Origin of the sequence: Streptomyces flaveus (assembly GCF_014647675.1) — a bacterium.
Lineage (GTDB): Bacteria > Actinomycetota > Actinomycetes > Streptomycetales > Streptomycetaceae > Streptomyces > Streptomyces flaveus.
This window is the reverse complement of record NZ_BMPQ01000004.1, coordinates 278,392-324,578: the sequence shown is the minus strand read 5'-3', so window position 1 is coordinate 324,578 and position 46,187 is coordinate 278,392. Positions and strand designations below refer to the sequence as shown.

The following is a 46,187-nucleotide window of genomic DNA, read 5'->3' as shown; positions in this document are numbered from 1 at the left end:
TGGCCGCCGACATCGGTGGCGATCACGGGCACTCCGCACGCCATCGCCTCCAGCGGCACGATGCCGAAGGGCTCGTAGGCCGGCGTGCACAGCACGAGGTCGGCGCTGCGTGTGAGGCCGGGCATGTCGGAGGGGGCCACGGCGCCGAGCAGCCACACCCGGTCGCCGACGCCGAGCCGGTCGGCGAGCCCGAGGAGCCGTTCGGCCTCCGGATCGGTCTCCAGCAGGGCCGGTACGGGGCCGCCCGCGACGAGGAGTTCGGCGTCGGGGATCCGGGTCAGCGCACGGATCGCCTGCTCGTACCCCTTGCGCGGGACGAGCCGGCCGCACGCCAGGAGCCGTCGGCGTTGCGTTCGCGTGGGAGCGTCGCCGGTGTCGGCGCCGGGATGGAAGTGATCCACGTCGACACCGCAGGGCACCACGGACACCTGGCGCGGCGGCACGCCCAGGTCGCGAGTTCGTACACCTCGTCGGTGCAGGTCGCCAGGACCCGGCCGCAGCTGCGGCCGATCCGCCGCTCGACGCCGACGCGTTCGTACGGGCTGGTGTCCCGCTTGCCCTGGTGGCGTCGCTTGACGGTGCCGAGCGCGTGGAAGGTCTGCACGACGGGGATGCCGTGGGCGTACGCGCCGAGTTGTGCGGCCATGCCGGACATCCAGAAGTGGGCGTGCGCGACGTCGGGCGGTTCCTCGTCCCAGGCGCGCGCCAGATACGTGCCGAAGGCGGGCATGGACGGGAAGAGCTCGTCCTTGGGCAGCGGCTCGGGCGGTCCCGCCGGTACGTGCTCCACCACGGCGCCGCCGGGCAGTTCGACGCGGTGGGGCGCTTCGGGCGAGTCGCGGCGGGTGTAGACGGTGACGTCGTGGCCGCGCCGCGTCAGTTCTTCGGTCAGGCGGGCCACGTACACGTTCTGGCCGCCGGCGTCGGGGCCCCCGGGTGTGGCGAGCGGGCTCGCGTGCTCGGACACCATGGCGATCCTCAACGAGTCACCTCCTTGATCGGCCGCTCCCGGTCGTCCGGGAAGCGGGACAGCTCGGTCCTCAAGACGGTGCGACCTCCTGGCCTGGGTTCACCAGAAATTGGGAGGTTCTTCGCCGTTCGTCGCCGGACAGCCGGGGAACTCGGGCGGCATGCAGCAACCCAGATCCCGATCCGCTGCGGACCCCCGGCCTGGAGCCCGGTGGCGGCGTTCCGCCCGGCGAGACGCCGCCTGCCGAGAGCAGTACGCCCGGCGCCGGCCCGCAGGAGACCCACAACCCGCCGCGCGGCTGGGCCAAGGGCCCGCTGACCCTCATCCTCCTTCTCGTGGTACTGGTCGCCGCGGGCTTCCTCGCGTTCGCGCTCGCTCTGTGAGTACGTACGTTCCGTCCATCGGGCCGTCGAACGGGCGGTCAGTCGGGCTGTTCCTGAGGGCCGGGCTCCTCCTCGACCGGCTCGGCCGGGGGAAGCCGGGAGTCGTCGTCGCCACGATGTCCTGAGCCCGCCTCGTCCGGGTCCGGATAGGCCTCCGAAGGCTCCTCCTCAGCGGCCGGAACGTCCACGATGGCCTCCTCCCGCTCGGCTTCCTCCGGCGACGCGGGCAGATCCCGCGGCACCTTGTTCTCCATGCCCGGCTCCTCGGACCGTTTCTCCTCCATGCCGACCGCTCCCTTCGTCGAGCTTCGTCGGAGTCCTCCGTCGAACGAGAGCGACAACCGCTAAGGCAGGGGTGTGCCGCCCGTGGCGTTGAGGATCTCCGCCGTGATGAAGCTCGCCTCCTGGGAGGCGAGATAGACGTACGCCGGGGCCAGCTCGGCGGGCTGGGCCGGGCGTCCCAAGGGTGCCTGTTTGCCGAACTTCACCGTGTCGGGCAGCGTCGAGGGGATCAGCGGCGTCCACACCGGGCCGGGCGCGACCGCGTTGACGCGGATGCCGCGGTCCACGAGCATCTGGGCCAGCCCTTGGGTGAAGGTCACGATCGCGCCCTTGGTGGTCGCGTAGTCCAGCAGATGGGGGCTGGGCTTGTAGGCCTGTACGGACGTGGAGTTGATGATGCTGCCGCCCTCCGGGATGTGCGGCAGGGCGAACTTCGTCAGCCAGAACATCCCGTAGATGTTGGTGCGCATGACCCGGTCGAACTGCTCGGTCGAGATCGCCTCGATGCCGTCCGGCTGCGACATCTGGTACGCCGCGTTGTTCACCAGGACGTCGATACGGCCGAACTCCCCGGCCGCCCGCTCGATCAACGCCCGGCAGTTCTCCTCCTCGCGGATGTCGCAGGAGACGGCGACCGCCTTGCGGCCTGCGCCCTCCACCAGCCGCGACGTCTCGCTCGCCTCGTCCGCCTCCTGTTCGAGGTGGGTGAACAGCACATCGGCGCCCTCCCGTGCGAAGGCCAGGGCCACCGCCCGCCCGATGCCGGAGTCCCCACCAGTGATGACGGTGTGGCGGCCTTCCAGCCGACCGCTGCCGCGGTAGGACTCCTCACCGTGGTCGGGCGGCGGGTCCATCGGCCCTGTCCAGCCCGGATGGGGCTGGTCCTGTGCCGGGAACTCGGGGCGAGGGTGCTGCGTCACTGGATTCTGCTGCGCGTGCTGCGGATCGGTCACGTCGGCCTCCTGACCGCTGGGGGCTCCGGTCAGGAGGCCGAGTTCCCGTCTCACTCCGGCCGAAAAGTCGCGCGGCGGGTCAGCGGCGCAGTTTCACCCGGTCCAGGGCGGTGACGCCGAGGGCGGCCAGAGCGATCTGGAAGAGCCACTCCACCCAGTCGACGCCCTCCGTGTCGCCCACGCCGAAGGCCGACGCGATCGCCGAGCCCACGAAGGCCGCCACGATGCCGACCACGATCGTCCACAGAATGCCGATGCGCTGCCGTCCCGGCACGACGAGCCGGCCCAGCACGCCGATGACGATGCCGATCACAATCGCGCTGAGGATGCCTGAGATCTCCATGATTCCTCGCTCTTCCGCACTGTTGTGCGGTGACGAGTCCCCCCTTCGCCCCGGCCCAGTCCTCCACACCTGTCTCCGCCCCGGACCAGTCCCCCACACCGGTTTCGGTCCCGTACGAGGATGAGCCCCGCGCTCACGGGTACCCGAGGTCGACGACCTCGCCCCGTCCGTCCGCGAGGGGCCGCACACCGACTCATGAGGTGAGGTGATCCTCCATGACTGACCTCTCCGACCACGAAGTCGACGTCCTGTGAGACGAGTTCCATCGCGTGGTCAACATGACCTCGCAGGAGCTGAGTACCTGGCTCAGGACCCGGGACGCGAGCCCCGTCACCGAGCCGCTGCCCGAGCAGGCCGGGAGCGAGGCGGGGCGGCACGTCCTGGCGATCCTGCAGAAACGCCGCCGGGACCTCACCGACGACGACATACGCCTGATGCGCAAGGTCGTGGACCGCATCCGTTCCCTGAGCGACGAGGAGGCGGAGCCCGAGCCCGCCGACCAGAGCAGGCGCCACCGGCTGATGACCCTGGGACACGATCCTCTCAAACCGTCCTGACCGGGCGGTACACCCAGCGGCCCGTTTTCGTCCACGGGCGCGGGGCACCCGGTGCGGGTGTTCACCAGGCGGAGAGCTCGCGCGGCGGCACGGCTGCGGCGGCGCGCGGAGCGGACCACCGACGCGCTGGACGCGCGGCTGCCGGTCTCCGAGGGCGGCCCGCTGCTGCGCAAGGCGTTCCCCGACCACTGGTCGTTCCTGCTGGGCGAGTTCGCGCTGTACAGCTTCGTCGTCCTCCTGCTGACCGGGGTCTGGCTGACGCTGTTCTTCCAGCCGTCGATGAACGAGGTCGTGTACGAGGGCTCGTACCGTCCGCTCGACGGCGTGCGCATGTCTCAGGCGTACGAGTCGACCCTGCGCATCAGCTTCGACGTACGTGGCGGACTCCTCATCCGGCAGCTGCACCACTGGGCGGCCCTGGTGTTCCTCGCGGCGATCGGCGTGCATCTGCTGCGGGTCTTCTTCACCGGCGCGTTCCGTAAGCCGCGCGAGGTGAACTGGATGATCGGCGTGACGCTGTTCCTGCTGGCGCTCGCCGAGGGTTTCGCGGGCTACTCGCTGCCGGACGATCTGCTGTCCGGCACGGGGCTGCGGATCGCGCAGGGCATCATGCTGTCGATCCCGGTCGTGGGGACGTATGTGAGCATGTTCGCGTTCGGGGCCGAGTTCCCGGGCGAGGACATGATTCCGCGGCTGTACTCGCTGCACATCCTGCTGCTGCCGGGCCTGTTGCTCGCGCTCGTCAGCCTCCATCTGATCCTGGTCTTCCACCTGAAGCACACGCACTGGGCGGGGCGCGGCCGGACCAACCGCAATGCCGTGGGCAAGCCCATGTTCCCGCAGTTCGTGGCGAGTTCGAGCGGACTGTTCTTCATCGTCTTCGGCGTGCTGACCCTGCTGGCGGGGGTGGCGCAGATCAATCCGGTCTGGGTGTACGGGCCGTACCGCACGGACCATGTGTCGACCGGCTCGCAGCCCGACTGGTACGTGGGCTTCCTCGAGGGCTCGCTGAGACTCGTACCGCCGTGGGAGACGGCGGTCGCCGGGCACACGGTGATGTGGAACGTGCTGCTGCCCGCGGTGATTCTCCCGCTGGCCCTCTTCGCGGTGCTGTACGCGTATCCGTTCTTCGAGAAGTGGGCCACCGGAGACGACGAGGAGCACCATCTGTGCGACCGGCCGCGGGACAAGCCCGTCCGTACGGGGCTCGGTGTCGCCGCGATCGTCTGCTACGGCGTACTGCTCGCGGCGGGCGGCAACGACGTCATCGCGCACACTTTCAAGATCTCGCTCAACACGCTGACGTGGGTGTTCCGGATCGCCCTCGTGGTGCTGCCGCCGCTCGCGTTCATGGTGACCAAGCGGGTCTGTCTGGCGCTGCGGGAGGCGGAGCTGAAGCGGCTCGCGGAGGGCGAGGAGACCGGCGAGGTGCGGCAGTCGGTCGAGGGCGGCTACGAGGAGAGCCACGCGCCACTGGACGCCGAGCGGCAGTACGTCCTGCGTACGCGCGAGCTGCCTCGGCCGTTGCCTGCGCCGGAGCACGACGGCGGCGTACCGCGGGTGCGCCGACTGCGGGCCTCGCTGAGCTCCTGGTACTACCGTGACCGGGTCGAGGACGAGCCGCCGGCCCGCAAGGGCGAGTTGGAGCCCTGACCGGCCCGGTCGGAGCGTGCGGCGTACTGGAAGACCATCCCGAACACGCCGTGCGCGAGCACCCCGAGGCCGAGCAGGAACAGCCACAGCCCGTAGACCACGCCGAGTGCGACGACGACCGATCCCATGGCTGTGGTGATGGGCCAGGGGCTGTGCGGCGGGAGGAACTCCAGGGGCCCGGCGGTATCCACCACCTCGGCGTCGCCCCGGTCCTGGGCCCGTCGGCCGCGCCTGCGGTACTGGACGTGCAGGAAGAACGCCACGAGCACCGCCATCAGGGAGGCGATGGCCAGAACGGCCGTACCGGCGGGCTCCTCCGAGAACCAGCCGTATCCGGCGGCGGTGACGGCGAAGAAGACCGCCACCCCGGTGAACAGACGTGCTTCGGTCCTCATCGAAAGGCGGTCCTCATCAGAAGGCGTGGCTCCAGCCCGACAGTACGGCCCGTACCCGGTCGACCAGTCCGGGACCGGGGAACAGCAGTTTGTTCGTCGGCGGAACGCCGGGGGCGGCAGGGTAGGGGCGCGTCGGCACGATGGACTTCACCCGGCGGATCCGGCTGCCGAGATCGGTCAGCGCAGGCGGCGGCAGGGCGTCCTTCAGGCGTGGGAAGAGCAGCTCCTGCTCTTCCCGGGTCTGGCGGCGGACCTCGCGCAGCAACTCGTCGACAAGCCGGGCGAAGGTGACGGTGCCCGCCTCGGCGTCCTCCAGATCTCTCATCAGCTGCTCAAGACGGCCGTGGTCCTCCATTCCCTTTTTGGCGAGACCGGCGCCGTCCTCGACACGATCGCTCAGGACCGGATAGACGAATTCCTCTTCGGAAACGAAATGCCGTACGAGCTCGATGGTGGCCCGGTCCGTATAGATCTTGCATATGTGGTCGGCCTCGGGAAGCGCCTCGATCTGCCGGAATATGTCTTCCACGTGGCGATGGTCATCGCTGAGTTCCCTGATGGCGTCCGTCTCACCTGCCATGGTCTCGTCACCCTTTGTTTGTGCCCCGCTCGCGGGGGTACTGCCCGGGCTCATGGGCATGTCCGCGAGGAAGACCGCTCCGCTCGTACCGTCGTCAGCGTCGTCTCAGTCACCGGGCCTGCGGCTGGGACGTGCCCTGTACCGCTGGGCGACCACGACCGATCACAAGGTGATCGGGAATCTCTATATGGTCACCGCGTTCGGGTTCTTTCTGCTGGCCGGCGTGCTGGCTCTGCTGATGCGAGCCGAACTCGCCCGGCCCGGGCTGCAGGTAGTGAACGAGCACACGTACAACCAGCTGTTCACCATTCACGGCACCATCATGATGCTGCTGTTCGCGACGCCGATGTTCGCGGGCTTCGCGAATGCCGTGATGCCGTTGCAGATCGGGGCACCGGACGTGGCCTTCCCTCGCCTCAACGCCCTGTCGTACTGGATGTATCTGTTCGGCGGGCTGATGGTGGTCTCCGGCTTTCTGGTGCCGGGTGGTGCGGCCGCGTTCGGCTGGTTCGCCTACGCACCGCTCAACAGCGCCGTGCGCTCGCCCGGATCCGGAGGCGATCTGTGGACCATGGGGCTGGTGGTCACAGGCGTGTCCACCACGCTCGGTGCAGTCAACTTCATCACCACCATACTGTGCCTGCGGGCGCCCGGCATGACGATGTTCCGAATGCCGATCTTCACCTGGAACATTCTGTTCACCTCTATTCTGGTACTGCCCGCCTTCCCGGTACTGACCGCGGCACTCCTCGCCCTTGAGGCGGACCGCAAATTCGGTTCGCACATTTTCGACGCGGCCAATGGCGGCGCCATTCTGTGGCAGCATCTTTTCTGGTTCTTCGGCCATCCCGAGGTCTATATCGTGGCCTTGCCGTTCTTCGGCATCATCAGCGAGATCATTCCGGTGTTCAGCCGTAAACCCATCTTCGGATACATGTCGCTCATCGGGGCGACCGTCGCCATCACCATGCTGTCGGCGGTGGTGTGGGCGCACCACATGTTCGCCACCGGCGCCGTACTGCTGCCTTTCTTCTCGCTGATGTCATTCCTCATCGCCGTACCGACCGGCATAAAATTCTTCGCCTGGACCGGCACCATGATCAAGGGATCACTGTCCTTCGAGACGCCCATGCTGTGGGCCACGGGCTTCCTGGTGTCGTTCCTGCTCGGCGGGTTGAGCGGGGTACTCATCGCCTCGCCACCGCTGGACTTCCATCTCACGGACTCTTACTTCATCGTGGCGCACCTGCATTACGTCCTGTTCGGCACCGTCGTGTTCGCGATGTTCGCGGGCTTCTATTTCTGGTGGCCGAAATTCACTGGGAAAATGCTCGACGAACGCCTCGGGAAGATCCATTTCTGGCTGCTGTTCATCGGCTTCCAGCTGACCTTCCTGGTGCAGCACTGGCTCGGCGAGAAGGGCATGCCCCGCCGGTACGCCGACTATCTGCCCGCGGACGGCTTCACCCTCCTCAACACGCTGTCCTCTGCCGGTGCGTTCCTGCTCGGCGTGTCCACGCTGCCGTTCCTCTACAACGTGTGGCGGACCGCGCGGTACGGGCGGCGCGTGACGGAGGACGATCCCTGGGGGTACGGCCGCTCACTGGAGTGGGCCACTTCGTGTCCGGCGCCGCGCCACAACTTCGTGGCGCTGCCCCGGATCCGTTCGCATTCCCCGGCCTTCGACCTGCAGCACCCCGAGTTCGCCCAGCAGGACAGCAAACGGGACGAGGCATAGAATTTCGCTTTGCCACCGGCAACACGGCTCCGCTCCATGGTCATCCGCGGTGCTCCGCACGTTTGAGGTGCGGCACCCGGGTACTTGAGAGGTTGAAGGAACAGAGTCGGCGCCTATGAGAGCCTTGGAAAAACAGGGTTACGGGCGCCGATGGTGTCGTCTCGGAGATGAGTACCACGAGCATTTCACTGAGGGGACCGCGCCTTCCCGTTCCATGGCTGGTGACCCTACGAGGAGTCACCCTGGAGACGGGGTGGATGACCGTGCGGCTGGCGGGACTGCCCCTGGATCTCGCTCTGTGGGGTGTGCGGCAGTTCGCCGGGATGTTCGGCACCGTCGATCGCCGGCTGCTGCCGGACGACATGGAGATCGAGCCCGCGGTGTCGGGCATGCCGGTGGTGTTCGTGCACGGGCTCGCCGACCGCCCGTCGATCTTCTCGAAGCTGCAGAACGGGCTGCGCGGCTGCGGAGCGGGCCCGTTCGTCACGGCGACGTACAACGTGCTCAATCCGGACATCCGGGTCGCCGCCCGCATGCTGGGCGAGCAGGTCGAACGGGTCCGGAAGCAGAACGGCGGCCGGCCCGTGTGCCTCATCGGACACAGCATGGGCGGGCTGATCGCGCGCTACTACGTGCAGCGGCTTGGCGGGGACGTGCATGTGCCGCTGGTGATCACGCTGGCCACCCCGCACAGCGGCACGGCGATGGCGCTGTGGGCTCCTCCGCACCCCGTGCTGCGCCAGCTGCGCCCCGGAAGTCCGCTGCTGGCCGAGCTGGCGGAGCCGTGCGCCGGCTGCCGCACCCAGTTCGTGGCGTTCTACAGCAACCTGGACGAAGCGGTCATCCCCAGTTCCAGGGCCCGTCTCGACCACCCGGACCTGCTGGTGCGCAACGTCCTCGTGGACGGCGTCGGGCATCTGATGCTGCCCGTGTACGGGACGGTCATCCACGAGGTCCGCGAGGTGCTCACCGAGGCCATGGAGCTCCCGTTGGCCGGCTGAGCCACCTGTTGAGCCGCCGCCCGTGACAGGGTGCGCAGCCTGCGAGAGGCTGGAGTACACCCAGCGGATGCCGGAAGAAGACGACACACCATGCGCAAGGACGGTGACATCACCGCGGCGCCTGGTCGGCGCGGATGGCGGGTGCGCCCGTACCAGGCCGGGGACGAGTCGGCCGTACGGGAGTTGATCGATGCCGACCGGCTGCCCGGGCAGCCGCGCTGCGTACCGGAGCTGCCGACCGCCGCGCTGCACGGCTGCCCGTGCACGGCGGGCTGGCAGGCACCGGCCCGGGCGCGGCTCAGTGTGCTGGCCGACGCGGGCGACCGGCCCCAGGGAGCCATCGCGTTTCTGTCCTGGCAGGACCTGCGCTCCGGGCTGATCCATCTCCTGCACGCCCGCGAGGACATCCCGGCCCTGCAGGACCTGGTCGCCCACGCCTTGACCGCGCTCGGCAGATGCCCGCGGATCGAGGCGTTCAGCGCCGCCTCGCCGGGCACCCAGGGCCCCGGCGGCTTGCCCCGCGCCCACCGCGCCGCGACTCATGACGTACTGGTCGGCCGAGGCTTCACCGGTCGGCTGAGGGGCCACTATCTGCTCCGGACGCTCCGACCCGGCCCATCGCCCACCAAGCTCGTGGCCGATGTGTACCCCTGCGAGTACCCGCCGGGGTATCGGCTGGTCTTCCACAAGGCGGCCGAGCCGATCGCCGAGATCGTGGTGAGCACGGCACGCGACCGCACCGCGGCCGTGTACTGGATCGAGACGGAGCCCGAGTACCGCCACCGTGGTCTGGCCGGCAAACTGCTCGACCAGGCGCTGGCCCTGCTCACCGAGGAGGGCGCCACGCATGTCGTCGCCGCCGTCGGCACGACGTGGCGAGCGACCGGTACTACCGGCACCGCCCCACGCCTCTTCCACGAGGCCGGCTTCGAACTGGTCGATCAGCTGTGGGAGTACGACCGGCAAGGCGATGCCGCGCCAGTGCCGCACGCGCAGGGGCGGTGACCGGGGCGCCCACCCCGTACCAGTCCGTTTCCGGGGTGTTTGTCGCGCCCGGGCCGGGCAACCCGAGCCCGTACCGGCCAGCCCCGACGCGACGGGAGCGTATGGATGACCCACGCTGCCCAGCGCCCGCCTGTGTCCTCCCGGACGTCGGCCCCACGGATCGGCGTCCTCGGTTCGTACGGCGGCTTCAACATCGGCGACGAGTCCATCCTGGCCTGCGTACTGGGCTGCCTCAGGGCCCATCGCCCGCACGCCCGGATCATCGTCTTCAGCCGGAACGCCGAGCACACCCGCAGCCATCACCGCGGCGCCGACGAGGTGGTGGACTGGGAGGGCGTGGCCCAGCGGCAGTTGCTGGACGCGCTGTCCGACCTGGACCTGCTGGTGCTGGGCGGCGGCGGGATCCTCTACGACGGAGAGGCCCGCCGGTACCTGCGGCTGGTCCGTGCGGCCCAGACCCACGGGGTGCGCACGTTCGCCTACGCCGTCGGCGCGGGCCCGCTGCGGGAGCCCGAGGACCGGGAGGCGGTGCGCTCCGTGCTGCCGGAGATGGACGACGTGGTCGTACGGGACGAGGAGTCCGGGCTCGTCCTCGACGAGGTCGGGGTCGAGCGCGAGCTCAAGGTCACCGCGGACCCGGCGCTGCTGCTGTCCGCGGAGCCGTTCACCGGCCGGATGATGACGCACGAGGGCATCCCGACCGGGAAACGCCTGGTGGGGATGTCGGTGCGGGAACCGGGCCGGGCGGCCGAGAAGCTGGACGAGGGCGGCTATCACGCGCTGCTCGCCGACGTGGCCGACTTCCTGGTCCGGCGCCTGGACGCCCATGTGGTGTTCATGCCGATGGAACGCCATGACGTGCGCCACGCCCATGCCGTGCTCTCGCACATGTCCGCGCCGGACCAGGGCCGGATCATGAACGGCACCTACAGCCCCGGGCAGGTCCTCGGCTTTATGCGCCACCTGGATCTGGCCGTCGGCATGCGCCTGCACTTCCTGATCTTCGCGGCGGTCTCCGGGCTGCCGGTGCTGCCGCTCCCCTACTCGGGCAAGGTCTTCGACTTCGCGCGCCGGGTGGGCGCTCCGGCGCTGGTGGGGGTGGCACGGGAGCAGGCCGGGCTGCTGCTGGCGGAGGTGGACCGGCTCTGGGACGAGTATCCGCAGCGGCGCGAGGAGATGGAGTCGCGGGTCCGGGAGCTGTGCGGGCTCGCCCAGGAGACCTGCGCGCGCTGCGGAACCCTCCTGGACGAGATCGGCGGCGGCCTGCGTACCGGCTCCGGTATGGAGGACCTGAGCGCGGGGGCCTGACGAGGACGTGCGGGGGCCCGACGAGGACCGACCGGAGGAAGCGATGCCGATCCTGGAACCGCCCGACGAGTTCCGTACCGTCACGCTGCCGCCGCGGGAGGCCGAGTACGCGGGCCGGACCGACGTCCTGGTGATCGGCGGCGGTCCCGCCGGCTGCGGCGCCGCGCTCGCCGCGGCCGACGCGGGAGCCGAGGTCGCGCTCGTCGAGCGGTACGGATTCCTCGGCGGCAATGCGACCGTGGCGCTCGTCATGCCCCTGATGTCGTTCCACAACGAGCACAAGCAGGCCGCGTTCACCGAGAACGGCGACGACACCCGGCTGCTGCCCACCGACCACGGCGAGGGCGAGCCGGTGGTCGCCGGCGTCCTGTGGCGGCTGCTGGAGCGCCTGACCGCGAGCGGCGGCTGCGTACCGCCCTCCGTCGAGACCGGCTACACCGTGCCGTTCGACCCGGAGATCTTCAAAATGGTCCTGCTGGAGATGCTCGACGAGGCGGGCGTGCGGATGCTGTTCCACTCCTTCGCCTCCACCGCGCTGCCGCTCGACGACGGCTGGCGCCTGGTCTTCGAGACCAAGTCGGGTCCTGTGGTGATCGACACGGGCGTGGTCGTCGACGGCACGGGTGACGGCGATGTGGCGGCCGCCTGCGGAGCCCCGTACGAGATCGGCCGCCCCGAGGACGGACTGGTGCAGCCGATGACGCTCATGTTCCGCGTCGTGGACTTCCTGCGGCCGCGGTTCGCCGAGTACGTACGGGCCCATCCCGACCAGTGGCGCGGCGTGCACGGTCTGTGGGACCTGGTCAGGGAGGCCACGGAGGACGGCGAGCTCCGGCTGCCCCGCGAGGACGTGCTGTTCTTCGGCACCCCGCACCCTCGCGAGGTCAGCGTCAACAGCACCCGTGTCACCGGGGCGCTCGGCACCAGCGTCTGGGACCTCAGCCGCGCCGAGTACACCGCCCGCCGCCAGCTGGCTCAGATCGACCACTTCCTGCGTACTCGGGTGCCTGGCTTCGAGCACGCGTACGTGGCGCAGAGCGGCAGCCACATCGGCGTACGGGAGACCCGTCGCATCGTCGGCGACTACCAGCTGACCGGCAACGACATCCTCGAGGCCCGCACCTTCACGGACGCCGTCGCGCACGGCGCCTATCCGATCGACATCCACAATCCGGAGGGCACCGGCACGCTCCTCAAGCGGGTGCCCACGGGCCGCTTCTACGACATCCCGCTGCGCTGCCTGCTGCCCCAGGACACCGACCGTCTGCTGGTGGCGGGGCGCTGCATCTCCGGTACGCACGTGGCCCACTCCTCGTACCGGGTCATGCCCATCGCGATGGCCACCGGCCAGGCGGCGGGGGTCTGTGCGGCGTTGGCCTCCCGCCTGGGGCGCAGTCCGCGGGAGGTGCCGCATTCCCTTGTGCAGCGGGAACTGTTGCGGCAGGGGGCCCGTTTGCGGGACGGCGTCCCGGCCTCTTGACGTCACGTCAGGCCGTTGCCACACTCACCACCCGCGCCAGAAAGCGCTTGCTAAGGCGCACCCCCGTAGCGCGCCACCCCTGCCCGAGCCGAGTTCGCTCCAGGTCACGCACACCCTGATCATGAATCGATTCAGTCGAATCGGTTTCGACGACGGGGATGGCGGGCCGGACGACAGGGCAGCGGGCGGCGCGTCCACCCCCACAACAGGAGAAGGACGAGATGGGACGCAGAGCCGCACCTCACCTCATCGGCAGGACCTTGGGTACTCGCAAGAAGCGGGCCGGCGTCACCGCCGCCTGCGCCACCGCCCTGCTCACCGGAGCGGCCGTGCTGACGGCCCCGGCCGACGCGGCCCAGGACACCAAGGCCGCCGCATCCGAACCGGCCGCCGTCTCCCGGGCGGCGGCCTGTGGCGACGGCTCGTACCAGGCGGAGGCCGTGCTCAGCGGCGGCACCTGGACCGCCCGCCGAGGCAGCAGCGTCGTCCACACCGGCACCGACATGCGCGCCGCGATGCAGGCCGCTGTCAACAGCCTTACGGCAGGCCGTACTTCGAAGGAGCGGGTCGTCGTGCGCGGCTCGGGCTCCATCAGCGCCGGGTCCAGGGTCTCCCTGCCGAGCTACACCGTCCTCGACGTCTGCGGCACCATCAACGTCACCGGTTCGGGCTCCGGCGACCAGGCCCCGGTCTACGCACGCGGCGCCCGCGACATCGAGGTCCAGCACCTGAACCTCACCGGCACCCCGCTGTACGGCATCTTCATGCGCAACGTGCAGAACGTCGTCCTCGGCCAGATCGACATGCGGCTGTCGCGCGGTCTCGGCGTCCGCATCGACAACCGCGGCGACACCAGCCAGTGGACCAGGAACGTCCGGATCGACAACGTGTACGTGTCCGGGGCGAGCAGCCACGCCGTGGAGACGTACGGCGTCGACGGCTTCACCGTCGGCACCGTCACCGCCCGCAATGTCGGCGAGTCCGGTCTGCTGTTGAACCAGACCATCAACGCCACCGTCACCAAGGTGGACGCGGACAACGCGGGCGCCGGCACCGGTTACGCGGCCTTCCGGATGGCCAACCGCAACGGCCGGGTCGGCAGCAACTACCCGACGAACATCCGCGTGGGCGAGGTCATCGCGCGCGGCGGCGGACGCGGCGTCTTCTGCGTCTCGGAGAGCGGCGGCGCGGTCATCGACAAGGTGTCGATCTCCAACACCGGCAACAACTCGATGCTGATCGAGAACTGCTACAACGTGAACATCGCCGCCCAGAGCGGCAGCGTCACCGGCGGCGGGGAGATCCGGCTCGCCGCGCGCTCCGACTTCCCGAACAACCGGGACATCACCATCCAGAACCTCACGGTGACCGACTCGGCCATCAGGGAAAGCCCCTGCGGCGAGAACACCACGTTCCGCAGCAACCGGCTGGTCAACAGCAGTCAGAACATCTGCTAGCGCGGACCGCGCGACGAGGGTGGCGGCCGGCTTCCCCGCACAACGGCCGCCACCCGGCGTGTCACACAGCAGGACCCGTGAGGGACTGCTCAGCCCAGATGATCTTGCCGTCCCGGGTGTGGCGGGAGCCCCAGCGCTGGGTGAACTGGGAGATCAGGAACAGGCCCCGGCCGCCCTCGTCGGTCGTCTTCGGATGGCGCAGGTGCGGGGCGCTGGCGCTGGCGTCCCAGACCTCGCAGATCAGGGTGGCCCCGGTCAGGATCAGGCGCAGCCGGATCGGTCCTGAGGCGTGCCGGATGGCGTTGGTGACCAGTTCGCTGACGACGAGTTCGGTGGTGAAGATCAGCTCGTCCAGATCCCACTCGGTCAGCCACCGCGCGGTCCGCTTGCGGGCGTCGGCCACGATCGCGGGGTCGCTGGGCAGCTCCCAGGACACGATCCGGCGCGGGTCGAGGCGGCGGGCACGGGCCATCAGCAGCGCCACGTCGTCCGGCGGGCGCGCCGGGACGAGGGCGTCGACGACGGCCTGGCACCGGTCGTCGAGTACGGGCTCCCGCCGCTCCAGTGCACGGCGCAGCCGTTCCCGGCCCGCGGCGGTGTCCTCGCCCGGGTCGAACCCGACGCCTGCGAGCAGGCCGTTGGTGTGGAGGGCGAGCACGCTGCCTTCCGCGAGCGGCAGTTCGACCGACTCGAAGGGCGGCCCTGCCACGCCGAGCAGGGGGCCGGCCGGCGGTTCGAGGAAGTCGACGGTGCCGTCCGGAGCGACGATCGCGGGCGCGCCCTGACCGGCGGCGGCGATGGCACACTGCCCGGCGACCGGGTCGTAGACCGCGTACAGACAACTGGCGCCCACCGCCTGCACGCCGCCGCCGCGCGGGTCCGGCTCGGTGTCGTCCTCGCGCGCGGCCCGGACGACCACGTCGTCGAGGTGCGCCAGCACCTCCTCGGGACGCAGGTCCAGGTCGGCGAGCGTCTGGACGGCGGTGCGCAGCCGGCCCATGGCCGCGGCAGCCTCGATGCCGCTTCCCGCCACCTCCCCCACCACCAGGGCGACGCGGGCGCCCGACAGCGGAATGACGTCGTACCAGTCGCCGCCGAGGCCGGTCAGCTCGTCGGCCGGCCGATAGCGGGCGGCGACCTCCATGGCGTCCTGCTCGGGCAGCCGGCGCGGCAGCAGATTGCGCTGCAGTACGAGAGCGGCGTCGCGTTCACGCGTATAGCGGCGGGCGTTGTCCAGGCACAGGGCCGCGCGGGCGACGAACTCCTCGGCCAGGCTCAGATCGTCCGCCTCGAAGGGGTCCTGCCACTGCCGCCGGAAGAAGGTGGTGATCCCCAGCGTGGTGCCCCGCGCCCGGATCGGCACGATCATCACGCTGTGCAGTCCCAGGTCGAGGAAGGAGGCGGCCCGGCCGCCGGGTATGCCGGTGGCCCACTCCTTGGCGAGCGGGTCGAGCCGTTCCTGGTGCCAGGATCTGCCGCTGGTCAGACTACGGAGCGGGGGTGCCCCGGCCCGGTAGCGGGCGGCCTGCCCGATCTTGACGACGGCTTCCGGGACGCCCTTGTTCACCGACTGGTGAGCCGCCCGTCGCAGCGACACCCTGTCCTCGTCGTTCAGCGGACCGGACGGCGGCTCGCCGCCTTCGAGGACGGACTCCAGGAGATCCACGGCGACGAAGTCGGCCAGTCCCGGCACCGCCACGTCGGCCAGCTCCTGGGCGGTGCGACGTACGTCCAGCGTGCGGCCGATGCGCTCGCCGGCCTGGTCGAGCAGGGTGAGCCGCCTGCGTGCGCGGTAGCGCTCGGTGACGTCGACGACCGTGTAGTACACGCCGATCGGGTTGCCGCGGTCGTCCTCGAGCCGGGTGAACGACATCGCGTGCGCGGACTCCCGGTGCGGCGCGGACCGTACGCGGCCGATGTGTTCGTGGTCGACGATCGGCACACCGGTGTGCAGCACCTGACGCATCACGGCTTCCAGTGCTTCGGCGTCCAGGCCCGGCTGGATGTCGCCAAGCCGCTTGCCGAGCCGTTCGTGTGCGGGTCCGCTGCCGAACTGCTGCATGGCCGTGTTCGACCACACATACCGCAGGTCCGTGTCCACGATGGCGAGGCCGATCGGCGACTGGCTGGCCAGCCGCTCCAGGACCGTACGGCTCATGTCCCAGCCCGGAGCGCCGGTCATGTCGGAGGCCAGCACCATCCAGCGCGCCGGGCCGCCCGACGCCAGGGCGGGGACGACGCGCACCATCGTGGCGACCGGGTGCCCGTCCCGGTGGCGTACGGACAGCGGACCGGCCCAGCCGCCGCCCCGCTCACAGCGTTCGATCAGGTCCGGAAGGCGCGCGGCGTCCTCGGGCATCAGCAGGTCGGCGGCGCCGCGGCCGAGGATTTCGGGCGCGGGGTATCCGTACAGCCGCTGGGCGTCGCCGCTCCAGCCGGTCACCACCGCGGCCGCGTCCAGCAGCACCGGCGCGGCGTCCGCCACGTCGAACCGCCGGCCCGTGACTCCGCTCTCCTCGCTGGTCACCACCGTGACCCTCTCCGTCCCTGAGAGTGGTCTGCTTGCGTACTTCCCGTTCGATGCCCTGTGCGGCTGCCGTCACACGTGTCCGACACTGCCCCAACGTACAGCCGCGAGGGGTCCCAGGCCCTTGGAAGTCGCTCTCAGGCGCGCATGAGGAGCTGGAACTCGAAGGCGTAGCGGGCGGCGCGGTAGACGTGGGTGCCGTACTCGACCGCCCGCCCCGTGTCGTCGTACGCCGTACGCCGCATGGTGAGCAGCGCGGCGCCCGCCGGATCGTCAAGCAGCTCGCCCTCCTCGGCGGTGGCGCAGCGCGCGCCGACGCTCTGGCGGGCGCTGTGCAGGGTGATCCCGGCGGCCCGCATCATCCGGTAGAGGCCGGTCGCCTCGAGGCGGGCGGTGTCGAGGTCCAGGAGTGCGGCGGGCAGGTAGTTGCACAGGTACGCCACCGGTTCGCCATGGGTCAGGCGCAGCCGCTCGAGGACCGTGACGTCGTCCCCTTCGGGGATGCCGAGAGCGGCGGCGACGTCCGCCGAGGCGGGCAGGACCTCGTTGCGCAGGACCTTGGTGGCGGGGCTCTGCCCGGCCGAGTCCAGGTCGTCGTAGAGGCTGCTCAGCTCCAGCGGGCGTTTGACCTGGCTGTGTACGACCTGGGTGCCGACGCCGCGGCGGCGTACGAGGAGGCCCTTGTCCACCAGGGACTGCATGGCCTGGCGGACGGTGGGCCGGGACAGGCCGAGCCGCGCGGCGATCTCCATCTCGTTGCCCAGCAGATCGCCGGGCGCGAGCGTTCCGTGCTCGATCGCGGATTCCAGATGCTGGGCGAACTGGTAGTAGAGCGGGATCGGACTGCCCCGGTCCAGCGCGATCTCGAGGCCGTCGACCGGGGAGGCGGTCCTGGCACGAGCGGCCCGTCCCTTCTTCGCCACCGGAACCTCCTCCCTTCGCGTCGGTTGCTCGAGAGCCGTCAGGAGTTGCTGGGGAAGCCGAGGTTGATGCCCCCGCTGTCGGCCGGGTCGGGCCAGCGGGTGGTGATCACCTTGCCCTGGGTGTAGAAGGCGATGCCGTCGTTGCCGTAGATGTGGTGGTCGCCGAAGAGGGAGTCCTTCCAGCCGCCGAAGGAGTGGTAGCCGACGGGCACCGGGATCGGCACGTTGACGCCGACCATGCCTGCCTGGACCTCGAGCTGGAAGCGGCGGGCGGCGCCGCCGTCGCGGGTGAAGATCGCGGTGCCGTTGCCCCAGCGGGAGCTGTTGATGAGCTTGATGGCGTCGTCATAGGTGTCGGCGCGCACCACGCACAGCACCGGGCCGAAGATCTCGTCCTGGTACGCGTCGGCCGTCACCGGCACCTTGTCGAGGAGCGAGACGCCGAGGAAGAAGCCGTCCTCGTGGCCCTCGACCGTGTAGCCGGTGCCGTCGACGACGACCTCGGCACCCTGCGCCGCCGCACCGGAGACGTACGACGCCACCTTGTCGCGGTGCTCGCGCGTGATCAGCGGGCCCATCTCGGAGGCGGGGTCGGTGCCGGGGCCGATCTTCAGGCCCTTGGCCCGCTCGGCGATCTTGCCGACCAGTTCGTCACCGGTGTCACCGACCGCGACGACGACCGACACGGCCATGCAGCGCTCGCCGGCCGAGCCGTACGCGGCGTTGATGGCCTGGTCCGCGGCGAAGTCCAGATCGGCGTCGGGCAGCACGAGCATGTGGTTCTTGGCGCCGCCGAGGGCCTGGACGCGCTTGCCGTGCTCGATGCCCTTCATCTGGATGTACTTGGCGATCGGCGTGGAGCCGACGAAGGACACGGCGGCGATGTCCGGGTGCTCCAGGAGGCGGTCCACGGCGACCTTGTCGCCCTGCACGACGTTCAGTACGCCGTCGGGCAGGCCCGCCTCGGAGGCCAGTTCCGCCAGCCGGTACGAGGCGGAGGGGTCCTTCTCGCTGGGCTTGAGCACGAAGGTGTTGCCGCAGGCGATGGCGACGGGGAACATCCACATCGGCACCATGGCCGGGAAGTTGAACGGCGTGATGCCCGCGACGACGCCGAGCGGCTGGCGGATGGACGCCACGTCCACCCGGGTGGAGACCTGCGTGGACAGCTCGCCCTTGAGCAACTGCGGGATGGAGCAGGCGAGTTCGACGATCTCCATGCCGCGGGCGACCTCGCCGAGCGCGTCGGAGTGCACCTTGCCGTGCTCGGCGGTGATCAGCGCGGCGATCTCGTCGCGGCGTGCGTCCAGCAGCTCGCGGTACTTGAACAGCACGGCGGTGCGCTTGGCGAGCGAGGCGGCGCCCCAGCTCTCGAACGCGGCCTTGGCGGCGGCGACGGCGGCGTCCACCTCGTCGGTGGTGGCGAACTCGACCTGCTTGTCCTGGGCGCCGGTGGCGGGGTCGTACACGGGGCCGAAGCGGCCGGAGGTGCCCTCGACGGGCTTGCCCCCGATCCAGTGGGTGATGGTCTTCATGGCGTGCGGGTCCTTTTCGTGAGCGGGGGGGGGTCGGGCGAGGGGGTTCAGAGGTGCCGGCGGCGTCCCTGCACGTGCTGGTCGTAGGTCTCGCGGGCCCGGTTCGCGGCTTCGCGGGAGGCGACCTCGGCGACCGGTACGTCCCACCAGGCCTGGGCCGCGGGGGCGGTGGGCGTGGGGTCCGTCTCGACGTACACGCAGGTCGGGCGGTCCGAGGCGCGGGCGGTGGCCAGGGCGTCGCGCAGTTCGCGGACGGTCTTGGCGCGGATGACGTCCATGCCGAGGCTGGCCGCGTTGGCGGCGAGGTCCACGGGCAGGGGCGCGCCGCTGAAGGTGCCGTCGGCCGCCCGGTAGCGGTAGGCGGTGCCGAACCGCTCGCCGCCGGTCTCCTCGGAGAGGCCCCCGATGGAGGCGTAACCGTGGTTCTGGATGAGGACCAGATTGACTGGCAGGCCCTCCTGGACGGCGGTGACGATCTCGGTCGGCATCATCAGGTACGTGCCGTCACCGACCAGGGACCATACGGGAGTTGAGGGCGCCGCCTGCTGGACGCCGATGCCCGCCGGGATCTCGTAGCCCATGCAGGAGTAGCCGTACTCCAGGTGGTACTGGCGCGGGGAACGGGCCCGCCACAGCTTGTGCAGGTCGCCGGGGAGCGAGCCCGCCGCGTTGATGACCACGTCGTCGTCACCGACCACGGAGTCCAGGGCGCCGAGCACCTGCGTCTGGGTGGGGACCTGGTTCTCGTCGTCCGCCCGGTAGACGGCGTCCACGACCTGCTCCCAGCGCTCCTTGCCCGCGCGGTACTCGGCCTCGTACGCCGCGTCCACACGGTGGCCGGACAGCGCCTCGGTGAGTGCGTCGAGCCCTGCGCGGGCGTCGGCGACCAGGGTGCGCGCGCTCAGCTTGTGGGCGTCGAAGGCGGTGACGTTGAGGTTGAGGAAGCGGACGTCGGGGTTCTGGAAGAGCGTGGCGGAAGCGGTGGTGAAGTCGGTGTAGCGGGTGCCGACGCCGATGACCAGGTCGGCGGTGCGCGCGATGTCGTCGCAGACCGCGGTGCCGGTGTGGCCGATGCCGCCGAGGTCGGCGGGGTGATCGTGGCGCAGCGAGCCCTTGCCGGCCTGGGTGGAGGCGACGGGGATGCCGGTGGCGTCCACCAGCGCCTTCAGCGCGTCCTCGGCCTCGCTGTGGTGAACGCCGCCGCCCGCGACGATCAGCGGCCGTTCGGCGGCCCGGATCGCATGCACGGCCTCGGCGACTTCGGCCGGTTCGGGCGCGGGGCGGCGCACCTGCCAGATCCGGTCGGCGAAGAACTCCTCGGGCCAGTCGTACGCCTCGGCCTGCACGTCCTGCGGCAGGGCAAGGGTGACGGCGCCGGTCTCGACGGGGTCGGCGAGTACGCGCATGGCGTTCAGGGCGGAGGGGATCAGGGCCTCGGGGCGGTGGATCCGGTCGAAGTAGCGGGAGACCGGGCGCAGGGTGTCGTTGACGGACACGTCCGCCGAGACGGGGTGTTCGAGCTGCTGGAGCAGTGGGTCGGCGGTGCGGGTGGCGAAGTAGTCGCCGGGCAGCAGCAGCACCGGGAGCCGGTTGACGGTGGCGAGGGCCGCACCGGTGACCAGGTTCGTGGCGCCGGGCCCGATGGAGGTGGTCACGGCCTGTGCGGAGAGCCGGTTGAGCTGGCGGGCGTAGCCGACCGCCGCGTGCACCATGGACTGCTCGTTGCGGCCCTGGTGGAACGGCATGGTCTCCTCTTGGGCCTCAAGCAGCGCCTGACCGATCCCGGCGACGTTGCCGTGCCCGAAGATCCCCCAGGTGCCGGCGATGAGGCGGTGCCGGGCGCCGTCGCGTTCGGTGTACTGCGCGGCGAGGAAGCGCACGAGCGCCTGAGCGACGGTCAGGCGGCGGGTGGAGCTCATCGATACCTCACTGGGACTGAGTGCTGGTGAGTCTGGGGTCGACGGGCTGGCTCGGCCAGGTGTCGCGGATCCAGGCGTGGTCGGGGTGGTCGCAGATCAGCCAGGCGCGCTCGGCGCCGGGGCCCGCCATGACGTTCAGGTAGTACATGTCGTGCCCTGGCACCGCCATGGAGGGACCGTGCCAGCCGTCCGGGATCAGTACGACGTCGCCGCCGCGCACCTCCGCCAGTACGTCCGTGCCGTGGCCGTGACCTGACGGCGAGACCCGCTGATAGCCGAGGCCGGGCGTGCCCTCGTGGTCGGCGAACTCGAAGTAGTAGATCTCCTCCAGCTCGGACTCCTCGCCGGGGCGGTTCGCATCGTGCTTGTGCGGCGGGTACGAGGACCAGTTGCCGCCGGGGGTGATCACCTCGACGGCGATGAGCTTGTCGCACTCGAAGACGCCGGCCGCGCCGAAGTTGTGGACCTTGCGCGAGCAGTTGCCGCTGCCGCGCAGTTCGACGGGGACGGAGGAGGCGGGCTCGTAGCGGGCGGGCAGGCGGCGGGTGCAGCGGGCGCCGGTGAGCGCGAAGCGTCCGCCCGCCGGGGAGGTGAGGCTCGCGGTCGCGTCGCGCGGGACGTACACGAAGTCGCTGGGGCCGCTGAACACGTCGGCGCGGCCGTGCAGTTCGTAGGTCTCACCGCCGAAGTCGTCGGTGACGGCGACGGCGGCGCCGCCGCTGAGCGACAGCACGATCCACTCGCTGTCCCCGGCCGTGAAGTGGTGGGTGCCGCCGGGCGGCAGCTCGAGCACCCGCAGACTGGAGTAGCCCCAGCCGGCGCTCTCGGGGGTGACGTCGACGGCGTACTGCTCGCTCGTGGCCTTCCCCAGGGGCAGGTGGTGCTTGGTCATCGGTCGGCTCCTCCTGGTCCGGTCATCGCGTGGTTCCTCGGTGTCTGGCTCACAGCAGCCCGACCGCGGTGTCCACGGCGGTCTCGACGCTGCCCTCCGCGGGGTAGAGCAGGGAACGGCCGACAACCATGCCCTGCACGGTGGGCAGCCGCAGCGCCTTGCGCCACCTCTCGTACGCGCCCTCCTGGTCCTTGCCGACCTCGCCGCCCAGCAGCACGGCGGGCAGGGTCGAGGTCTCCAGGGCGGCGGCCATGTCGTCCGGGTCGCTGGTGACCGGCAGCTTCAGCCAGGTGTAGGCGGAGGTGCCGCCGAGGCCCGAGGCGATCGCTATGGAGCGGGTGACGGCCTCGGCGGACAGGTCGTTGCGTACCGCCCCGTCGACCCGGCGGGAGATGAACGGCTCGACGAACAACGGGAGTTGACGCTCGGCCATGGCGTCGATGGCCCGCGCGGTGGACTCCAGGGTGGTCAGCGAGCCGGGGTCGTCGTAGTCGATGCGCAGCAGCAGCTTGCCCGCGTCGAAGTTCAGCCGGGCGATGTCCTCGGGGCGGTGTCCGGTGAAGCGGTCGTCCATCTCGAAGGACGCCCCGGCGAGCCCGCCGCGGTTCATCGAGCCCATGACGACCTTGTTCTCCAGGGCGCCGAGGAGCAGCAGGTCATCCAGGATGTCGGCGGTGGCGAGCACCCCGTCCACGCCGGGCCGGGACAGCGCGATGCACAGCCGCTCCAGCAGATCGGCGCGGTTGGCCATGGCCAGGCGTCGGTCGCCGACACCGAGGGCGCCGCGGGCCGGGTGGTCGGCGGCCACGATCATGAGGCGTCCGCTGTCGCCGATGAGCGGGCGGCGGCTGCGGCGGGCGGCCGCTTCGGCGATGGCCTCCGGGTGCCGGGCGCGCACTCCGACGAGGTCGGGGATGGTGAGGCTCAAGGGTTGGCTCCGTTCAGGGGGGCGTGGGGTCAGCCTCGGGAGGCGAGTCGGGGTCAGCCGCGGGAAGCGACGAGTTCCTCGACCTCGGTGGTGGTCGGCATCGCGGAGGAGCAGGCGAGGCGGGAGGCGACGATGGCTCCGGCCGCGTTGGCGTACCGCATGGTCTTCTCCAGCTCCCAGCCGGCGAGCAGCCCGTGGCAGAGCGAACCGCCGAAGGCGTCGCCCGCGCCGAGTCCGTTGACCACCTCCACGGGCACCGGTGGCACCTCGGCGGTGCTGCCGTCCCGGTGGACGGCGAGGACACCCTTGGGGCCCTGCTTGACCACCGCCAGTTCCACACCCGCCTCGATCAGGGCCTCGGCGCAGGCGTGCGGTTCGCGCACGCCGGTGGCGACCTCGCACTCGTCGAGGTTGCCGACGGCGACCGTGACGTGGCGCAGGGCTTCGGCGTAGTACGGGCGGGCCTCGGCCGGGTTCTTCCAGAACATGGGGCGCCAGTCGAGGTCGAAGACGGTGGTGCCCGCCTTGTCGCGCGCCTTGAGGGCGGCGAGCGTGGCCGAGCGGCTGGGCTCCTCGCTCAGGCCCGTCCCGGTGATCCAGAAGATCTTGGCCGAGCGGATGGCGAAGAAGTCGAGCTCCTCGGTGCGGATCTCCAGGTCCGGTGCCTTGGGCTGCCGGTAGAAGTACAGCGGGAAGTCGTCGGGGGGAAAGATCTCGCAAAAAGTTACGGGCGTCGGGTACGCGTCGACCGGGGTGACAAAGCGGTCGTCGACCCCGAACTCCCCCAGCGCCTGGTGCAGATACGTGCCGAAGGGGTCCTTGCCGGTGCGGGTGATGATCGCGGTTCTCCGGCCCAGGCGCGCGGCGGCCACCGCGACGTTCGCCGCGGAACCGCCGAGAAACTTCCCGAAGGTCTCGACGTCCGTGAGGGGGACGCCGGCCTGGAGGGGATAGAGGTCGACGCCGATACGGCCCATGGTGATCAGGTCGAAGGACTCGGTCATGCGTCGCTCCTCGCTCGGTGGATGCCCTCAGGTGTAAGTCGGCGGACGGGACCCTGTCAATAGTTTGTACTGACATTCTCACGTGCTCGTGAAATGATGTCTTAACAAAGTATTGACACGGCGCCTCATCAGGGGCTTACATCCCGTCCCAACAAGTGCAGCCGAAAGTTTCTCGGCACGTGGCCCGGCGTATGTTTTGCGCACGGGCTCCCAGGGTGCGGGCGTATGCCCGGCCCGTCGCCCTCGCCCGCTCCCTATTTCCCCGCAGCACAGTGAGGTGCCGGAAAGATGGACCGTACGTCTCGCCCCCGCTCCCGTAGACTCCCCGTCCTGGTGGCCGCAGCCGCCGCGACAGCACTGATCGTCACCGGCTGCTCCAGCAGCTCCGGGGGCAAGGAAGCCGAGGAGAGCGGCGAGAACCTCGCCGCGGGCAAGGCCAGCACTCCCCGCATGACCGTCGCCCTGGTCACCCACCAGGCCCCCGGCGACACCTTCTGGGACATCGTCCGCAAGGGCGCAGAGGCAGCTGCCGCCAAGGACAACGTCAAGCTGATCTACTCCAGCAGCCCCAACGCGGCCGACCAGGCCAACCTCGTGCAGAACGCGATCGACCAGAAGGTCGACGGCATCGCGGTCACGCTGGCCAAGCCGGACGCCATGAAGGAAGCGGTGACCAAGGCCGAGAAGGCCGGCATCCCCGTCGTCGGCCTCAACTCCGGTGTGGACGACTGGAAGAGCATGGGCCTCCTGTCGTACTTCGGTCAGGATGAGGGCATCGCCGGCGAGGCCCTCGGCAACAGGCTCAACGAGACTGGCGCCAAGAACGCCGTCTGCGTGGTCCAGGAACAGGGCCACGTCGGGCTCGAGGCGCGCTGCGCGGGTGTGAAGAAGACCTTCAAGGGCAAGACGGAGAACCTCTACGTCAACGGCACCGACATGCCGTCCGTGAAGTCGACCATCAACGCCAAGCTCAAGCAGGACACCTCCATCGACGAGGTGGTCACGCTCGGCGCCCCGTACGCGCTGACGGCCGTGCAGTCGGTGTCCGAGGCGGGCAGCAAGGCCAAGGTCGCCACCTTCGACCTCAACAAGGACCTGACCGGGGCCATCGAGAAGGGCGACATCGAGTTCGCCGTCGACCAGCAGCCCTACCTGCAGGGATACCTCGCGGTCGACACTCTGTGGCTCTACAAGAACAACGGAAACTACAGCGGCGGCGGCGAGGCTCCGGTCCTCACCGGCCCGGCCTTCGTGGACAAGTCCAACGTCGAGGCCATAGCGAAGTTCGCCGCGAAGGGTACTCGGTGATCCCCATGACCCAGCAGGCTGCGCCGGCGGTGTCCGCACCGCCGGCCTCCGGCCCGAAGAAGGAAACCGACGGCCGGACCTCCGAGCGCCCCATGTGGCTGCGGCTGCTCGCCCGGCCCGAAGTCGGTGTCTTCCTCGGAGCCGTCGCGGTCTTCGTCTTCTTCCTGATCGCGGCGCCGCCGGTCCGTGAGGCCGGCTCCATGGCCACGATCCTCTATCAGTCCTCGACCATCGGCCTGATGGCTCTGCCGGTGGCGCTGCTGATGATCGGCGGCGAGTTCGACCTGTCGGCCGGTGTCGCCGTACTCACCTCGGCGCTCACCGCGAGCATGGTCAGTTACCAGCTGACGATGAACGTCTGGGTGGGCGTCATCGTCGCCCTGATCGTCTCGCTGGCGATCGGCGCGTTCAACGGCTGGCTGCTGGTGAAAACCGGACTGCCGAGCTTCCTTATCACCCTGGGCACCTTCCTGATCCTGCAGGGCGTCAACCTCGCGGTCACCAAGCTGGTCACCGGCAACGTCGCGACGAACGACATCAGCGACATGGACGGCTTCGAGGGGGCCAAGTCGGTGTTCGCCTCGACCTTCACCATCGGTGGGGTGGGGGTGAAGATAACCGTCTTCTACTGGCTGGTCTTCGCGGCGATCGCCACCTGGCTGCTGCTGCGCACCAAGTTCGGCAACTGGACCTTCGCGGTCGGCGGCAACAAGTTCAGCGCCCGCGCGGTCGGCGTGCCGGTGACCTTCACCAAGATCGCGCTCTTCATGGGTGTGGGCTTCGGTGCCTGGTTCGTCGGTATGCACCAGCTGTTCTCCTTCAACACCGTGCAGTCCGGCGAGGGCGTCGGTCAGGAGCTGATCTACATCGCCGCGGCGGTGATCGGCGGCTGTCTGCTGACCGGCGGCTACGGCTCCGCGATCGGCCCGGTCTTCGGTGCCTTCATGTTCGGCATGGTGCAGCAGGGCATCGTGTACGCCGGCTGGAACCCCGACTGGTTCATGGCCTTCCTGGGCGTGATGCTGCTCGGCGCCACCCTCGTCAATCTGTGGGTCCGCAACGCGGCCACCCGGAGGTGATCTGATCCCATGACAAGCAACGGATCCACGGCCAACGGGGCCCTCGTCAAGGACGCCGCCCCCCAGGACGAGAAGCCGATCGTCGAACTGCGCGGCGCGGGCAAGTCCTACGGCAACATCCGCGCCCTGCACGGTGTGACCCTCTCCGTGCAACCCGGCAGGGTGACCTGCGTCCTCGGCGACAACGGCGCCGGCAAGTCCACACTGATCAAAATCATCTCCGGGCTGCACCAGCACACCGAGGGCGAGTTCCTCGTCGACGGCGAACCGGTGCGCTTCAGCACTCCGCGCGAGGCCCTCGACAAGGGCATCGCCACCGTCTACCAGGACCTCGCCGTCGTCCCGCTGATGCCGGTGTGGCGGAACTTCTTCCTCGGCTCCGAGATGACCAGCGGCCCCTGGCCGGTCCGCCGGCTCGACATCGCCCGGATGAAGAAGACCGCGGACGAGGAACTGCGCGCCATGGGCATCGTCCTGGACGACCTCGAGCAGCCCATCGGCACGCTCTCCGGCGGCCAGCGCCAGTCGGTGGCCATCGCCCGCGCCGTCTACTTCGGCGCCCGTGTCCTCATCCTGGACGAGCCGACCGCCGCGCTCGGCGTCAAGCAGTCCGGCGTGGTGCTGAAGTACATCGCCGCCGCCCGCGACCGCGGACTCGGCGTCATCTTCATCACCCACAACCCGCACCACGCCTACATGGTCGGCGACTACTTCAGCGTGCTGCGCCTTGGCACCATGGAGCTGTCCGCCGACCGCAGCCAGGTCAGCCTGGAAGAGCTCACCAACCACATGGCAGGCGGTGCCGAACTGGCCGCGCTCAAGCACGAGTTGGCGGAAGTCCGCGGCGTCGATGTGGAAGAGCTCCCCGAGGAGCAGGACCTCAAAGCCCCCGTAGTGACGTCCGAAGGAACCGCATCGTGACCAACCCCCTGGACCGCATCCGCGTCGGCTCGGCTCCCGACTCATGGGGCGTGTGGTTCCCCGACGATCCCCTTCAGGTGCCCTGGGAACGCTTCCTGGACGAGGTCTCCGAGGCCGGTTACCCCTGGATCGAGCTCGGCCCGTACGGCTATCTGCCGACCGACCCGGCCAGGCTCACCGACGAGGTGAACAAGCGCGACCTCAAGGTGTCGGCCGGCACGGTCTTCACCGCGCTGCACCGCGGCCCCGACGTCTGGGACTCCACCTGGGAGCACGTCAGCCAGGTCGCCGAACTGACCCGGGCCATGGGCGCGAAGCACCTGGTGGTCATCCCGTCGTTCTGGCGGGACGACAAGACCGCCGAGCTGATCGAGCCGCCCGAGCTGACCGTCCGGCAGTGGGCGAATCTCACCAAGGGCATGGAACGGCTCGGACACGAGGTGAAGGAGCGCTTCGGTCTCGACATCGTCGTGCACCCGCACGCCGACACCCACATCGACACCGAGGAACACGTCGAGCGCTTCCTCGACTCCACCGACAGCGCTCTGGTCAGCCTCTGCCTGGACACCGGCCACTACGCCTACTGCGGAGGCGACAACGTCAAGCTGATCGAGACGTACGGCGAGCGCATCGGCTATCTCCACCTCAAGCAGGTCGACCCGGAGATCCTCGCCGACGTCGTCAAGAACGAGGTCCCGTTCGGCCCCGCGGTCCAGCGCGGCGTGATGTGCGAACCCCCGTCCGGCGTACCGGAGTTGGAGCCGGTGCTGGTCGCCGCGCAGAACCTCGGTGTGGAACTGTTCGCGATCGTCGAGCAGGACATGTACCCGTGCGAGCCGGACAAGCCGCTGCCCATCGCCACACGCACCCGGAAGTTCCTCCGCTCCTGCGGCGCCTGAGAGGGTTCAGCAGAGTGCCGCAGGCCGGCAGCCCGCAAGGGCTGCCGGCCTGCGGGTTTCAAGCGCCCTCGGCGCCGTCCACAGGCGGGAAGTGCCGGCGGGCGAGGTCCTGGGCGTGGGACACGGCGCACTCGACCAGTTCGAAGGCGGGCAGGCCGCCGGCGTAGTAGGTGCGGGCCCGGCCCTGCAGCGCGTCGAGGCGGTCCAGGGCGCCGCCGGCGAGGTCGTCGCTGCCGAAGTGCGGCATGAACACCCACTCGCGCCGCAGATGCACCTCCCCCAGCCGCCCGCCGAGCGCCTCGACGTCGTCCCGCAGCAGCGCGGGGACGTCCTCGGGGCGGCCGTAGGAGTAGAAGGTGCGCACATCGCTGCCCGGGTAACGGTGGTGGTACGAGACGCAGTGGCCCTTCGCCTCGCGGGTGGCGGTGTGGCGGTCGAGGAAGTAGAAGGCGTTCTCCGGCAGGCCGGACGCGGAGGCGAGGGTGGTGTGGTAGGCGTTGCTGCGGATCCGCGCGGCGAGGTCGCGCTCCTCCTCGGTGGCGTCCAGGACCGGCAGAATCCGGTCCAGGCCGACGGCGAGCACCAGGTCGTCCGCCTCCACCGGGCCGGAGTCGGTACCGACCCGCACTCCGCCCGCGTGCCGCTCGACCGACTCCACGCGCACGGCGCACCGTACGTCCTTCAGCTCGTCGGCGACCCGGCGCCACAGCGTGGCGAATCCGCCCACGACGGTGAAATCGCCTGCGTACCCGAGCAGTTCGGGTCTGTGGGAGGACAAAAGACCGGTCATCTCCGCGTACTTCACGAAGTACAGCGCGGGCACGTCGTCGAGATAGCCGTATCCGGCCGCCGTGTATCCGGTGCCGAACGACTCGGCCATGGACTGCAGGCCGTGCTCGGCGAGCCACTCGGTGACGGGGGCGGCGAGCGCCCGCGCGGAGTGGGCGAGCCCGGGTTCGGCGATGCGCGGGAACTCCCGCTCGCGCAGCGCCTGGTAGCGCGGGAGGGCGCCGTCGAGCAGGAAGGCCATGGACTGGCGGCCCGGGGCGCGTGCGGCGACGTCGAGACCGCCGATAACCCGGTAGCGGGCGGTGCGTTCCGTCTCCACGTCCAGCTCGGTCACCAACTCCGCGACCCGCGCGTACTGGCTGGTGCATATGTGGCCGCCGAGGTCGTACGCCCGGCCGTCGACGTGAACGCTCTGGCACTTCCCGGCCACCGCGTCCTGCTCCTCCAGGACGGTCACCCGGTGCCCGGCACGCTCCAGTTCACGGGCGGCCGCCAGACCGCCCGGTCCGGCACCGATGACGACCACGCTCCGGGGGCCGGCGGTGTCGGGTAACTCCTGCATGGTCGTCGCTCCTCGATCGGTCGGGCATGGGCGGCTCTCATGGTCGTACGGAGAGACCACATGCCCGTAAACGGACGCCGGAGGTGCGATGTTCACTCGCCTGTGTCCCGGGTGCCCGAGGCACCCGGGACACAGGCGAGAGCTCTCATCCGGCGCGGACCTCGGTGATCGTCACCGGCCGGTGCTCGTGCAGCGACAGCGTGCAGGCCTCGGCGATCCAGCCTGCCTCGAGCGCGTCGGCCACCGTGCACGGCGAGGTTCGCCGGCCGGCGACGACCTCGGTGAACGCGTCGAGTTCGGCGCGGTAGGCGTCGGTGAAGCGGTCCATGAAGAAGTCGTGCGGCGTCCCGGCGGGGAACGTGACGCCTGGCTCCACGGAGCGCAGCGGCAGCTTGTCCTCCAGGCCGACCGCGATGGAGTCCTGGAAGCCGTGGATCTCCATGCGGACGTCGTAACCGCGGGCGTTGTGGCGGGAGTTGGACACCACCGCGATCGTGCCGTCGTCGAGGGTGAGGATCGCGCCGGTGGTGTCGGCGTCGCCCGCCTCCTTGATGTAGTCGGCGCCCCGGTTGCCGCCGACGGCGTACACCTCGGTCACCTCGCGGCCGGTGACCCAGCGGATGATGTCGAAGTCGTGCACGGAGCAGTCGCGGAAGATGCCTCCGGAGGCGGCGATGTACGTGGCCGGCGGCGGCGCCGGGTCCAGGGTGGTGGACCGTACGGTGTGCAGCGGGCCGAGTTCGCCGCTCTGGACGGCGGCACGGGCGGCCACGAAGCCGGCGTCGAATCGCCGGTTGTAGCCGATCTGGATCTCGACGCCGCTGTCCCGCACGGCGTTCAGGACCTCGACGCCCTCCTTCATCGCGCGGGCGACGGGCTTCTCGCAGAAGACCGGCACTCCCGCCTCGACGGCGGCCCGGATCAGTCCGGGATGGGCGTCGGTCGCGGCGGCGATCACCACGCCGTCCACGCCGGCGGCCAGCACCGCCTCCGGCGAGCCGACCGCTTCGGCGCCGAAGCGCTCGACGGCCGCCGTGACGGCATCCGCGAACGGGTCCGCGACGACGAGGGACTCGACCACGTCGAGCCGGGAGAGGGTCTCGGCGTGGAACGCGCCGATGCGGCCGAGGCCGAGGATGCCGATACGCATGGTTCAGGGGCTCCTTGTTTCCTTGTGCGTCGTACGTGTCAGTGGTGATCCGTACGTGTGTGTCGCGCGGCTCAGTCGAGTCCGCCGAGGACGTTCTGGTCCCAGTCGATGACCGAGCCGGTGACGACACCGCTGCGGTCGGAGAGCAGCAGGACCACGAAGTCGGCGATCTCGTCGGGCCGGCCGAGCTTGCCCATCGGCAGCTTCTGCGCGGCCTGTTCGCGCCAGTCGTCGCCCGCGCCGTGGAAGGTGCGCTGGGTGGCGTCCTCGCCCTCGGTCGCGGTCCAGCCGATGTTCAGGCCGTTGATCCGGATCCGGTCCCAGCGGTGGGCGTGCGCGGCGTTGCGCGTCAGCCCTGCGAGTCCGGCCTTGGCGGCGACGTACGGGGCGAGGAAGGGCTGTCCGCCGTGCTCGGACGAAGTGATGATGTTGACGATCGTGCCGGGCGCCTTGCGCGCCAGCATGTCGGCGACGGCGGCCTGCATGGCGAAGAACGGGCCCTTGAGGTTGATCGCGATGTGCGCGTCGAACAGCTCGGGCGTGGTGTCGAGCAGTGTTCCGCGGGAGGTGAGTCCGGCGGAGTTGACCAGGCAGTCGATCCGACCGTACGCCTCGATCACCCGGGCCGCACTCCCCCGCGCCTGCTGCGCGTCGGCGAGGTCGGCCCGTACGTACATGGCCTTGGTCCCGGCCTCGGTCAGTTCGGTGGCCAGTGCCTCGCCGAGTTCGGGGCGGCGCCCCGTGACGGCCACGGTCGCGCCCTCGCGGGCGGCGGCCCGGGCGACGGCCGCGCCGACGCCCTGGGTGCCGCCGTTGACGAGGACGACCTTGTCCTCAAGAAGTCCCATGTGCTCTCTCGTTCCTCAGCTCTCGCGGCGCTCGGTGGCGGCCCGCAGTGCGTCCCGCAGGTGTTCCGGGGTCCAGTCCTCGCGGAGGGCGCGCCGGACGAGGTCCGCCTGGGAGGGCGGGGCCAGTCCGTCGACGGGCGGGTCGGAGTCCAGGTTCGTCGGGAAGGGGTAGCCCTCGGCACTGGCCGCGATCACCGTGTCCAGCCACTCCTGGCGTACGCCCTCGGCCTTGCGCTTCAGCAGCACCGGGTAGACGGCGTTCGCGATGGCCTCACAGTCGACGGTCTCCATGGCCCGCCCGAAGGCCGAGGAGATCTGGAGCAGGTTCGCCATGCGGCGGATGTCCGCGGACCGGTTGTACCCGGCGGCGTGGAAGAGGGCGGGGTTGAAGAACACCGCGTCGCCCTTGGCGAGGGGGAGCTGGACGTGACGCGCCTCGAAGTAGGCCCGGAATTCGGGCAGTCGCCAGGCCAGGTAGCCGGGCTCGTACTTCTGTGAATGCGGCAGGTACATCGTCGGGCCGGACTCGACGGGCATGTCGCAGTGGGCGACCGCGCCCTGGAGGGTCAGTACGGGTGAGAGGCGGTGGACGTGCGCCGGGTAGGCGGCCGCGGTCTCGTTGGAGAGGAAGCCGAGGTGGTAGTCGCGGTGCACGGTCTGGGCGGCGCCGCCCGGGTTGACCACGTTGATCTGGGAGGTGACCTGGTAGCCGGGGCCGAGCCAGGCCGAGGACACCAGGGCGAGGACGTCGTTGGCGTAGTAGTCGGCGAACGCCTCCGCGTCGTACAGGGCCGCCTTCTCCAGCGCGTTCCACACCCGGTCGTTGGCGCCCGGCTTGGCGAAGTGGTCCCCCGCGGTCGCGCCCGCGGCACGCTGCTCGGCGATCAGGGCGTCGAAGACGGCGGTGGCCCGGTCGACGACCTCAGGGTCAGCGAAGGCGCCCCGGAAGACGACGATGCCCGGGCCCTCGGCGAGCGCGTGCACCAGCTCGGCCTGGAACTCGCGGTCGGCCTCGACCTGGTCGGCGTCGTAGACCGGCACGTTGCGCACGATGGCGGAGGCCTGCGGGTAGTCGGTGGGGTCGGTCTCCTGCTCGACGAGCGCACGGAAGGAGTCCAGGTCGCAGTCCTGCTCGGACAGCCAGGGACGGGGGTGTACGGAGGTGACGGTCATCGTCGTCCCTTCAGGGCACGGAGCGGTGGAGCGCTGTCATTCTTGTCATTACAAACCCCTCGAACAACCAGCAGGAACCCATCAAAAACCCCTCAAGGAGCCGGCGCATGGGCCACCCCTTCCCTGTTCGGGAGATCGCACGTCAGGCGGGCCTGAGCGAAGCCACGGTCGACCGGGTCCTCAACGGCCGGGGCGGCGTGCGGGAGAGCACCGCGCAGGAGGTGCACCGGGCGATTGCCGACCTGGACCGGCAGCGCACCCAGGTCCGGCTCGTCGGCCGTACCTTCATGATCGACATAGTGATGCAGGCACCGGAGCGCTTCACCACCGCCGTACGCGCTGCGCTGGAGGCCGAGCTGCCGTCCCTGCACCCGGCGGTGCTGCGCTCCCGCTTCCACTTCCGTGAGAGGGGCCCGGTCGGGGAGCTGGTCGGCATCCTGGACCGGATCGCCAGGCGCGGTTCGCAGGGCGTCATCCTCAAGGCCCCGGATGTACCCGAAGTCGCCGCCGCCGTCGACCGGTTGGTGGCCGTCGGCATTTCGGTCGTGACGCTGGTGACCGATCTGCCTGCCAGTGGGCGGCTCGCCTACGTCGGCATCGACAACCGGGCGGCGGGCGCCACCGCCGCGTATCTCCTGGGCCAGTGGCTGGGCGACCGGCCGGGGCACGTTCTGACCACCGTCAGCCGGGGTTTCTTCCGGGGCGAGGAGGAGCGCGAGATGGGTTTCCGCGCGGCGATACGCGCCCAGCACCCCGTACGACGCCTGGTCGAGGTCACCGACAGCGACGGCCTGGACGTCACCCAGTACGACCTGGTGCTGGCCGCACTCCGGGACGACCCCGGCATCAAGGCGGTCTACTCGATCGGGGGCGGCAACGTCGCCACGCTCGACGCGTTCGACGCCTTGAAGCGGTCGTGCGAGGTCTTCATCGCCCACGACCTGGACCACGACAACGCGTGGCTGCTGCGGGCGGGGCGGCTGTCCGCCGTACTCCACCACGACCTGCGCCAGGACATGCGCCGCGCCTGCCGGGTCATCATGCGAGGTCAGGGGGCCCTGCCTGCCGATACGGCTCCCGCGCTGCCGTCGCCGATCCAGGTCGTCACGCCGTACAACATGCCTCCGGAATTAGTGGTGAGCGGTAACGCTTAGCGCAACTCTGGGGTTGCACATGGAGGGAGCGATGTGCAACTCTGGGGTTGCACCAAGGACGGCAGTGGATGACAAGGACGAATGACGGCGAAGGAGTCATGTCATGAGCGAGGACCGGATCGAGCGCGAAACCCTGATCGCGGCACCCCTGGAGCGGGTCTGGACGCTGGTGGCCCAGCCCGGGTTCTGGGTGGCCGACAAGGCGAGCCTGCCCGGCACGGTGGCCAGGGAAGGAGAGTCGATGGTGGCGAAGAACGCCGAGCACGGGGACTTCCCGGTGCGAGTGGAGAAGGTTCAGCCTCCGACGTATCTGGCGTACCGCTGGACCAGCGCGTTCCCGGGCGAAGAGCTGCGCGAGGACAACAGCACCCTCGTCGAGTTCACGTTGACTCAGGAGGGCGAGCAGACACGGCTGCGCGTGGTGGAGAGCGGGTTCGCGGCGCTGGCCGGCTCCGAGGAGCTGCGCAGCCAGAACTTCAAGGACCACAGCGAGGGTTGGCCCCTGGAGCTCGACGCGCTCAAGACGCGCGCCGAACAGCCATCCGCATGACGGAGGAGTCTCGCGGCACCGTCGGGCCGGTCGACAGCGTCCTCGCTGCGCTGGCCGACCCGACGCGGCGTCAGCTCCTCGATCAGTTGGCGGCCCAGGGCGAGGCCACCGCGACGACGCTCGCCGCCCAACTCCCCGTCTCGCGCCAGGCGGTGGTCAAACACCTCGCCGTCCTGGATGCCGCCGGGCTGGTGTCCGGGAGCCGGGTCGGACGCGAGATGCGCTACGTGGTGCGGCCCGCGGCACTGGACGCGACGGCGCGGTGGATGGCGACGCTGGCGGCCGACTGGGACAGGCGGTTGGCGACCATCAAGCGCGTGGCCGAGGAAGCGGAGGCTGCGGAGCGGGATTCGAGCTAGGCGGTCCGCCGGGAGGGCGGTTCGACCCTGGCGGGGGCAGCCTCAGACATTGATTCCTATGGTGGAGTTCCACTCCAGCAGCCGGGCAAGTTCCTCGTCCGCCGGCCGGGACGCAGGCGCTTGACCGGTGCGGGACGGTGCGTGGACGCCGCGGGAGATGTTTCCGCTGACGGTGGTGTTGTGTTCCACGCGTGGGCGGCGGAGCGTCTCGTAGACGGACAGCGCGGTGTCGGTGTCGGGGGTGTCGCGCAGGGCTTTGGCGAGGATGACGGCGTCCTCCATCGCCATCGAGGCCCCTTGCCCGGTTGCCGGGGAGGCCGCGTGGGCGGCGTCGCCGATGACCAGCGTCCGTCCCGAGTACCAGGGCGCGCCGGGCGGCATCTCGGTGGCGTTGGTGACCAGGATGTCGCCGGTGGTGGCGGCGACGATGTCAGCGGCCGGGGTGGCGTCTTCGCGCAGCAGCGGCAGCAGCAGGTCGCGCCACTGGCCAGGTGTGCCGTGTGCGATCTCGTCGGCTGCCAGGGCTTCTCCGGCCACACGCGCGAACCAGTACGTCTCCCCGTCCGGCGACACCGCGTAGCCGAAGGCGGCAGCGCTGCCGCGCACCATGGTGATGCGCTCGTCGTCGGCCACCTCGGCCGGAGTGGCGCCGGCGGTGTAGCCGTAGAACACGCACTCGCCCGCGTAGCGCGGTTGTGAGGCAGGGGCGATCGTCCGGCGGACGGTGGAGTTCAGGCCGTCGGCGCCGATGAGCAGGTCGCCGGTCGTGGTGCTGCCGTCGGTGAAGTGTGCGGTGACGCGGTCGGGGCCGTCCTGAACGGACGCCAGCGAGGCGCCGTGCCGGATGCTGATGCCCCGGCGGGCGGCCTCGGCCTGCAGTGCGGCGTTGAGTTCGCCGCGACGCAGGCACCGGAACCGCAGGACGGGGTTGTCGGCCTCGCCGAGCGGCCTCTGTGCGACTTCGGTGCCCGCGCCGTCGAGGACGCGCATCGAGGTCAGCGGGAAACCGGCCGCGGTGACCGCGGCGGAGGCGTCGATCTGCGCGAGGGCTCGCATGCCGTTGCTCGCGAGCGTGAGGAAGGCGCCGATGTCCTCGGCCGAGTCGGGGTGGGCCTCGTACACGGAGACGTCGAAGCCGGCCTTGTGCAGGGCCAGGGCCGTCGTCGTGCCGGCGATCCCGCCGCCGATGACGAGTATGCGGGTCACCATGTATCCGGCTCCTCCATGTATGGCTTGGCTGAGGTGCGCATGTGTTGCGGGGAACGTGCGGGCGAGTGCGCGGGGTTCCCGGGCGCGTGGTGAGCCCGGCCCGGGACATCTCACCCAACTACGGCCCCCCGGGGGCCTGTTGGCTCCGAGGGCTGAGAGGTTTGCTCCATAGGACCACGACGCGGGCATCGGGCGCGGGGTGACCATCGATCAGCCATGGCGGGGGTCAGGTCAGGTTGTGGAAGCGGGACCGGGCGGCAGGTGGACCGTCATGATCAGGCTGCAGGTTTCGGTGCCGGAGCCGCGGTAGGTGTGAGGGCTGTCGCCGTCGAAGGTGGCGGTCTGTCCGGCTTCCAGGGCGTGTTCGGTGCCGTCGACGATCAGGGTCATCCGGCCGGTGGTGACGCTGACGGTTTCCACGACGCCGGCCTGGTGGGGGTGGCTGGGGTATTCCTCGTCCGGTTCCAGTCGCCAGCGCCAGACCTCGACGGGGGCCGGGCCTGAGGTCGTCAGCATGAGCCGGGCCTCACTCCCCCGTTCTCCGGTCCACAGCGGTGCCACGGCGTCCGCGGCCACGACGCGGACGCGGCCTTCGGGCGGTCCCTGCATCAGGTCGGACACCGAGATGCCGAGGGTGTCGGCCAGCCGGACCAGGGTGGCCAGGTTGGGGTTGCCCTGGGCTTTCTCCAGGGCCACCAGGGCTCCCTTGCTGACCTGGGAGCGTCGGCTGAGTTCCTCCAGGGACAGGCCCGCCCGGGTGCGGGCCGCCCGGACGTTGTGCGCGACCGTCCGCAGGGCTGCGGCTGTCTCGGCCATCTGATCTCCATCCTCGCCACTGACCACTTCAATGCACCGCGCGGTCGTTCGGTTGACACGGACCGGTCGTTGCGTTGTACGGTGCGGTCGTTCGAATGAATAGTAAGGGATGTGCTGTGATCGCTCTGCTGCTGGCCCTGGGCAGCTCACTCGCCTACGGATGCGCCGACTTCCTCGGCGGTCTCGGCGCCCGTAAGGCTCATGTGCTGCGTACGGTGATGATCGCGGCCCCGGCGTCTCTCGTGGTCGAGCTGCTGCTGTGGCCGGTGCTCGGCGCCTCGTTCAGCGTCGGCGCCTTCGGCTGGGGTGCCGCGTCCGGGGTCGCCTCCGCCGCCGCGTTCGTCCTGCTCTACCGCACGCTGGCGATCGGTCCGATGAACGTGCTGTCGCCCGTGACCGCGCTGGTGTCCGCGGCGCTACCCGTCGGGGTGGGCCTGTTGCAGGGCGAGCACCTGGCCGTCGCCGGAGTGGTGGGTCTGCCGCTCGCGCTGGTGGCGGTCGTACTGGTCAGCGCCGGACACGGCGCCGGGTCGGCGCGCCCCTCCCGTACGGCGCTGCTGCTGGCCTTCGGCGCGGGCGCCGCCATCGCCCTCCAGCTGGTCTTCCTGCACCAGACGCCGTCCGACAGCGGCGTGGCGCCGCTGATCGTGGGCCGGGCGGTCTCCTCGGCCATCACCCTGGCCGCGGCAGGGGTCATGTACCGCAGGCTGGGCTCGGAGCGGCCCGCGTACGCGATGTCCGCGGCCGCGGGTGTGCTGGACTCAGTGGCGAACCTGCTGTTCCTGCTCGCCGCCCGCAGCGGGGACCTCGCCGTCGTCGCCGTGATCGTCGCCCTCTATCCGGCCGGCACGGTCCTGCTCGCCCGCGGCGTACTCGCCGAGCGCATCCACCGCGGCCAGCTCGTCGGCCTGGGCACCGCCGCCGTCGCCGTCAGCCTCCTCGCCCTGACCTGAGCCCCATAGCCCCACCGCCAACATTCTTAGGAACCAGCATGCTCATCCAGCCCTGGGACGCCAGCCTCGACGAAGCCGAATGGCAAGCCTGGATCGCCGAAGGCCACGACTTCGGACAGCTCAGCGTCAACGGCCTGCCCGGCCACCCGCCCGTCGCCGTGCCCACCCACTTCACCAGCGACGGCGACCATCTCCTGGTCCACCTCGCCCGCCCCAACCCGGTCTGGAAGGCGATCGAGCGCGACCCGAACGTCCTCTTCACCGTCCTCGGTGACTACGCCTTCGTCCCCGGCCCCTGGCGCGCCCAAGCCAACACTCCGCCCACCGACGGCGTGCCCACCAGCTACTACACAGCCGTCCAGTTCACCTGCCGCGCCCATATCGTCGACGACCCCGAGGCCAAGGCCGAGCTGCTGCGCCGCCAACTCGCCCACTTCCAGCCCGACGGTGACCACGCCCCCGTCGCCGTCGGCCGGCCGCCCTACGGCCGGATGCTGCCCGGCATCCGCGGCCTGCGCCTCGAAGTCGCCGACGTACAGGCCAAGTTCAAGTACGACGACCACAAGCCCGTCGAACACCGCACCGCTGTCGCCGACCGTCTCACCGCACGCGACCAGGGCCTCGACGTGCCCACCGCACGCCAGCAGCGCCGCCGCCTGGACCGCATCGGCCCCTGGAAGCCCTGACCCCCGCCCCGATCGCCCACGCCCGGACACAGGAAACGGAAACCCCGCCCATGCCCGCCTTCCGCATCACCCCCGCCGTCGCGGACGCCTTCCCCGACACCCTCATCGCCCTGGTCACCGCCACCGGCCTGCGCGGCCACGAGCCCTGGCCCCACACCACCGCAGCCCTGGCGGACCTGGAGCAGCAACTCGCCGACGGCACCTGGCAGCCCGCCGACGAGACCGACCCCCGCATCGAGGCCTGGCACACCGCCTACCGCTCGTTCGGCACCAACCCCCGCCGTATCCGCCCCAGCGTCGACGCGCTCGGCCGCCGCCTCGCCAAGAAGGGAAGCCTGCCGCGCATCAACCCGGCCGTCGACTCCTACAACGCCGTCTCCGTACGGCACGGTCTGCCCGCCGGCGCCTTCGACCTGGCCCACGTCACCGGCGACGTCGACATCCGATACGCGGACGGCACCGAGTCCTTCACCCCGCTCGGCGAACCCGACACCGTCGAGCACCCCAAGCCCGGCGAGATCATCTACGCGGACACCACCGGCGTCCTGACCCGCCACTGGAACCACCGCGACGCCCACCGCACCCGCGTCACCGAGGATTCCACCCACGTCGCTTTCGCCCTCGAAACCCTCCACGCCACCCGCGACGGGGACGTCCTCAAGGTTGCCGCGGAGGAACTGCAGGGCCTGCTCGCCCCGCACGCCGAACAGACCACCGTGCACTTCCTCAGCCCGGCACAACCCCGGGCCAGCGCCTGAGACCGCCACCCGTCCGGGCCCGCCCCGGTGTAGGGACTGAGGGAGGTCCCTCAGCCCTGACGGAGCGCGGAACCCTCGTCCCTCGTACATGAGCCCAGGTGTCGGTCAGGGGGCGAGGGTCCCGTGCAGCGCGTCCGTCACGAGGGAGCGGACGGCGTCGGCGGTGACCGGGCGGGGGTTGGCGTAAGGCTGGGCAACCGCCTGAGTGGCGATCTCCGTCACGTCGTGCTCGGTCAGCCCGAGTTCGGCCAGGGAGCGCGGGGCGCCGAGCTCGACTGATGTCCTTGCGAGGTGCTTGGGTACGTCGTCGGTGGTAAGGGCGCGGCTCAGGGCCCGCTCCGTTGTAGGGGCCGCGGGGAGGTTGAAGGCGGCGACGTACGGGAGCAGGACCGTGTGGGTGGGTGCGTGTGGTAGGTCGAAGGTGCCGCCGAGGATGTGGCAGAGCCTGTGGTGCAGTGACATGGTCGTGGCGCCCAGGCAGGCGCCGCACAGCCAGGCCCCGCGCAGTGCGTCCGACCGGGCCTCGAGGCCCAGGGGAGCCTTGGCGATGGTGGGCAGGGCGGTGGCCAGGGAGCGGACGCCTTCTTCGGCCATCAGGGAGATGATCGGTGAGGCGTCGGGCGCGTACAGGGCTTCGACCGCGTGGGCGATGGCGTTGAAGCCGCTGGTCACCGACATGTCCACCGGGAGGCGGAGGGTGAGTTCGGGGTCGTAGACGACACTGCGGGGCAGCACGGAACGGTCGCGCCCGGTTCGTTTGCGGCCGTTGTCGGTGAGGCCCCAGATGGGCGTCATCTCGGAGCCGGCGTAGGTGGTGGGAACGCTGATCACGGGAAGCCCGGTTTCCAGGGCGATCACCTTGCCCAGGCCGATCGTGGAGCCCCCGCCGATGGCCAGACAGCCATCCGCGCCGGCCTCCCGCGCGGCCTTGCGGGCCGCCGCCGCGACATCGGCGGGTACGTGCATCCGGGCTTCGGTGAACCGGCCGACGCTCGCGTCTTCGAGCAGCGTTGCCGCGTGCTCGGCGAGGGCCTCTTGCTCCGGCGTGGACAGCACCAGCAGCCGGCGCAGACCCAACCGCTCGGCCTCCTGCGGCAGTTGGGCGAGAGTCCCGGCTCCGAAGATGACCCGCATGGGCAGGGCTTCGTAGGTGAAACTCGGCTGTCGGGCGGTCACGGCGTGGCCTCCGGCGCGGTTGTCAGAACGATGTCGAATGTGGCGTGGGCGAAGGGGGCGGTCACGCCGAAGCGGTCGGCCTCCTGTGCGTCGTGCAACTCGCTGAAGTCGGTGATGAGGCCCCGTTTGACGGCGAAGACCGCGTCGGAGTCGATATACGGACTGTCGGCGACGAACACGTGGGTGGTGACCGGCCGACGGCCGACGGCGCTCGCGATGAAGTGGACGTGGGCGGGCCGGTACGGATGGCGGCCGGTCGCTTCGAGGAGGCGGCCGACGGGGCCGTCGGTGGGGATCGGGTAGTGGGAGGGGACGACGGTGCGGAACCAGTAGCGGCCCTCGTCGTCCGTACGGAACAGGCCCCGCCCGTTACCCGGGGGCTGCACGTCGGGTTGCTGAACGTCGTAGAAACCGTCCTCGGTGCACTGCCACACGTCGAGTTCCGCGTTCGCCAGTGGTGTGCCGTCGGCGCCTGTCACCCGGCCGGAGATAACGCAGGGGCGGCCGGTGCCCAACAGGTCGATGGAGTCGCCGAGTTCACGGCGCGGCGACTCGGTCATGTGGAAGGGGCCGAGAACGGTGCTCTCGGTTCCCTGCTCGGTCCCGTTCAGGGTTTCGACGAGCATGGAGACGCCCAGGACGTCGGAGAGCAGGATGAACTCCTGCCGGGTGTCGTCGCATGTATGGCCGACGGCGGTGAGGAAATCGATCGCGGTCTCCCACTCCTCCATCGTGGGCTCGATGTCGCGGACGAAAGCGTGCAGATGACGGGTCAGGCTCTCCATCACTTCCCGCAGCCGGGGGTCCTTGGTGTTCCGGAAGCTTTCCACGACTGCCGCGGTCGCGGTCTCGACGGTGAAGTCCATGGGGGGCCTAGCGGTTCGTACTGCCGGGGGTGCGGACGAGATGGTCGGTGAACCAGTCGGCGGTGAACGCGTCGCGTTCGGCGGCGTGGTTGTAGAGGGTGTGCTCGCCGTCGGGCCAGATGCGGAGGGTCGCCGCGGTGGGGTCGGCGGCTTGCAGGAAGGGTTGCTGGTCCTCGTAGCGGGCGAGGGGGTCCTCGCCGCCGTGCAGCAGGAGCAGTGGGCAGCCGATGCGGTGCTTGTCCGGGTCGAAGCGCAGGCCGTCCATGACCTCGGCGACACGCTCCAGGTTGTCCGTGCCGACCACGGCGGCCATCTGCTCGCGGGCGGTGCGGAATTCGGGGACTGCCGGAGTGGCAGGGGCGCCGCTCACCACGACAGCGGCCACGCGCGGGTCGGCAGCGGCCAGATGGGCCGCGAACAGGCCGCCGAAGCTCATGCCCTGGATTGCGATGGGGCCGCCGAGACGCTGATCGGCCTCGACCAGGTCGACGAAGCGGGCGAAGCCCTCGGTCACGCGTTCATCGACGTACAGCCCGTGGGCCAGCCGGGATTCGCCCTGGCCGGGACCCTCCGCCAGCAGGCAGGCCAGGCCACGCGCCGTGTATGCCTCGGCGATCGGCAGGTAGGCCGCTCCCCAGCCGCTGAGCCCACCCCACACGATGACGGTGGCGTGGACCTTGCCGGAGGCGGGTCGGCACAGCCAGCCGCCGAGGGCGCCGGCGCGGTGAGGGACCGTGACCCGTTCCATGAGTGGCGTGTGCGGGGACGGCAGGGCGGCGGCGGACATGGTCGCCGCGGTGTGGCGCTCGTACAGTTCCCGCTTCTCCGCGGTGTCGGACTGGTACGCCATCTGCGCGAACATGAACGCGGCGGAGGCGAACCGGTACGCCTGGCGCGCCGTGGTCCGATGGCCGGCCGCCTCGGCGCGACCGGCGCGCTCCAGCTGGGTCTCCGCGAGGGTCATGGCGGAGTCCTGCCACTGCATCCCCGCGGTGGTGTCGGCGAGCAGCCGGCGGGCATCGGCATGGTCCATGCCGCAGTCGACCAGCCGAGTGAAGGGCATGGCCCGGTGCTGGGCCGCGGCCAGCGGTGACAGCACCGGTGTCTGAGGGTTCTCGTTCGTCATGCCGCTGCCTCGACGGCCGCCGTCAGCGCGGAGGCGAGGTCGTCGACCAGCGCGCCGAGGTCCGTGCTGTCGGCTGCCGTGCCGAAGAGGACGAAGTCGGGGCGCGCCAGGTAGGCCGCTGCGCCGAGTTCCCGGAGGTACGCGCGGTGCCGGCCGTCGAGGTCCTCGACGGTGTCCAGGGCGATCACGGCGCAGCCCAGGCGCTGAAGCAGGGCAAGCCGCTCCGGGCCGAGGGCGGCGGTGGGGTCCTCGGCTGCGACCAGGACGAAGCCGAACCCGGTCAGGTCGTCGAGCCGTCCGGTGCGCCCGTCGGCCAGACGGATCCGCCCCTGCGGTGTGAGGGTGCCGACCGGCGCGCTCGTGCCCGCCCGCAGCACTCCGTTACTCAGCGGCGGGAACGGCGGCGGCGGGGGCACCTTGCCCGCGAAGAAGGCCGCGTCCCGGGCCGCCGCGGCCTCGACGTCGTGGGTGTTGGCGACCTTGCCGAGGGCGATCGCCGCGTGGGTGAGGGCGGTGACGTGCGGGCGGCGCTCGCTTTCGTAGGTGTCCAGCAGCGTGTCCGGGGCCTGACCGCCGAGGACGACGTGCAGCTTCCAGGCGAGGTTGGCGGCGTCGCGCAGGCCGCTGCACGCACCCTGGCCGAGGTACGGCGGCATGGTGTGGGCGGCGTCGCCGGCCAGGAATACCCTGCCGGTCCGCCAGCGGCTCGCGATGCGGGCCTCGAACGCGTACACCAGCTGGCGGGTGATGCGCAGGTCGTCGGGGCCGAGGTCGTGGTACTGGCGCAGCAGCCGCCAGGCAGCCTCCGGGGTGGTCATGTCCTGGCTGTTCTCCCCCGGGAACAGGGCGAACTCGAAGCGCTGTCGGGTGTGGCCGATGTTGATGGTCATGTGGCCGCGCGCCGGGTCGCAGTACTGCGTGCCGTAGGCGAACTCCGGCGGCTGCGGGCGCAGCCACTCGGTGTCGACGTTGACCCACCGCTCATTGAAGCCCAAGTCCTGGCGCTCGACTTCGAGCAGCTCGCGTACACCGCTGCGGCTGCCGTCGGCGGCGATCACATAGCGGGCCCGGACCTCGTCGTGCGGGCCGTCCGCCGTCGTCGCCTCGGCGTTCCAGCCGCGCAGCCGCAGGGCGACGCCCTCATCGTCCTGCTCGAGGCCGGTGACGGCCCACCCCTGGCGTACGTCGACGGTGCCGTAGCCGCGCAGTCGTTTGTCGATCGCGCTCTCCACGTCCGGCTGGTACATGGAGAGGTGGTCCGGATACCCCATCAAGCCGTCAGGGTTGGCGGGGATGTTCACGAGTGTGTCGCCCTTGCCGTTGACCCACAGGTACTGGCACAGCGACGAGTCGCGCAGCGCCTCGTCGACATCGGCCGCCGCCTGGACGGTCCGGGCGGCCTCGTCGTCGATGTGGGTGAGCCGGGGCAGCCCGTACAGACCGGGCCACCGCTCGCACACCACCACGCGGTGGCCGAGCCGGCCCAGCAGAGATGCGGCGGTCAGGCCGGTCGGTCCGTAGCCGACGACGGCGATGTCATAGATAGGGGCCATAAAGCACCTCCGGGGGCATCCCGCGCCGTTGCGAGGGTGAGGTGGAACGGAAGAAGAGGTCGGAAACGGGCGCCAGAAAGGCCACCCAAGATCCGTATGTGAGCGTGAATTCACATTAGATGCGAGTTGAGGTTCACACGCCGCCAACATGGCCGTCAAGAGGCCGATCAATAAAATGCGTGCGTGACCGAGTCCCCGACCCACAGGCCCCCGGCCCTTCAAGAACGCAGCCGCCGTTCACAGCAGGACATCCTCCGCGCCGGGTACGCCCTGCTCGAAGAGGGCGGATCCGACGCGCTGACCGTGGCCGCCGTGGCCGAACGGGCCGGCATGGCAGTGGGCAGCGTCTACCGCCGGTTCGGCGACAAGGAAGGACTACTGCTGGCCATCCAGCACGCCTTCACCGAGAACCTGGAAGCCGAGATCACACAGCGCTTGTCGATGAAGCGGCTGCGCATCCTGCGCGACCCGGCCGTGGCCATCGCCGAGGCGGTCGGCGCGTTCATCGACGCGCTCCAGGCCCACGAGGCCCTGTTGCGCGTCTTCTTCCTGCTGGGCACCCGGCATGAGGCGGTGCGCACGGAAGGCTCACGGGCCAGCACCAATGGCAACCGCCGCTTCGCCGAGGCACTGGCCCACGTCCCTGTCGCGCACGCGGACCGCGCGGCCGCACTGGACTTCGCCTACCGCCTGATGTACGCGACCATCGCCCATCGGATCACCCAGGGCGAGCTGATGGAGTCCTACCGTCCGCTGCCCTGGCATGAACTGCGCAGCCACCTCCAGACGGCCACCATCTCCTACCTCCTGAGCGCGCCACAGAGCTCCTGACCTGCACTCTCCCGGCACACGCAGGCGTCCGGCGCCGTCCGCCCGCATCCGGGGCGGCCTTTCGACTGTCCACGGAAAAGGCATCACGGGGCTTGACGCGACGCTTCCCGTCTGTGAACTTGTGCTCAGCGCCGATGTGAGGGTTAACTCACATTATTGGCTTCGCTGCCCACATTGTCATGCCGCGACCGGGGCCTTCCCCTGCCCCAGAGCCCGTCGCGGCACGAGCGACTCAAGGGAGAGTTGCTGATGCAAGCGACCTTGCCTGTCCCCACGTCCGGCATCGATCTGTTCGCCGACGACGTGCTCCACGATCCGTATCCCGCCCTGCGCGAACTGCGCGACGCCGGCCCCGCCGTACGGCTGACCGGATACGACGCCTGGATCCTGCCGCGCTACGAACACGTGCGGGCCGCCCTGGCCGATCACGAACGGTTTTCCTCCGCGCACGGCGTGGGCTACGAGGACCAGTTCAATGCCCTGATGAAAGGCACCGTGCTGGCCTGCGACCCACCGGATCACACCCGGCTGCGGGCGGTGCTCTCCGAGAAACTCGCACCCAAGGCCCTGGCGAAGATGCGCACCCGCATCCTGGAGCTCGGGGACGAGCTGGTCGCCACCGCCGTGGCCAAGGGCGGCTTCGACGCCGTCACGGACCTGGCCGCGGTGTTCCCCGTGACGGTGGTGGCCGACCTGATCGGACTGACCGAGGAGGCACGCGAACCACTGCTGTCCTTCGCGGACGCCGCGTTCAACACCTTCGGACCGTTCAACGCCCGCACGCAGGCCTCCCTCCCCTTCGTCAGCCAGATGTTCGAGTACCTCAACACCGTGATGGTGCCGGCCAACCTCCACCCGGACGGCTGGGCCGCCGCCATCCACCAGGCCGCGGACCGGGGAGACATCGAGGCGGCGTCCGTGATCCCGCTGCTGTCCGCGTACGTGATCGCGAGCATGGACACCACGATCAACGGCATCGGCAACACGGTCCTGCTCTTCGCTCAGCATCCCAAGGCGTACCAGGAGGTGCGCTCCGATCCGTCCCTGGTCGGCCCGGCCTTCGAGGAGTCCCTGCGGCTGGAGTCCCCCGCCCAGGGCTTCTTCCGGCGCACCACCCAGCCGGTGGACATCGAGGGCGTCACCATTCCGGCCGACAGCAAGGTCCTGCTGTCCTACGCCTCCGCCAACCGCGACGAACGCAAGTGGGAGCGGCCCGAGGAGTTCCTCGTCAGGCGCAACCCGGTCGACCACGTCGCCCTCGGCTACGGCGTCCACGGCTGCGCCGGCCAGGGCCTGGCCCGCATCGAGGCGAACGCGGTCCTCGGCGCGCTGGTACGGCGTGTGTCGTCGATCGACCTCGCCGGCGAGCCGGTCCGCAAGCTCAACAACGTGATCAGGGGCCTGGCCTCGCTCCCCGTCACGGTACGCACGGAAGAGCGGTGACATGACCCGGATCCTGGTCGACTTCGACCGTTGCGAGGGCCACGGCCTGTGTGAGCAGACCGCGCCCGAGGTGTTCCGCCTCGACGACGAGGGTGAACTGCACCTGATCCGGGACGAGGTCGGTCCGGAGCACGAGAGTTCCGTC

General features: G+C 70.3%; 43 protein-coding genes and 2 pseudogenes (1 of these 45 running past the window's edge). 22 read left to right on the top strand and 23 right to left on the bottom strand.

Annotation, left to right across the window (positions count from 1 at the left end):
• Positions 1–982: pseudogene (locus IEZ21_RS10865) on the bottom strand (glycosyltransferase); the annotation flags it as partial.
• Between the two features lie 155 nt (positions 983–1,137).
• On the opposite strand from IEZ21_RS10865, the pseudogene IEZ21_RS47455 reads away from it, so the two are divergent.
• Positions 1,138–1,353, top strand: a pseudogene (locus tag IEZ21_RS47455) (DUF6480 family protein); the annotation flags it as partial.
• A gap of 38 nt (positions 1,354–1,391) precedes the next feature.
• Here IEZ21_RS47455 and IEZ21_RS10860 read toward each other — a convergent pair.
• From IEZ21_RS10860 to IEZ21_RS10850, 3 genes are all read right to left on the bottom strand, one after another.
• On the bottom strand, positions 1,392–1,637 hold the full coding sequence (locus IEZ21_RS10860; protein WP_189321661.1) for a hypothetical protein: 246 nt from the start codon (positions 1,635–1,637) through the stop codon (positions 1,392–1,394).
• Between the two features lie 60 nt (positions 1,638–1,697).
• Positions 1,698–2,588, bottom strand: coding sequence for an SDR family oxidoreductase (locus IEZ21_RS10855; protein ID WP_189321660.1), 891 nt, complete (start codon positions 2,586–2,588; stop codon positions 1,698–1,700).
• Between the two features lie 79 nt (positions 2,589–2,667).
• Positions 2,668–2,931, bottom strand: coding sequence for a GlsB/YeaQ/YmgE family stress response membrane protein (locus IEZ21_RS10850; protein WP_189321659.1), 264 nt, complete (start codon positions 2,929–2,931; stop codon positions 2,668–2,670).
• 269 nt (positions 2,932–3,200) lie between these two features.
• Here IEZ21_RS10850 and IEZ21_RS10845 point away from each other — a divergent pair, with 269 nt between their 5' ends.
• Entirely contained in the window at positions 3,201–3,488 is a 288-nt protein-coding gene (locus IEZ21_RS10845) for a DUF3140 domain-containing protein (RefSeq protein WP_281399420.1), read from the top strand.
• A gap of 57 nt (positions 3,489–3,545) precedes the next feature.
• Complete coding sequence (gene qcrB / locus IEZ21_RS10840) at positions 3,546–5,141, top strand: cytochrome bc1 complex cytochrome b subunit (protein ID WP_189321658.1); 1,596 nt, start codon at positions 3,546–3,548, stop codon at positions 5,139–5,141.
• On the opposite strand, the gene ctaF is transcribed toward qcrB, so the two are convergent.
• Complete coding sequence (gene ctaF, locus IEZ21_RS10835) at positions 5,084–5,536, bottom strand: aa3-type cytochrome oxidase subunit IV (protein ID WP_189321657.1); 453 nt, start codon at positions 5,534–5,536, stop codon at positions 5,084–5,086. The genes qcrB and ctaF overlap by 58 nt on opposite strands.
• A 16-nt stretch (positions 5,537–5,552) precedes the next feature.
• Positions 5,553–6,116: a hemerythrin domain-containing protein gene (locus IEZ21_RS10830; protein WP_189321656.1), complete on the bottom strand. Its 564-nt coding sequence runs from the start codon at positions 6,114–6,116 to the stop codon at positions 5,553–5,555.
• A gap of 58 nt (positions 6,117–6,174) precedes the next feature.
• Here IEZ21_RS10830 and ctaD point away from each other — a divergent pair, with 58 nt between their 5' ends.
• The 6 genes from ctaD to IEZ21_RS10800 all read left to right on the top strand — a co-directional run bounded on the left by ctaD (position 6,175) and on the right by IEZ21_RS10800 (position 14,105).
• Positions 6,175–7,854 carry an aa3-type cytochrome oxidase subunit I gene (gene ctaD / locus IEZ21_RS10825; protein WP_189321836.1) on the top strand — a complete coding sequence of 560 codons (1,680 nt, stop codon included), beginning with the start codon at positions 6,175–6,177 and terminating at the stop codon, positions 7,852–7,854.
• Between the two features lie 257 nt (positions 7,855–8,111).
• Entirely contained in the window at positions 8,112–8,855 is a 744-nt protein-coding gene (locus IEZ21_RS10820; protein ID WP_189321655.1) for an esterase/lipase family protein, read from the top strand.
• 90 nt (positions 8,856–8,945) lie between these two features.
• Positions 8,946–9,860: a GNAT family N-acetyltransferase gene (locus IEZ21_RS10815; protein ID WP_189321654.1), complete on the top strand. Its 915-nt coding sequence runs from the start codon at positions 8,946–8,948 to the stop codon at positions 9,858–9,860.
• 105 nt (positions 9,861–9,965) lie between these two features.
• Positions 9,966–11,168, top strand: a complete 1,203-nt coding sequence (locus tag IEZ21_RS10810; RefSeq protein ID WP_189321653.1) for a polysaccharide pyruvyl transferase family protein — start codon at positions 9,966–9,968, stop codon at positions 11,166–11,168.
• Between the two features lie 43 nt (positions 11,169–11,211).
• Complete coding sequence (locus IEZ21_RS10805; RefSeq protein WP_189321652.1) at positions 11,212–12,648, top strand: FAD-dependent oxidoreductase; 1,437 nt, start codon at positions 11,212–11,214, stop codon at positions 12,646–12,648.
• 221 nt (positions 12,649–12,869) lie between these two features.
• Positions 12,870–14,105: a hypothetical protein gene (locus IEZ21_RS10800; RefSeq protein ID WP_189321651.1), complete on the top strand. Its 1,236-nt coding sequence runs from the start codon at positions 12,870–12,872 to the stop codon at positions 14,103–14,105.
• A gap of 61 nt (positions 14,106–14,166) precedes the next feature.
• Here IEZ21_RS10800 and IEZ21_RS10795 read toward each other — a convergent pair whose 3' ends face one another.
• The 7 genes from IEZ21_RS10795 to iolC form a co-directional block, all read right to left on the bottom strand.
• The gene (locus IEZ21_RS10795) at positions 14,167–16,635 is read right to left on the bottom strand and encodes a SpoIIE family protein phosphatase (RefSeq protein ID WP_189321650.1); all 2,469 of its coding nucleotides are present in this window, start codon (positions 16,633–16,635) and stop codon (positions 14,167–14,169) included.
• Between the two features lie 134 nt (positions 16,636–16,769).
• Positions 16,770–17,555 carry a GntR family transcriptional regulator gene (locus tag IEZ21_RS10790; protein WP_033319356.1) on the bottom strand — a complete coding sequence of 262 codons (786 nt, stop codon included), beginning with the start codon at positions 17,553–17,555 and terminating at the stop codon, positions 16,770–16,772.
• A gap of 38 nt (positions 17,556–17,593) precedes the next feature.
• Positions 17,594–19,090 carry a CoA-acylating methylmalonate-semialdehyde dehydrogenase gene (locus tag IEZ21_RS10785; protein ID WP_189321649.1) on the bottom strand — a complete coding sequence of 499 codons (1,497 nt, stop codon included), beginning with the start codon at positions 19,088–19,090 and terminating at the stop codon, positions 17,594–17,596.
• Positions 19,091–19,137: 47 nt separating this feature from the next.
• Entirely contained in the window at positions 19,138–21,009 is a 1,872-nt protein-coding gene (gene iolD / locus IEZ21_RS10780) for a 3D-(3,5/4)-trihydroxycyclohexane-1,2-dione acylhydrolase (decyclizing) (protein ID WP_189321648.1), read from the bottom strand.
• 7 nt (positions 21,010–21,016) lie between these two features.
• Entirely contained in the window at positions 21,017–21,901 is an 885-nt protein-coding gene (gene iolB / locus IEZ21_RS10775; RefSeq protein WP_189321647.1) for a 5-deoxy-glucuronate isomerase, read from the bottom strand.
• Between the two features lie 49 nt (positions 21,902–21,950).
• Positions 21,951–22,829: a Cgl0159 family (beta/alpha)8-fold protein gene (locus tag IEZ21_RS10770; protein ID WP_033319360.1), complete on the bottom strand. Its 879-nt coding sequence runs from the start codon at positions 22,827–22,829 to the stop codon at positions 21,951–21,953.
• Positions 22,830–22,882: 53 nt separating this feature from the next.
• Positions 22,883–23,833, bottom strand: coding sequence for a 5-dehydro-2-deoxygluconokinase (gene iolC / locus IEZ21_RS10765; RefSeq protein WP_189321646.1), 951 nt, complete (start codon positions 23,831–23,833; stop codon positions 22,883–22,885).
• A 288-nt stretch (positions 23,834–24,121) separates the two neighbouring features.
• Here iolC and IEZ21_RS10760 point away from each other — a divergent pair, with 288 nt between their 5' ends.
• Genes IEZ21_RS10760 through IEZ21_RS10745 form a run of 4 tightly spaced genes read left to right on the top strand, consistent with a single transcriptional unit; the run spans position 24,122 to position 28,040 of the window.
• On the top strand, positions 24,122–25,141 hold the full coding sequence (locus tag IEZ21_RS10760; RefSeq protein ID WP_033319362.1) for a sugar ABC transporter substrate-binding protein: 1,020 nt from the start codon (positions 24,122–24,124) through the stop codon (positions 25,139–25,141).
• The gene (locus tag IEZ21_RS10755) at positions 25,141–26,220 is read left to right on the top strand and encodes an ABC transporter permease (protein ID WP_189321835.1); all 1,080 of its coding nucleotides are present in this window, start codon (positions 25,141–25,143) and stop codon (positions 26,218–26,220) included. Before IEZ21_RS10760 ends, IEZ21_RS10755 begins: the two co-directional genes overlap by 1 nt.
• Positions 26,221–26,229: 9 nt before the next feature.
• Positions 26,230–27,141 carry an ATP-binding cassette domain-containing protein gene (locus tag IEZ21_RS10750; protein WP_189321645.1) on the top strand — a complete coding sequence of 304 codons (912 nt, stop codon included), beginning with the start codon at positions 26,230–26,232 and terminating at the stop codon, positions 27,139–27,141.
• On the top strand, positions 27,138–28,040 hold the full coding sequence (locus tag IEZ21_RS10745) for a sugar phosphate isomerase/epimerase family protein (protein ID WP_189321644.1): 903 nt from the start codon (positions 27,138–27,140) through the stop codon (positions 28,038–28,040). The genes IEZ21_RS10750 and IEZ21_RS10745 overlap by 4 nt, the downstream gene beginning before the upstream one ends.
• 58 nt (positions 28,041–28,098) lie before the next feature.
• On the opposite strand, the gene IEZ21_RS10740 is transcribed toward IEZ21_RS10745, so the two are convergent.
• From IEZ21_RS10740 to IEZ21_RS10725, 4 genes are all read right to left on the bottom strand, one after another.
• Positions 28,099–29,391, bottom strand: coding sequence for an FAD-dependent oxidoreductase (locus IEZ21_RS10740; protein WP_189321643.1), 1,293 nt, complete (start codon positions 29,389–29,391; stop codon positions 28,099–28,101).
• A gap of 145 nt (positions 29,392–29,536) precedes the next feature.
• Positions 29,537–30,541: a Gfo/Idh/MocA family protein gene (locus IEZ21_RS10735; protein WP_189321642.1), complete on the bottom strand. Its 1,005-nt coding sequence runs from the start codon at positions 30,539–30,541 to the stop codon at positions 29,537–29,539.
• Between the two features lie 71 nt (positions 30,542–30,612).
• Complete coding sequence (locus IEZ21_RS10730; RefSeq protein ID WP_189321641.1) at positions 30,613–31,389, bottom strand: SDR family oxidoreductase; 777 nt, start codon at positions 31,387–31,389, stop codon at positions 30,613–30,615.
• Positions 31,390–31,404: 15 nt separating this feature from the next.
• The gene (locus IEZ21_RS10725) at positions 31,405–32,562 is read right to left on the bottom strand and encodes a phytanoyl-CoA dioxygenase family protein (protein WP_189321640.1); all 1,158 of its coding nucleotides are present in this window, start codon (positions 32,560–32,562) and stop codon (positions 31,405–31,407) included.
• A 107-nt stretch (positions 32,563–32,669) separates the two neighbouring features.
• On the opposite strand from IEZ21_RS10725, the gene IEZ21_RS10720 reads away from it, so the two are divergent.
• From IEZ21_RS10720 to IEZ21_RS10710, 3 genes are all read left to right on the top strand, one after another.
• A complete protein-coding gene (locus tag IEZ21_RS10720; protein WP_189321639.1) occupies positions 32,670–33,716 on the top strand; it encodes a LacI family DNA-binding transcriptional regulator in 1,047 nt (348 codons plus the stop codon).
• Between the two features lie 103 nt (positions 33,717–33,819).
• A complete protein-coding gene (locus tag IEZ21_RS10715; RefSeq protein WP_033328993.1) occupies positions 33,820–34,266 on the top strand; it encodes an SRPBCC domain-containing protein in 447 nt (148 codons plus the stop codon).
• Entirely contained in the window at positions 34,263–34,625 is a 363-nt protein-coding gene (locus tag IEZ21_RS10710) for an ArsR/SmtB family transcription factor (RefSeq protein WP_189321638.1), read from the top strand. Before IEZ21_RS10715 ends, IEZ21_RS10710 begins: the two co-directional genes overlap by 4 nt.
• 42 nt (positions 34,626–34,667) lie before the next feature.
• Here IEZ21_RS10710 and IEZ21_RS10705 read toward each other — a convergent pair whose 3' ends face one another.
• Together IEZ21_RS10705 and IEZ21_RS10700 are read right to left on the bottom strand one after the other, a co-directional pair.
• On the bottom strand, positions 34,668–35,831 hold the full coding sequence (locus IEZ21_RS10705; protein WP_189321834.1) for an FAD-dependent oxidoreductase: 1,164 nt from the start codon (positions 35,829–35,831) through the stop codon (positions 34,668–34,670).
• Positions 35,832–36,065: 234 nt separating this feature from the next.
• Complete coding sequence (locus tag IEZ21_RS10700) at positions 36,066–36,650, bottom strand: helix-turn-helix domain-containing protein (protein WP_189321637.1); 585 nt, start codon at positions 36,648–36,650, stop codon at positions 36,066–36,068.
• A 116-nt stretch (positions 36,651–36,766) separates the two neighbouring features.
• On the opposite strand from IEZ21_RS10700, the gene IEZ21_RS10695 reads away from it, so the two are divergent.
• From IEZ21_RS10695 to IEZ21_RS10685, 3 genes are read left to right on the top strand one after another with little or no spacing between them, the layout of a single operon-like run.
• A complete protein-coding gene (locus IEZ21_RS10695; RefSeq protein WP_189321636.1) occupies positions 36,767–37,603 on the top strand; it encodes an EamA family transporter in 837 nt (278 codons plus the stop codon).
• Positions 37,604–37,641: 38 nt separating this feature from the next.
• The gene (locus IEZ21_RS10690) at positions 37,642–38,289 is read left to right on the top strand and encodes an FMN-binding negative transcriptional regulator (protein ID WP_189321635.1); all 648 of its coding nucleotides are present in this window, start codon (positions 37,642–37,644) and stop codon (positions 38,287–38,289) included.
• 50 nt (positions 38,290–38,339) lie between these two features.
• Positions 38,340–39,047, top strand: a complete 708-nt coding sequence (locus tag IEZ21_RS10685; RefSeq protein ID WP_189321634.1) for a B3/B4 domain-containing protein — start codon at positions 38,340–38,342, stop codon at positions 39,045–39,047.
• Between the two features lie 105 nt (positions 39,048–39,152).
• Here IEZ21_RS10685 and IEZ21_RS10680 read toward each other — a convergent pair whose 3' ends face one another.
• The 4 genes from IEZ21_RS10680 to mhpA are packed head-to-tail and all read right to left on the bottom strand — an operon-like array spanning position 39,153 to position 43,768.
• Positions 39,153–40,223, bottom strand: a complete 1,071-nt coding sequence (locus IEZ21_RS10680) for a maleylacetate reductase (RefSeq protein WP_246567550.1) — start codon at positions 40,221–40,223, stop codon at positions 39,153–39,155.
• Positions 40,220–41,089, bottom strand: a complete 870-nt coding sequence (locus IEZ21_RS10675) for a dioxygenase family protein (RefSeq protein ID WP_189321633.1) — start codon at positions 41,087–41,089, stop codon at positions 40,220–40,222. The genes IEZ21_RS10680 and IEZ21_RS10675 overlap by 4 nt, the downstream gene beginning before the upstream one ends.
• A gap of 7 nt (positions 41,090–41,096) precedes the next feature.
• Positions 41,097–42,215 carry an alpha/beta hydrolase family protein gene (locus tag IEZ21_RS10670; RefSeq protein WP_246567548.1) on the bottom strand — a complete coding sequence of 373 codons (1,119 nt, stop codon included), beginning with the start codon at positions 42,213–42,215 and terminating at the stop codon, positions 41,097–41,099.
• Positions 42,212–43,768: a bifunctional 3-(3-hydroxy-phenyl)propionate/3-hydroxycinnamic acid hydroxylase MhpA gene (gene mhpA, locus IEZ21_RS10665; protein ID WP_189321632.1), complete on the bottom strand. Its 1,557-nt coding sequence runs from the start codon at positions 43,766–43,768 to the stop codon at positions 42,212–42,214. Before mhpA ends, IEZ21_RS10670 begins: the two co-directional genes overlap by 4 nt.
• 183 nt (positions 43,769–43,951) lie before the next feature.
• On the opposite strand from mhpA, the gene IEZ21_RS10660 reads away from it, so the two are divergent.
• The 3 genes from IEZ21_RS10660 to IEZ21_RS10650 all read left to right on the top strand — a co-directional run.
• On the top strand, positions 43,952–44,599 hold the full coding sequence (locus tag IEZ21_RS10660) for a TetR/AcrR family transcriptional regulator (protein WP_189321631.1): 648 nt from the start codon (positions 43,952–43,954) through the stop codon (positions 44,597–44,599).
• Positions 44,600–44,848: 249 nt separating this feature from the next.
• Entirely contained in the window at positions 44,849–46,042 is a 1,194-nt protein-coding gene (locus IEZ21_RS10655; protein ID WP_189321630.1) for a cytochrome P450, read from the top strand.
• 1 nt (position 46,043) lies between these two features.
• Positions 46,044–46,187, top strand: partial view of a ferredoxin gene (locus IEZ21_RS10650; RefSeq protein ID WP_189321629.1) — the 5' portion only. The gene runs 51 nt beyond the window's last position; the window shows 144 of its 195 coding nt (coding positions 1–144); it begins with the start codon at positions 46,044–46,046; its stop codon lies off the right edge, out of view.

Bases quoted from the DNA above. Each gene is read 5' to 3' on its own strand.
- IEZ21_RS10735 (WP_189321642.1), bottom strand. From the start codon at position 30,541: ATGCGTATCGGCATCCTCGGCCTCGGCCGCATCGGCGCGTTCCACGCC.
- IEZ21_RS10655 (WP_189321630.1), top strand. From the start codon at position 44,849: ATGCAAGCGACCTTGCCTGTCCCCACGTCCGGCATCGATCTGTTCGCC.
- IEZ21_RS10820 (WP_189321655.1), top strand. From the start codon at position 8,112: ATGACCGTGCGGCTGGCGGGACTGCCCCTGGATCTCGCTCTGTGGGGT.
- IEZ21_RS10720 (WP_189321639.1), top strand. From the start codon at position 32,670: ATGGGCCACCCCTTCCCTGTTCGGGAGATCGCACGTCAGGCGGGCCTG.
- IEZ21_RS10750 (WP_189321645.1), top strand. From the start codon at position 26,230: ATGACAAGCAACGGATCCACGGCCAACGGGGCCCTCGTCAAGGACGCC.
- IEZ21_RS10805 (WP_189321652.1), top strand. From the start codon at position 11,212: ATGCCGATCCTGGAACCGCCCGACGAGTTCCGTACCGTCACGCTGCCG.
- IEZ21_RS10670 (WP_246567548.1), bottom strand. From the start codon at position 42,215: ATGACGAACGAGAACCCTCAGACACCGGTGCTGTCACCGCTGGCCGCG.
- IEZ21_RS10740 (WP_189321643.1), bottom strand. From the start codon at position 29,391: ATGCAGGAGTTACCCGACACCGCCGGCCCCCGGAGCGTGGTCGTCATC.
- IEZ21_RS10675 (WP_189321633.1), bottom strand. From the start codon at position 41,089: ATGGACTTCACCGTCGAGACCGCGACCGCGGCAGTCGTGGAAAGCTTC.
- mhpA (WP_189321632.1), bottom strand. From the start codon at position 43,768: ATGGCCCCTATCTATGACATCGCCGTCGTCGGCTACGGACCGACCGGC.
- IEZ21_RS10685 (WP_189321634.1), top strand. From the start codon at position 38,340: ATGCCCGCCTTCCGCATCACCCCCGCCGTCGCGGACGCCTTCCCCGAC.
- IEZ21_RS10830 (WP_189321656.1), bottom strand. From the start codon at position 6,116: ATGGCAGGTGAGACGGACGCCATCAGGGAACTCAGCGATGACCATCGC.
- iolB (WP_189321647.1), bottom strand. From the start codon at position 21,901: ATGACCAAGCACCACCTGCCCCTGGGGAAGGCCACGAGCGAGCAGTAC.
- IEZ21_RS10800 (WP_189321651.1), top strand. From the start codon at position 12,870: ATGGGACGCAGAGCCGCACCTCACCTCATCGGCAGGACCTTGGGTACT.
- ctaD (WP_189321836.1), top strand. From the start codon at position 6,175: ATGTCCGCGAGGAAGACCGCTCCGCTCGTACCGTCGTCAGCGTCGTCT.
- IEZ21_RS10760 (WP_033319362.1), top strand. From the start codon at position 24,122: ATGGACCGTACGTCTCGCCCCCGCTCCCGTAGACTCCCCGTCCTGGTG.
- IEZ21_RS10700 (WP_189321637.1), bottom strand. From the start codon at position 36,650: ATGGCCGAGACAGCCGCAGCCCTGCGGACGGTCGCGCACAACGTCCGG.
- IEZ21_RS10815 (WP_189321654.1), top strand. From the start codon at position 8,946: ATGCGCAAGGACGGTGACATCACCGCGGCGCCTGGTCGGCGCGGATGG.
- IEZ21_RS10725 (WP_189321640.1), bottom strand. From the start codon at position 32,562: ATGACCGTCACCTCCGTACACCCCCGTCCCTGGCTGTCCGAGCAGGAC.
- IEZ21_RS10785 (WP_189321649.1), bottom strand. From the start codon at position 19,090: ATGAAGACCATCACCCACTGGATCGGGGGCAAGCCCGTCGAGGGCACC.
- IEZ21_RS10715 (WP_033328993.1), top strand. From the start codon at position 33,820: ATGAGCGAGGACCGGATCGAGCGCGAAACCCTGATCGCGGCACCCCTG.
- IEZ21_RS10850 (WP_189321659.1), bottom strand. From the start codon at position 2,931: ATGGAGATCTCAGGCATCCTCAGCGCGATTGTGATCGGCATCGTCATC.
- iolD (WP_189321648.1), bottom strand. From the start codon at position 21,009: ATGAGCTCCACCCGCCGCCTGACCGTCGCTCAGGCGCTCGTGCGCTTC.
- IEZ21_RS10860 (WP_189321661.1), bottom strand. From the start codon at position 1,637: ATGGAGGAGAAACGGTCCGAGGAGCCGGGCATGGAGAACAAGGTGCCG.
- IEZ21_RS10710 (WP_189321638.1), top strand. From the start codon at position 34,263: ATGACGGAGGAGTCTCGCGGCACCGTCGGGCCGGTCGACAGCGTCCTC.
- IEZ21_RS10810 (WP_189321653.1), top strand. From the start codon at position 9,966: ATGACCCACGCTGCCCAGCGCCCGCCTGTGTCCTCCCGGACGTCGGCC.
- iolC (WP_189321646.1), bottom strand. From the start codon at position 23,833: ATGACCGAGTCCTTCGACCTGATCACCATGGGCCGTATCGGCGTCGAC.
- IEZ21_RS10690 (WP_189321635.1), top strand. From the start codon at position 37,642: ATGCTCATCCAGCCCTGGGACGCCAGCCTCGACGAAGCCGAATGGCAA.
- IEZ21_RS10730 (WP_189321641.1), bottom strand. From the start codon at position 31,389: ATGGGACTTCTTGAGGACAAGGTCGTCCTCGTCAACGGCGGCACCCAG.
- ctaF (WP_189321657.1), bottom strand. From the start codon at position 5,536: ATGAGGACCGAAGCACGTCTGTTCACCGGGGTGGCGGTCTTCTTCGCC.